A 57671-nucleotide genomic window follows, 5' to 3' on the forward strand; every position below is an offset into this window, starting at 1 on the left:
GCGGTAGTTCAGTCGGTTAGAATACCGGCCTGTCACGCCGGGGGTCGCGGGTTCGAGTCCCGTCCGCTGCGCCATATACGAAACCCTTGGATCGAAAGGTCCAAGGGTTTTTTATTGGCTGCGATTTAATGATTGGCCGCTTGGGTTCGTTCATCTGTTAGTCATCTGCGGGTTTTAGGCTTGGCCTTAACCCGAACGAAAATAGAGCGAGCACAAGCAAATGGACGAGTACCAAGAAGAGTTGTTGGAATACCGCGCCGCTGAGCAGGATGAGCCGGCTGAATTAGTGGAAGACGCTACAGAGCTTTAAATCTGCGCCGGCTTCCCCCCTCACCCTAGCCCTCTCCCCGAGGGGCGAGGGGACTAAAAGCAAATCGCGTTAGTCAGCAGAAAGGCGATTGGCTCCCCTCGCCCGCGAGCGGGAGAGGGGCTGGGGGTGAGGGCCGGGCAAAACGCGTTCACCCCGCCTTACGCTGCGCCTTCCTGAACTCCCCCGGCGTCTGCCCATTCCAGCGTTTGAACGCCCGTTGGAACGCCTCCGCCGAAGCGAATCCCAGCAGATACGCAATTTCTCCAAACGCCAATTCCGTGTCACGGATATACGCCATGGCCAGATCGCGGCGGGTGTCGTTGAGGATGGCGCGGTATTGCGTGCCTTCCTCTGCCAGCTTGCGCCGCAAGGTCCAGGTCGGCAGTTGCAGGCGGTTGGCGACTTCCTCCAGGTCCGGCTCGCGGCCGTTTAGCAGCGGCCCGAGCAACTGGCTGATGCGCTCGCGCAGGCTGCGGGTGCGGGTCAGTTGCTCCAGTTCTCGCTCGCAAATGTCCAACAAGTGCCGCCACGTGCTCGGGCAGTGTTCGGGGTTGCGCAGTGCGAGCGTGGCCTGGTTCAGGCGCAGTTGGTTGGTGTCGCTGGCGAACTCCACGGCGCAGCCAAACAGCTCGCCGTAGCGTTCGGCATAGGGCGTGGCGGGGAATTCGATGTCGACTTTTTCCACGTCCAGACGCTGTCCGGCCAACGCGCCCAGTTGCGCCGCCCAGCCGGCCAATACCGAGTCGACGACGAAGCGGTTGTAGGCGTTATAAGGGTTGATCGAGTAGAAGCGCAGCCAGGCGCCACGGGTGTCTTCGTGAAAGCTCGATTGGCCACGGTAGTTGTAGGCGTACAGCGGCTCGAAGCGAATCAGGGCGCGGGCTGCCTCGCGCACGGTCGGGGCTTGCGCGGCGGTGACGCCGGCCAACCCAACCTGGCTGAGACGGGTGTGCACGCCCATGCTCAAGCCCAGTGCCGAGTCGCCGGTCAGTTGAATCGCGGCATGGCCCAAACGCATGTAGCGCGGAATCGACAACCGCGCCCGCGCCTCGGCCAGGCGCGCCGGGTCAAGCCCGTATTGCTCCAGCAACGGCAGCGGATCATGCCCGGCATGGCGCACGGCATCTGCCAGGCCATGCACAAAGCCGACCGACAAATCCCCCAGCCGAACCCGTACCGGCTTCATGGCCTACAGCCAAATATTCAGCAGCCGGCCACCGGGCCCGCCGCTGTCGTCGAGCGTGCTCACGGCCTGGTCTTGCATCAACAGGCTCTGGCCATCGCTGCGCAGGTTCCAGAACTGGCCATGGAGAAAAACCGTCATGCCCAGGCGTGCGCTGCTGCCGTCCACTGGCGGCGCCGTATGGGTTTCGTTATGGCTGATCTGGAACGCTGGAACGGCGAGCACCTGCACGCCTTGTTTGCTCAGCTCGGCAAACGCATCGGCGCGCTCGCTGTCGCTGCCCAGCACCACAGCCAAGCGTCCAGCCGGTGTGTCGATTACCTGTGGCGCGTTCGGCGCGGCGGCGATGAAACCTAGCTCATCGGCGCTGGGAAAGGCCTTGCGTTGAGGCTGCCCCAGCGGCTCGCCGTCGCTGCCAAACACCAGGCTGACGTTGTAGAGCGGGCCGCTGCCGACCACCAATTGGCCGTCTTCCACGCTCGGCTCGGGCAGCACGATCGAGCCGGCCACCAAGGTGATGCCGAAGTCTTTGGCCAGGCCGCCAAACACCGTTTGGTAGTCGCGCGCCATGTGCTCGCCCTTCATGCGCAGCAGGGCGTCGTGCAAGCGGTTCTCACCTTTGGCGAACAGCAGCGCGCGGCTGAGTTTCAGTGGATTGCTTGCTGCCAGCCAGGCCATCGCGCTGTTGACCGTGTGCGCCTGATACACCTCGACTTTCTCGCCGCTGATGACCAGGCCCGTGCCGATATGTTCGGGCAGCACGGCGACAGTTTTGCCATTGAGCAAGCCCGCTTCGTTGGCTTTGTGCAGGTAGGCGGCGAGCTTCAAGCGCAGCAAGTCGGCGCTGTGGTAATCGCCGGAATACAGCAGCGGCTGAATGCCCAGCAGGTTGCCGCTGGTGCCCGGCTGGCCCTGATTAAGCGCCACTTCGCTGCGAAGGTCGGACAGGTAATGGGCCTCGGACGGCAAATCGGTCCACAGCGCATAAGCGCCCAGCAGAACGATGGTGGAAGAGGCGAGGGCGTTGCCAAATAGTCTGCGCATGGTCGTCGGGGTGTGAAATTAGGCCATAAGGGTAGGGGGCCGAACCGCGCTTGCCAAGTCGCGCTGCGCGTTTGGATCAATAACTTGTCACTTTGGATCATTGAGAGGGCGCGGCGCGCTCTTTATCGTCTGCTCACAACTGACCGCCGCCCACGCTTTGAACACAAAGCCGGATTCATGAGGCAGCGGCATTCCGTGCATTAACCCTCGATGTGGAGCTATCTATGACCGCCGCTCAATTCCCCCACCTGTTGGCCCCGCTGGACCTGGGTTTCACCACCCTGCGTAACCGCACGCTGATGGGCTCCATGCACACCGGGCTGGAAGAAAAACCGGGCGGCTTCGAACGCATGGCGGCCTACTTCGCCGAGCGCGCATTGGGCGGCGTCGGCCTGATGGTCACCGGCGGCATCGGCCCGAACGTAGAAGGCGGCGTTTACTCCGGCGCGGCCAAGCTGAGCACCCCGGAAGAAGCCGAGCAGCACCGCATTGTTACCCGCGCCGTGCACGAAGCGGGCGGCAAAATCTGCATGCAAATCCTCCACGCCGGCCGTTATGCCTACAGCCCGAAATCGGTAGCGCCGAGCGCCATTCAAGCGCCGATCAACCCGTTCAAGCCCCATGAGCTGGACGAAGAGGGCATCGAAAAGCAGATCGCCGATTTCGTCAATTGCTCCAGCCTCGCCCAGGTCGCCGAATACGACGGCGTGGAAATCATGGGCTCCGAGGGGTATTTCATTAACCAATTCCTCGCCGCCCACACCAACCAGCGCACCGACCGCTGGGGTGGCAGCTACGAAAACCGCATGCGCCTGCCGGTGGAAATCGTGCGCCGCGTGCGAGAAGCGGTAGGCCCGAACTTCATCATTATTTACCGCCTGTCGATGCTCGACCTGGTGGAAGGCGGCAGCACCTGGGACGAAATCGTCACCCTGGCCAAGGCCATCGAAAAAGCCGGCGCCACCATCATCAACACCGGTATCGGCTGGCACGAAGCGCGTATCCCGACCATCGCCACCAAAGTGCCGCGCGCAGCGTTCACCAAAGTAACGGCCAAACTGCGTGGTGAAGTCAGCATTCCGCTGATCACCACCAACCGTATCAACACCCCGGAAGTGGCCGAGCAAGTGCTGGCCGATGGCGACGCCGACATGGTGTCCATGGCTCGCCCGTTCCTCGCCGACCCCGAGTTCGTCAACAAGGCCGCTGAAGGCCGTAGCGACGAAATTAACACCTGCATCGGCTGCAACCAGGCCTGCCTGGACCACACCTTCGGCGGCAAGCTCACCACCTGCCTGGTCAACCCGCGCGCCTGCCACGAAACCGAGCTGAACTACATTCCCACCGCTGCCGTGAAGAAAATTGCCGTGGTCGGCGCCGGCCCGGCGGGGCTTTCTGCTGCCACCGTGGCGGCCGAGCGCGGCCACAGCGTGACCCTGTTCGACTCGGCCAGCGAAATCGGCGGCCAGTTCAATATCGCCAAGCGCGTGCCCGGCAAAGAAGAGTTCTACGAAACCATCCGCTACTTCGGCCGCAAGCTGCAAACCACTGGCGTCGACCTGCGCCTGAACACCCGCGTCAGCGTTGAAGACCTGGTTAACGGCGGCTTTGACGAAATCATTCTGGCCACCGGTATCGCCCCGCGCACGCCGGCGATTCCAGGCATCGACAACCCGAAAGTGATCAACTACCTCGACGCCATCTTGCAGCGCAAACCCGTCGGCCAGAAGGTGGCCGTGATCGGCGCTGGTGGCATTGGTTTCGACGTGTCGGAATTCATCGTTCACCAAGGCGACGCCACCAGCCAGGACCGCGATGCGTTCTGGAAAGAGTGGGGCATCGACAAAGCCCTGGAAGCGCGCGGCGGTATCGCCGGCATCAAAGCCGAAGTTCACGCCCCGGCGCGTGAGGTGTTCCTGCTGCAACGCAAGAAAAGCAAAGTGGGCGATGGCCTGGGCAAAACCACCGGCTGGATCCACCGCACCGGCTTGAAAAACAAGAATGTGCAGATGCTCAACAGCGTCGAATACCTCAGCGTCGACGACGCCGGTTTGCACATCCGCATCGCCGAAGGTGAGCCGCAGCTATTGCCGGTCGACACCATCATCATCTGCGCCGGCCAAGACCCGCTGCGTGAACTGCAGGAAGGCCTGGAAGCGGCCGGGCAAGTGGTGCATTTGATTGGCGGCGCGGACGTGGCGGCGGAGCTGGATGCCAAGCGCGCAATCAACCAGGGTTCCCGTTTGGCTGCAGGGCTGTAATCCACCGCGATTTGCTCCCTCTCCCGCTTGCGGGAGAGTGCTGGGGTGAGGGCAGCGATGTTCGTCTCCCCAACAATTCTGGATTCCGAATCGTCGGACCGCCGCCTGCGCGGGAATGACGGTGGTTTCTTTTGGATTGCCGTCATCCCCGCTCCCACAAAATCCAAAAACAAAAAAGGAGTTGCCATGACCACTTCCACCCTCAGTTCCAACCCCGCCGTCACTGCTGCCCTCGAGCAGTGGCATCAGATGATCGCCAGCAAAAACCTCAAGGCCTTGCCCGAGTTGCTCGACGCCAAGGCGGTGTTTCGTTCGCCCATGGCCTACAACCCGTACGAGGGCGCGCAGGTGGTCAACGTGATTCTGAACACGGTGATCCAGGTGTTCGAAAACTTCGAATACCACCGCGAACTGGTCAGCGACGACGGCCTGAATGTGGTGTTGGAATTCAGCGCCACGGTCGGCGCGCGCCAGCTCAAGGGCATCGACATGGTGCGCTTCAATGAAGACGGCAAAATCGTCGACTTCGAGGTCATGGTTCGCCCCATGAGCGGCCTGCAAGCGCTGGGTGATGAGATGGGCAAACGCCTGGCGCCGTTCCTGGCCAAGGCCAAAGCCTCGGCTTAATGCCGCAAACCTGACCGCTTGTACCGATTCCGTCACACTTTCATGTCAGCGCCTGCTCACCAGGCGCCCGGCATGGGTGACTGCCAACCCAGTCACATTGCCGTCGATACTTTTTACCCTAGACTTGAGCCAAATGTAGGAATACGCCTACTTTCTCGCCGTGCGCGCAGAAAAATTCGAGCGTATTCATAAGCGCGAAAGTCGCCATGTATCTGGCTTAGGGGTTCGTTGATGAGCATGCAGATCAAGCCGCAAATGGTTGAAGCCGTGATGTTCTTCAGTGAACGCGGCATCTGCAAAGAAATGCTGTACCCCGAATTCGAGGCCTTGCTCGACGGCGTGGTCAACATGCCCGAGTTCAGAGATCAGCAAATGCGCGTGGCCTACGTGCTGATCAACCCACGCTTGCTGGTACGCGCGGCGGTGTTTTTCTTCCTCGACTTCGACGAACGCGGCTCGCCCGATAGCGGCTGGAACATTCCGCTGCGCCACCTGGCCGAGCGCTCTGGCCGTGGCCCGGACCTGGGCGCCGGTCCCATCCGCCTGGCCTGCCGCAGCCAGTGCCCGGTGTCGTGGCATCAAATGCACTTGTGGGACCCGAGCTTGGTGCCGGGTCAGAACGATCTGGTGCTGCTGCGCGATACCGTGCGACGTAATCAGCTCGGCTTGCTGGTGGAAGACGACTCCGGCCAGAGCGTTGCCCCGGAGCGTCTGCAACTGGCGCCAGAGGATCAGTGGCACGCGCCGGATCCGGCCAAAGAAGCCGCTGACCAGATGGCGGAGAAAATCGAGCAGGAACACCGCCTCAAAACCGCTCAGCTCATCAAGCAGCAGCGCCTGCGCATCAGCAGCCAAACCCAGCAGTACGAAGAAGAGCTGGCCAAGCTAAAGCTCGCCGCCGCGCAAGACACCCAGACCATGCTCGGGCAGATTCAGAGCCTGCATCAGGCGCTGCGCCAGCAAGAAGAATTGAACGTCAGCCTGAAATCGCAGCTGGCCGCCCAGGCCGACACCTTTCAGAAAAACCGCGAGGAAATGACCGAGCAACTGCGCGCCATCGAGCGTCACGGGCGTGCCGAGGCGGATATTCTGCGCGCTCAATTCGACAGCGAGTTGCAAGCGCGAATTTCCTCCGCTGTGGTCGAGTACAAAGAGCAGATCGCCATTCGCGACGTCGAGCTGGCCTACCGCAACGAACTGGATACCCAGCTCGAAGAAGAAGTCGAGCGCCTCAAGAAAGAGCGCGACGCCTTTGCCAGTCAGGGCGGCGAGCAGATTCTGGAGCGCCTGTCGAAACTCGGCGTGGTGTTTGTGGTGTACCACCCGGGCGCCGGCCACTTGACCATTCCGCTGCAAGACATCGCCCGCTACCAAGACAACCCCATGGCCTACGCGGCGGCCAAATGTTTTGTCGCCGAGCCGCAATACCGCCAGTGGCTGGCCCATTACGAAAAGCCCAGCTGCGACGCCAGCTTGCCGAACGGTGATCGCTGCGGCATTCCCCTGGACCGCATCGATACGCCGAGCCGCTTTGTCATCGGCGATTCCAACTGCTGCGCCCGCCACAAAGCCGGCGCCCGCCTGCGGACTGTCAGCTAACCCTTGTCCCTCGACGTTTCCGATTGGTCACCCCAGGCGCCGCTTCAGCGCCTGGTCACGCCATGGCTGCACGAAGCCGGCGTTGATGTGGCCGTGCTGCGCCTGGATGAAATCGACCCGCTGATCAGCGGCAACAAATGGTTCAAGTTGCGCCACCACCTCGACGCCGCTGCGGCGGCTGGCGCACGCGGGGTGATCAGCCTGGGCGGCGCCCATTCCAATCACTTGCATGCCCTGGCCGCTGCCGGCCAGCGCTTTGGTTTCGCCACGGTGGGTCTGCTGCGCGGCGATGCGCTTGACACTCCGACCGTGCGCGACCTTCAAGCCTGGGGCATGACGCTTCATTGGCTTGGCTACGGCGGCTACCGGCAACGGCATCAGCCGGATTTTTGGCAACCGTGGCTGGCTCAATACCCCGGCTTCTACCCGATTCCCGAGGGTGGTGGCGGCTTGCCCGGCGCGCTGGGTTGCATGAGCCTGCGCGAGATGGTGCAGGCGCAGCTGGCGAGCATCGGCTGGGATGACTTCGACGCCTGGTGGCTGGCCGTCGGTACTGGCACCACGCTGGCCGGATTGGTGCTGGCTGAGGGCGGCCAGCGCTTGGTGTACGGGGCGTCGGCGGTGCCGGAGGGGCATGGTGTGGAAGCTAACCTTCGGCACATCTTCGAGCAGGCTGGTTACACAGGTGACGGGTACGACGTGCTGCAAGCGAGCCGAGCAGGGTTTGCTAAGGTCGATGAAGCGCTAACGGCATTCATCAGCCAGACTGAACGCGAGGGCCAATTGCCGTTGGAAGCGATTTACACCGGCAAGGCGCTAATGGCGTTGCGCCTGCACGTGGCGGCCGGTAACGTGGCGCGCGGCACTCGCCTGCTGTTCGTCCACACTGGCGGTTTGCAGGGCCGCCGCGCCACGCCAGTGAACATTGCCCGCCCGTTGCACCAGCCCTTTCATGAGTAGCCGCCTTCCATGAGTGAACCCCTGAACCTTGAGCAACTGCGCAGCCTGACGCCGCTCAACGTGCTGTCGGAACAGCAGTGGCGCGAATTGCGCAGCCAACTGGTGCCGCAGCCGATGCTGGCCGGGCAGCTATTGTTCAGGGCGGGCGACCAGGCGCGGGTTACGTATTTCCTGCTGGCCGGCGAATTGGTATTGACCGACGCCGACGGCCGCAAGCAGCGCTTGCAGGCCGGCAGCGAAGCCAGCTGCCATCCCGTGTCACCCAACCTGCCGCGCCTGCACGAAGCACGGGCGCTCACCGACATCAGCATTCTGGTGCTCGACAGCGCGACCCTGACGCGCCTGCTGACCTGGCGCCTGGCGTACCAAGATTTGTTGCTGGAGCTGGGCCAACGCGGCGGCGATGTCGAGTGGCTGGAGCGCCTGCTGCAAAACCCGCTATTCGCCAAAGTGCCGCCACCCAACGTGCGCGCCATGCTCGACCGCTTGCAGCGCCTGGAATTGAAAGCGGGCAGCACCGTGCTTAGCGAAGGCGAAACCGGTGACTGCTGCTTTTTCCTCAACAGCGGCCGCGCGGAAGTGATGCGCAGTGCCGGCAGTGAAAAGCAGGTACTGGCCGAACTGGAAGAGGGCGCCTGCTTTGGCGAAGAAGCCTTGCTCGCCGACCAGCCGCGCAACGCCACGGTGACCATGCTCGAAGACGGCGTGGTGCTGCGCCTGGACCGCCAGGATTTTTTCTCCCTGCTCAAGGCGCCGATTGTCGACGAGGTGTCATTCGGCGAAGCCGCGCGGCTGCTATCGGCCGGCGCGCAGTGGCTGGACGTGCGCCTGCAAGAAGAATACGAACGCGGCCACGCCCTGGAAACGCTGAACATGCCGCTGCAACTGCTGCGGCTGAAGGCGCGGCTGCTGGATAAAACCCGCACCTATCTGTGCTACTGCGACAGCGGTACGCGCAGCACCAGTGCGGTGTTTTTGCTCTCGCAGCTGGGGTTTAACGCTTATGCGTTGCGTGACGGGTTGAATGCGTTGCCGGCGGTGTTGCGTGACGGGTTGTTGTGTGAAAGCGGCTCGGGGTATTTGGCGCGGTCGGGGGGGAGGACGGAGCGGAGTCGGTAGGGTTTTTTTGGGTTCGAGGTGCGGTCGGGAAGCGAGGCTGCCTGAACGAGCCTGGATTCCCGCTTTCGCGGGAATGACGGAGGTTTTTGTAGAGAACACCGTCATTCCCGCGAGAGCGGGAATCCAGAATTTCGAGTCGAGCGGTGATGCCTCGGCGAACGACGAGAACCAAGCCCCTTCACCCACCCCGCCGCGGCCACCCATCCCCCACCAAAAAAACCCGCTCCGCCTCCCGCCAATCCCCACTCCCATCTCGCTCAAACCGCACCAACAACTGCGCCTGCGCATCCACCTCCAGCTCCCCCAACCACTGCGCAAACCGCTCAGCCGTCCACACCGTCTCAGCCTGTTCCCGCGCCGGCGCCAGCCAGGTCTGCCGGGGAATCGGCTGCCATAGCCCGGTTCCCTCATGCTCAGCCGCAAACGCGGCCCAGTCCTTGCGATGCAGCCAACGTCCACGCAAATGCTCGCGCAGCGCGCCAGCGGGCGGCTGGCTGTGGCCGGGCCAGGGGTAGAACAGATAACCCGCCAGCCACAGTTGCGGCTGCACGTTGGCAATGCCAAGTTCGGCCAGCGCCGCCTGCGCTTGTGGCGTGGCAGACAGCGGCAGTTGGTGGTCCAGCAAATGGCTGAGCTTGCGCGCCAGGCGGTCCTGGCTGCCAGGGCCGAGCCATTCGTGGGCGTTGCGGCCATCGCCGTGTTGCGGGCCGAGGTAGAGCTTGATGGCCAGTTCCTGGTGGTGCACGCCGTCATCGTCTTGCAGCAGCAAATCCAGCTCACCCAAGGTATGCCCGCCCTCGCGAATCGCCAGGTTGGCGGCCAGCAGTTGCACGCCGGGCGCGGCCATCAGGGCGAATTGCCAGAGGCGTTCGTAATACAAACCCAAACGCCGGATGCTGTGTTGCGCCAGCCACGTGCTGAGCGCAGCAGGGTCGCGGTCGAGTTGTTGCAGCCAGTCGGCCAACCGCTCAGGCGCGGCGGCCCAGGTGCTGGCGGTTAATGGATGACGTTGCCGGCAATGCGCCGGGTCCATGAGTGGCGGCGACAGCAGCACCCAGGCCAGGTCGCGCACGGCGGGCTGGTGCAGGTGCTGGGGCAGGGCGGTGAGCGTGGGAAAAAGCGTCATGGTGCGAGCATAGCGGGTCGCTGGGGTGAAGTGCGCCTTGGTTTGGCCCGCCGCTTTCGCCCATAATTGAACTCACCTCTCTGGATAGAGGGCGTCTTTTTCATTTTCTGCCAGCGTCTGCCAGGAGCCTCATGGAGCAATTTCGCAATATCGGCATCATTGGCCGCTTGGGCAGTTCGCAGGTGCTGGACACCATCCGCCGCCTGAAAAAACTGCTTATCGAGCGCCAGTTGCACGTGATCCTCGAGGACACCATCGCCGAGGTGTTGCCTGGCCATGGCCTGCAAACCTCGTCGCGCAAAAGCCTGGGCGAAGCCTGCGACCTGGTGATTGTGGTCGGCGGCGACGGCAGCATGCTCGGCGCCGCGCGCGCCCTGGCGCAGTTCAATGTGCCGGTGCTGGGCATCAACCGGGGCAGCCTCGGTTTTCTCACCGACATTCGCCCCGACGAGCTGGAAAGCAAAGTGGCCGAAGTGCTCGACGGCCAGTATCTGGTGGAAAACCGCTTCCTGTTGCAAGCCGAAGTGCGCCGTCACGCCGAAGTGATCGGCCAGGGCGATGCGCTGAACGATGTGGTGCTGCACCCCGGCAAGTCGACGCGCATGATCGAGTTCGAGCTGCACATCGATGGCCAGTTCGTGTGCAGCCAGAAGGCCGACGGCCTTATCGTCGCCACGCCCACCGGTTCCACCGCGTACGCCTTGTCGGCAGGCGGTCCGATCATGCATCCCAAGCTGGACGCCATTGTGGTGGTGCCGATGTACCCGCACACCTTGTCCAGCCGCCCGATTGTGGTGGACGGCAACAGCGAGCTGAAAATTGTCGCCTCAAAAGACATGCAGATTTATCCGCAGGTGTCGTGCGACGGCCAGAACCATTTCACCTGCGCCCCAGGCGACACGCTGATTGTCAGCAAGAAGCCGCAGAAACTGCGCCTGATTCATCCGCTGGACCACAACTATTACGAAGTTTGCCGGACCAAGTTGGGTTGGGGCAGTCGCCTCGGGGGCGGTAACGACTGATGGAACTTGATCCGGCGCGCGGGTATGACTTGATTGGTGACGTGCATGGTTGCGCGCACACCTTGGCGCGCCTGCTCGACGGCCTCGGTTATCAACGCCAGGGCGGCGTGTGGCGTCATCCGCGGCGTATGGCGATTTTCCTCGGCGATATCGTCGACCGTGGCCCGCGTATTCGCGAGGCGCTGCACATGGTGCACGATATGGTCGAAGCGGGTCAGGCGCTGTGCATCATGGGCAACCACGAATTCGACGCCCTCGGCTGGAGCACGCCGGCGCCGCCCGGCAGCGGCCGCCAGTTCGTCCGCGAGCACACGCCGCGCAACGCCCGCCTGATTACCCAAAGCCTGGCGCAATTCGATGCCTATCCCAACGAGTGGCGCGAATTCCAGCGCTGGTTTTACGAGCTGCCGCTGTTTATCGACGCCGGGCATTTTCGCGTGGTGCACGCCTGCTGGGACGCCGGCCTGATCGACTCGCTGCGCACTCAGCACCCTGACGGGCGCGTCGATGAAGCCTTTATCCAGGCCTCGGCGGTGCCCGGCAGTTTTGCCAACAAAGTGTTTAGCCGCTTGCTGCGCGGCACCGATATGCGCCTGCCCGATGGCCTGACGCTGACCAGCGGTGACGGCTATACCCGCGCGTTCTTCCGCACCAAATTCTGGGAAGAAGACCCGCAAACCTACGGCGATATCGTCTTCCAGCCCGACGCCTTGCCCGAAGACGTGGCGCGCACGCCGCTAACCCCGCAAGAGAAAACCCAATTGCTGCGCTACGGCCCGAAAGAGCCGCCGCTGTTTGTCGGCCACTACTGGCGCAAAGGCCGGCCGGCGCCGATTCGGCCGAACCTGGCCTGCCTCGATTACAGCGCCGTGCTGTACGGCAAGCTGGTGGCGTATCGCATGGATCAGGAAACCCGCATCGATCCGAATAAATTCGCCTGGGTAGACGTCGAGCGCCCGGAGGTTCCCGTTGAGTAATACGGCATCGAGCAGTAACGCCATGAACCCGGTTGAAGTGTTGCGCCTGCCCGTGAGCGTCAATCTGGCCGGCTTCGTTCAGCTATTGCAGCGCTTGCAGGTGCCGCACCGGGTGAGCGAGGAGTCGGGCGAGCAGGTGCTGTGGGTGCCCGGCGAGCAGTTGGCGGCGGATGTGCGCGGTTTGTATCAGCAGTATCCGGACGGCGATCCCGAGCAGCGGTTGCAGTTGCCGGAGCAGGAAAAGCCGGTGAAGGTCGGGTTTGTCGCGCAGCTGCGGCAGAGCCCGTTGACCACCTTAATGATGGTGCTGACGTTGATCGTCGCAGGCATCACCTTGCTGGGCGACAACTTCGACGCCATCCGCTGGCTGAGCTGGATGGATTTTCACGTGTCCGGTGAGTACGCCACGTTTGTTCCCTGGCCTGACACCCTGGCTGCCGGCCAATACTGGCGGCTGATCACGCCGATCTTCATCCACTTCGGCATTCTTCATCTGGCCATGAACGGCATGTGGTATTGGGAGCTGGGGCGGCGTATCGAGTCGTACCAAGGCGGCTTCGCGTTGCTGGGCCTGACGCTGCTGTTCGGCCTGGCCTCGAACGCGGCGCAGTTCTGGTGGGCAGGCCCGTCAATTTTCGGCGGTCTGTCGGGCGTGCTCTACGGCCTGCTCGGCCACTGTTGGATTTACCAATTGCTGGCCCCAAATCGTGCTTACCACTTACCCAAAGGCGTGGTGGTGATGATGCTGATCTGGCTGGTCATCTGCATGAGCGGCATCACCGAGGTGGCCGGCATTGGCGCCATCGCCAACGGCGCTCATGTCGGCGGTCTGGTTATGGGCTGCCTCACCGGTCTGTTGGGCGGTGCACTGGCGCGCCGTCGTCGTTAAACTGCGACTTTGTTTTTGGAGGCGAATATGTCGTCCTTTGCTGAAATGATTGAAAACATCACCCCGGATATCTACGAAAGCCTGAAGCTGGCCGTGGAAATTGGTAAGTGGTCGGACGGGCGCAAGCTGACCCAGGAACAGAAAGAACTGAGCATGCAGGCGGTTATCGCCTGGGAATTGCAAAACCTGCCGGAAGACCAGCGCACCGGCTACATGGCCGTGCAGGAATGCAGCTCGAAATCGAAAACCGTGCCGAACATTCTGTTTAAGTCGGACGCTATCCATTGAGTGAATTGGGTCGCGGTGCCTTGAGCAAAATGGCCGCCCGCCTGGGCGCGCCGGTGCAGTACGCGTTTCGGTTGGGTGATGACGAAATTCCGGTCAACCCGCTGATCGGCAAGACCCTGCGGTTGGAGTATTTGGGTGCGATTCACTGCAGCCACTGCGGGCGCAAAACCAAAACCAGCTTCAGTCAGGGGTATTGCTACCCGTGCATGACCAAGCTGGCGCAGTGCGACACCTGCATGATGAGCCCCGAGCGTTGCCACCATGAGGCCGGCACCTGCCGCGAGCCGGAATGGGCGGCGCAGTTCTGCATGACCGATCACATCGTGTACCTGGCCAATTCGTCGGGCGTGAAAGTGGGCATCACTCGCGCCACGCAGGTGCCAACCCGCTGGCTCGACCAGGGCGCCAGCCAGGCGCTGCCGATCATGCGGGTCAGCACCCGCCAGCAATCCGGTTTCGTCGAAGATTTGCTGCGCACCCAGGTGGCCGACAAAACCAACTGGCGCGCCTTGCTGAAAAGCCACGCCGCGCCGGTCGAACTCAAGGCCGTACGCGAGCAGATATTCGCCGCCTGCGCCGAAGGGATGCTCGGCTTGCAGCAGCGCTTTGGCTTGCAGGCGATTCAGGCGCTGACCGACGTTGAGCCCATCGAGATCACGTATCCGATCGAGGCGTACCCGGCCAAGATAACCAGCTTTAATCTGGATAAAGACCCCATCGCCGAAGGCACGCTGCTGGGCATCAAGGGCCAATACCTGATGTTCGATACCGGCGTTATCAATATCCGCAAATACACGGCCTACCAACTGGCCGTGCATTCCTGAACGTAAGGGCAACTGCCATGCGCACCGAACAACCGAAGATGATTTACCTCAAGGACTATCAGGCGCCGGATTACCTGATCGACGAAACCCATCTGACTTTCGAGTTGTTCGAGGACCACACCCTGGTTCATGCGCAACTGGTGATGCGCCGCAACCCGGTGCGCGGTGAAGGCCTGCCGCAGCTGGTGCTGGACGGTCAGGAGCTGGAGCTGTTGTCCCTCAGCCTCGACGGCAAGACGCTGGAGCCGGGCGACTATCAGCTCAGCGACAGCCACCTGACGCTGCAACCGGCCGGTGAGCGCTTTGTCATCGACAGCAGCGTGCGCATTCACCCGGAAACCAACACCGCGCTGGAAGGTTTGTACAAATCCAGCGGCATGTTCTGCACCCAATGCGAGGCTGAGGGCTTCCGCAAAATTACCTACTACCTCGACCGCCCGGACGTGATGAGCAAATTCACCACGACCCTCAGCGCCGAACAGCACAAATACCCTGTGCTGCTTTCCAACGGCAACCCGATTGCCAGCGGTCCGGAAGAGGGCGAGGGCGGCCGCCATTGGGCGACGTGGGAAGACCCGTTTATGAAGCCCGCCTATCTGTTCGCCCTGGTGGCCGGCGACTTGTGGTGCATCGAAGACACATTCACCACCATGAGCAACCGCGAAGTGGCGCTGCGCATTTATGTCGAGCCGGAAAACATCGACAAATGCCAGCACGCGATGGACAGCCTGAAAAAATCCATGCGCTGGGATGAAGAGGTCTACGGCCGCGAATACGATCTGGATATTTTCATGATCGTCGCCGTCAACGACTTCAACATGGGCGCCATGGAAAACAAGGGGCTGAACATCTTCAACTCCAGCTGCGTGCTGGCCAAAGCCGACACCGCCACCGATGCCGCGCACCAGCGCGTTGAAGGCGTGGTGGCGCACGAATACTTCCACAACTGGTCTGGCAACCGCGTCACCTGCCGCGACTGGTTCCAGCTGTCGCTCAAAGAAGGCTTCACCGTGTACCGCGACGCCGAGTTCTCGGCCGACATGAACTCGCGCACGGTCAAACGTATTGAAGACGTCGCCTACCTGCGCACCCACCAGTTCGCCGAAGACGCCGGCCCCATGGCCCACGCCGTGCGCCCGGACAGCTTTATCGAGATTTCCAACTTTTACACCCTGACCGTGTACGAAAAGGGCTCGGAAGTGGTGCGCATGCTCCACACCCTGCTGGGGAACGACGGTTTCCGCAAAGGCAGCGACCTGTACTTCGAGCGCCACGATGGTCAGGCCGTGACCTGCGACGACTTTATCAAGGCTATGGAAGACGCCAACGGCGCTGACTTCACCCACTTCAAACGCTGGTACAGCCAAGCCGGCACGCCGCGTTTGCAGGTGAGCGAGGCGTATGACGCCGACGCGAAAACCTACACCCTGACCTTCCGCCAAAGCTGCCCGCCAACACCGGGGCAGACTGAAAAACTGCCATTCGTGATTCCCGTCGAGCTGGGCTTGCTCGGCACCCAAGGCCAGGCGCTGACGTTGAAGCTCGAAGGTGAGAGCGGGCCGCGCGGCGAGTCCACGGTTATTGCCGTGACCGAAGCCGAGCAGCGCTTCACCTTTGTGGAAGTGACCGAGCAGCCGTTGCCCTCGTTGCTGCGCGGCTTGTCGGCGCCGGTGAAGCTGAGCTTCCCGTACAACCGCGACCAACTGATGTTCCTCATGCAGCACGACGCCGACGGCTTCAACCGTTGGGAGGCCGGCCAGCAACTGTCGGTGCAAGTGCTGCAAGAGCTGATCGGTCAGCATCAACGCGGCGAAGCGCTGGTGCTGGATCAGCGTTTGATTACCGCGCTGGGCACCTTGCTCGCCGATAGCACGCTCGACCCGGCCATGGTGGCTGAAATGCTCTCGCTGCCAAGCGAGGCGTACCTCACCGAAATTAGCGAAGTGGCCGACGTTGACGCTATTCACAGCGCCCGCGAATTCGCCCGTCAGCAACTGGCCGAGGCGTTGTTCGAGCCGCTGTGGCAGCGTTATCAGCAGAACCGCGAGGCCTCGCGTAACAGTGAGTACGTGGCGCAAGCCGAGCATTTCGCCCGCCGCAGCCTGCAAAACATCGCGCTCTCATACTTAATGCTGAGTGGCAAACCCGAGGTGCTCGCGGCCTGTCTGGAACAGTACGACGCGTGCGACAACATGACCGAACGCCTCACCGCGCTGGCCGTGTTGGTCAATTCGCCGTTCGAGGCCGAGAAAGCCAAAGCGCTGGACACCTTCGCCGAGCACTTCAAAGACAATCCGCTGGTCATGGATCAGTGGTTCAGCGTGCAAGCGGCGAGCGCTCTACCTGGCGGCTTGGCGCGGGTTAAAGCGCTGATGGAACACCCGGCCTTCACCCTGAAAAACCCCAACAAGGTGCGTGCGCTGATTGGTGCGTTCGCCGGGCAAAACCTGGTCAACTTCCACAGCGCCGACGGCTCGGGCTACCGCTTCCTGGCGGACCTGGTCATCACCCTGAATGGCTTCAACCCGCAGATCGCTTCCCGGCAACTGGCGCCGCTGACCCGCTGGCGCAAATACGATGCCGGCCGCCAGGCGCTTATGAAGGCCGAGCTAGAGCGGATTCTCGCCTCTGGCGAGCTGTCCTCGGACGTTTATGAAGTGGTCAGCAAGAGCCTTGCTTAAGGTTTGATTCATCCCTTCCCCCGAAGAACAGAAAGTGTTACTGGCGAAATGCCGGTAACACTTTTTTGTTACTTACCGAAATAACCCGCCCGCTGCTTATTAGAAAACCCTTAATAGGTTGGGGCTTCGCCCTTGACTCTTTTCTGATTGTGCGGCCAGGAATTTGAGCTGGAAAGGCGGCGAGTGGCTATCCGCGCCACATCGTAGGACAAACCGCGCAATAGTTTCCTGAATAGTGGGTGCGTTGGTTAATGAATGATCAGTCACGTCTTGTCTGGCAAACCATAAAACGTTGGCGTCATTAAATTGAATTAAAACGCTTGTTTGGCACCATGGTTGCATTGCTCGACTGTAATTGGCCCCGCAATGGTGCAGACAATGCTCGGGGGTGCGTGCTAGACGCGTTGGAGGGGAATCTTCCAATCAACTAAAAAGACCGCCTCTAAACAGCGGCGTACATGAGCCCGCTTGCTACTAAGCGCGGGCCGATAAGAATAACGATCTGTCCACGGAGTAAAGTCTCGATGGAATTCAAGTCCCGTAGTCCTATGTTGCGTTTCGCGCCGTCCAAGGCAGGCTTTGCCTTCGCCGGTCTTCTGCCGTTGCTGGTGGCTGTTCAAGCCCAGGCCGTGGAATTCAGCTTTGCCGACAATGAAGTCAGCGGTTCCATCGACACCACCGTGTCTTACGGCCAACTGTGGCGCGTACAGGGTCGTGACAAAGGCAACGACGACATCAACACCAACGATGGCAATCGTAACTTCGATACCGGTCTGGTTTCCGAGGTGTACAAGATCACTTCCGACCTGGAAGCGACCTACAAGAACTACGGTGTGTTCGTGCGTGGTACCGCTTTCTATGACACCCAGATCATGGACAAGCGCAACGACTACAACGACAACAACAATCCGAATCAGCCGAGCCAGACTTCTCCGAACAGCTCGAGTTTCACCTACGAAACTCGCCACAAGGCTGGTCGTGATGCTCAGCTTCTTGATGCCTACGTTTACGGCAACTGGGACGTGGCGGATCTGCCTGTTACCGCTCGCCTGGGCAACCAAGTATTCAACTGGGGCGAAGGCCTGTTCTACCGTGGTGGCGTGAACACCACCAACCCGGTAGACGCCGCCAAATTCCGCCTGCCAGGTTCCGAACTGAAGGAAGTGTTGGTCCCGGTTGAAGCGCTGAGCTTCAACGTTGGTCTGACCGATAACCTGTCGATGGAAACCTTCTACCAGTTCAACTGGAAAGAGTCGGCTATCGATCCATCTGGTACTTACTTCTCCGAAACTGACCTTTTTGCGGATGGCGGCAAATTTGCTTATTCGAATCAGCCAGCTCTTCTGGCCGTTGCTTCTCGCTACCCTGGGTTGAGTGCGGCAAATGTCGGTGGTTTGGCCGGCGGCCGTAACGTCGATTCTGACGGCAACATTCAGGTTGCGCGTATCGGTTCCGACATCAATGCGAAAAACGATGGCCAGTACGGCGTCAACTTCAAATACATCGCCGAAGAACTGAACTCCACTGAGTTTGGCGCCTACTTCGTTAACTACCATTCCAAAGAGCCAACCATTGCCGCCGACCTGGGCTCCTATCAAGGGGCAAGCGCGACAAATATCTTCACGGCTATTTGTGGCACGCTCGGCGGCGCTTGTGCCCTCCCAGCTGTCGCTGGCTCTGTGCAACAAGCAGCGGGTGGTTTGGTCACCCTAGACGTAGCCAACCAAGTCAACGCACGTCGTGAGTACGCTGAAGACATCCGCATGTACGGCTTCAGCTTCAATACCACCGTGGGCAACGCTTCGGTATTCGGCGAGCTGGCCTACCGTCCAAACCTGCCAATCGGCATCGCTACCACCAACGACCTGCTGGGCGATCTGTTGCGCCAGGCTCCGCAGTTGGCGGGCGGCAGAACCGTGAATATCGGTGGCCAAAACGTTCGACTGGGTAACGAAATCCACAACGTCGAGCGCGTAGAGGCTTACAACACGTCGTTGGGCACTATCTATAACTTCGGTCCTTCGGCCGGCTTCGATTCCCTGTTTGGCGTGTTCGAACTGGCCTCCGAGCACCTGCGCGGTAGCGATCTGAAGTACACCGACTTTCAAGGCAACACCAAGTACTACTCCGGCCGTGGCAACAGCTCCTACATCAGTGGCGGCGACCGTGACGACCAGGTCAACAAGAACGCCTACGGCTTCACCACTGTGCTCTCGGGCACCTGGAACGACGTATACGCTGGCGTGAACGTTTCCCCGTACGTCGTCTACAAAAACGACTTCGAAGGTAACTCCTACCAGACCGGTAACTTCATCGAAGGCCGTCAGGCTTACACCCTCGGCGTTAAAGCCAGCTACCTGAACAGCCTGGAAGGCGAACTGGCGTACACCGAGTTCTCGGGTGCTGGCAAAAACAACGCCAGCCGTGACCGCGACAACATCGGCGTCAACGTTAAGTACTCGTTCTAACACCCTCTATAAAAGAAGCCGGGCGCCTACGGGCGCTCGGACGATGATTGACCACGGAGAATCAAGATGCTGAAAAAGCACACGCTGATTAGTGCAGCGATCGCACTGGCGTTTACCGCCGGTAGCGCGCTGGCCGCTGTTTCGTCTTCGGAAGCCGCCAAGCTCGGCACTACGCTGACGCCGTTCGGCGCCGAGAAAGCGGGTAACGCGGCAGGTACGATTCCAGCCTGGACTGGCGGTATCACCAAGGCACCGGCTGGCTACAAAACCCGGGGCCAGCACCACGTCGATCCGTTCGCTGACGACAAGCCGCTGTTCACCATCACCAAAGCCAACATGGACCAGTACAAGGCCAACCTGACCCCAGGCCAGATCGCCTTGTTCAACGCCTACCCGACTGACTACCAGCTGCCGGTGTACCCGACCCGTCGCTCCGGCTCCGCGCCGCAGTGGGTCTATGACAACACCCAGAAAAACGCCACCACCGCCAAACTGCTCGATGGCGGCAACGGTTTCGCCGACGCATACGGCGGCATTCCGTTCCCGATTCCGCAGAACGGCGTTGAAGCGGTGTGGAACCACATCGCCCGTTATCGCGGCACCTACATCGTGCGTCGCGCTTCGGAAGTAGCCGTGCAGCGCAATGGCGACTTCACCCTGGTGACGTCCCAGCAAGAAGCGATGTTCCGTTTCTACGACCCGAAAAGTAACTACTCGAACCTGAACAACATCCTGTTCTACTACCTGTCCTTCACCAAGAGCCCGGCACGCCTGGCTGGCGGCGCGGTACTGGTACACGAAACCCTGGATCAGGTGAAAGAACCGCGTCAGGCCTGGGGCTACAACGCCGGTCAGCGTCGCGTACGTCGCGCGCCGAACCTGGCTTACGACACCCCGATTGCTGCCGCTGACGGCCTGCGTACTGCAGACGACACCGACATGTTCAACGGCTCGCCAGACCGCTACGACTGGAAGCTGATCGGCAAGAAAGAAATCTACATTCCGTACAACAACTACAAAATCAGCAGCCCCGACGTGAAATACGCCGACCTGCTGAAAGTGGGCCACCTGAACCCGGCTTACACCCGTTACGAGCTGCACCGTGTGTGGGTAGTTGAAGGCACGCTGAAAGCTGGCGCCCGTCACATCTACTCCAAGCGCGTGCTGTTCCTCGACGAAGACAGCTGGCAAGCAGCAGAAGTGGACCAATACGACGGCCGTGGCGAGCTGTGGCGCGTGTCGTTGGCGTACCTGAAAAACTTCTACGAACTGCCAACCACCTGGACTGCCCTGGACGTGTTCCACGACCTGCAAGCCCGTCGCTACCACGTACAGAACCTGGACAACGAAGAGCCGACCACCATCGACTTCAGCCAGCCGATTCCAGACGACGGCTACTTCAAGCCCGCTGCTCTGCGTCGTCGCGGTACGCGTTAATCGATGGGGCTGTGTTGGGCTTCGCCGATGGCTCAACCCAACCTACGTCGGTGTCATGCGTAGGTTGGGTTGAGCGAAGCGAAGCCCAACGTTAGATGCCCATAGGCAACACAACTCAGGTTGTGTAGTGTTCGGCAAAGGCCGCTACAGTCGTAGCGGCTTTTGTGCATCAGGGGTATCTATTCCGATGCATCAGAGGTGCCTATAACGCGTCAATCACGCGGGTTTGCCTTAACAAAACATAACGTCACGTTGATTGTCAGACCTTTCGAAAGCTGGATAGGATAGGCGGCCTGCAAAAAGGCTGATATCCCATAACAATAAAGGGGAAAGGTGTATGAGTGAGCCCGTCATGCGGCGCACCCAGTCTGGTGAGGCTAAGAAGTTGCGCACACCAGCGTTCCGCTTCCACTCGCCGCTGGCTAACGTGCTTTCGCTGTGTAGTGTGTTGTCCGTTCTGAGTTTTGTTGCACCCCTCAATGTGCACGCGGCGACCGACGATTCGGCGGCCGTCTACTCAATCCCATCCGCCAAGGCTGCAGACTCCCTGTTGCTCGACATCGACAACGCCGGCAAACGCCTGGTCGCTGTGGGTGACCGTGGCCACATTCTGTATTCCGACGATGAAGGCAAAACCTGGGTGCAGGCCAAAGTGCCAACCCGGATGATGCTCACAGCGGTGGCGTTCGGTGACGACAAACACGGTTGGGCGGTTGGTCACGATGCACTGATCCTGGCTACCGAAGACGGTGGCACCACGTGGACCCAACAATTCAGCGACCAGGAACGGGAGGAGGGCGCGCCGTTCCTCGACGTCTGGTTCAAAGATGCTTCCACCGGTTTTGCGGTTGGTGCGTATGGCGCGTTGTTCGCCACCACCGACGGCGGCAAGAACTGGGAAGATGCCGGCGACCGTCTCGATAACCCCGACGGTTACCACATCAATGCCATCACCGAAGTCAAAGGCTCGGGCCTGTTTGCCGTCGGTGAAATGGGCAGCATGTTTAGAAGTGCCGACGACGGCGAAACCTGGGAAACCCTCGAGGGCCCTTATGAAGGTTCGCTGTTTGGCGTGATCGGCACCAATGAACCCGGCACGCTTCTGGCCTATGGCCTGCGCGGCAACCTGTTCCGCTCCACCGACTTCGGCACCACCTGGACGCCCATCAAGGTCAAGTCGCCTCGCGGCAAACTCGACTTCGGTTTGTCTGGCGGCGCACTGCTTAAAGATGGCTCTGTGGTCATCGTCGGGCACGGCGGCAGCGTACTGAAAAGCACCGATAACGGCCTGACCTTCAGCCTGATCAACCGTCCGGATCGCTTGTCCTTGTCCAGCGTTGCAGCTGACGACAAAGGTGATCTGGTGTTGGTCGGTCAAGGTGGCGTCCATGTCACTTCGCCCACCGGTGAAGACGCTAGCCCAAAACAATAAGCCGTGGCTTTGAGGTATGAGTACGATGAGTAACCATCATCAGGATAAGGGCTCCTTTCTCGAGCGCCTGATCTTCAACAACCGGCCGACAGTGATCCTCATCTGTCTGCTGGTCAGCGTCTTCCTGTGCTACCAAGCCTTGCAAGTGCGTCCGTCCACCAGCTTTGAAAAGATGATTCCGCTGCAGCATCCGTTCATTCAGAAGATGCTCGAGCACCGCAATGATCTGGCCAACCTGGGCAACACCGTGCGTATCTCGGTGGAAGCCAAAGACGGCGACATTTTCAGCAAGGAATACATGGAAACCCTGCGTCAGGTGAACGACGAGGTGTTCTACATTCCAGGCGTCGACCGTTCCGGTCTGAAGTCGTTGTGGAGCCCAAGCGTTCGCTGGACCGAAGTGACCGAAGAAGGCTTCGCCGGCGGCGAAGTGATTCCGCAAACCTACGACGGCTCGCCAGACAGCCTCGACGAGCTGCGCAACAACGTGCTCAAGTCGGGCCAGATCGGCCGCCTGGTCGCGAACAACTTCAAGTCGAGCATCGTCGACGTGCCGTTGCTGGAGTCCTACCCGGACCCGCAAGACCAAGGCACCTTGCTGAAACTCGACTACCGCCAGTTCTCCCACGAACTGGAAGCGAAGATTCGCGACAAGTACGAAGCGCAAAACCCGAATGTGGAAATTCACATCGTCGGTTTCGCCAAGAAAGTCGGTGACCTTATCGACGGTCTGGTGATGGTGGTGGCGTTCTTTGCCATCGCGTTCCTGATCACCCTCGTCTTGCTGATGTGGTTCACCCGCTGCATTCGCAGCACCATCGCCGTGCTGTTCACCACCTTGATTGCCGTGGTGTGGCAACTGGGCCTGATGCACACCGTAGGGTTCGGTCTCGACCCTTACTCGATGCTCGTGCCGTTCCTGATTTTCGCCATCGGTATTTCCCACGGCGTACAGAAAATCAACGGTATCGCCCTGCAATCGAGTGAAGCCGATAGCCCGCTGACCGCTGCGCGCCTGACCTTCCGCCAACTGTTCCTGCCGGGCGCGATCGCGATTCTGGCCGACGCCGTGGGCTTTATCACGCTGCTGATTATCGACATCGGCGTGATCCGCGAACTGGCCATTGGCGCGTCCATTGGTGTGGGCGTGATCGTGTTCACCAACCTGATCCTGCTGCCGGTTGCCATCTCGTATGTCGGCATCAGCAAAAAGGCCATCGAGCGCAGCAAGAAAGACGCCGTGCGCGAACACCCGTTCTGGCGCCTGCTGTCCAACTTCGCTCACCCGGTGGTGGCGCCGATTTCCGTGGTTATCGCCCTGGCAGCCTTCGGTGGCGGCTTGTGGTACGGCCACGGCCTGAAAATTGGTGACCTTGACCAAGGTGCGCCGGAGCTGCGTCCGGACTCGCGCTACAACCAGGACAACGCCTTCATCATCAACAACTACTCGACCAGTTCGGACGTGTTGGTGGTCATGGTCAAGAGCAAGCCTGAAGGCTGCTCGATTCACGAAACCATGCAGCCCATCGATGAGCTGATGTGGACCATGAGCAACACCGAAGGTGTGCAATCGGCCATCTCCCTGGTCACCGTCTCCAAGCAGATGATCAAGGGCATGAACGAGGGCAACCTGAAATGGGAAACCCTGTCGCGCAACAAAGACGTGCTGAACAACTCCATCGCCCGCGCCGATGGCCTGTTCAACAACGACTGCTCGCTGGCCCCGGTGTTGGTGTTCCTCAACGACCACAAAGCCGAAACCCTCGACCGTGCGGTTAACGCCGTGAAAGCCTTCGCCAAGGAACACGACAACGAGAACCTGCAGTTCCTGCTCGCTGCCGGTAACGCCGGTATCGAAGCGGCGACCAACGAAGTGATCAAGGAAACCGAGTTCACCATTTTGATCCTGGTGTACATCTGCGTGGCCACCATGTGCCTGATCACCTTCCGCTCGTTCGCGGCGACCTTGTGCATCGTGCTGCCGCTGATCCTCACCTCGGTGCTGGGTAACGCGCTGATGACCTTCCTGGGCATCGGTGTGAAGGTGGCGACCTTGCCGGTGATCGCGCTGGGTGTGGGTATTGGGGTCGACTACGGCATCTATATCTACAGCCGTCTGGAAAGCTTCCTGCGCGCCGGTATGCCGCTGCAAGAAGCCTATTACCAGACCCTGAAATCCACCGGTAAAGCGGTACTGTTCACCGGCTTGTGCCTGGCCATTGGCGTGTGCACCTGGATTTTCTCGGCGATCAAGTTCCAGGCCGACATGGGCCTGATGCTGACCTTCATGCTGCTGTGGAACATGTTTGGCGCGCTGTGGCTGTTGCCAGCGCTGGCACGCTTCCTCATCAAGCCTGAGAAGTTGGCAGGCAAGAAAGGCGGCTCGCTGCTGGCCCACTAAGGCCCAGGCGAGCAACAAAAAAACCGCAGCCCAGGCTGCGGTTTTTTTATGGGTGCGATTTATTGTCTTTTTGTAGGAGCCAGCTTGCTGGCGAACCCTGCAAACAAAATTCTCGATTGGTGTTTCCAGGATTCGCGACCAAGGTCGCTCCTACAAAAGCGCCGAACCTCTGGGAGCGGCTTTTGCCGCGAGTTTTTGATCTTCCCGCTCAGCCGTGCACCTTGAACCACCCATCAATCATCCCGCGCAAACGCTCGCCGGAGAAACTGTCGAAATGCCCGCCATGCACCGTGCGCACGGGCAAGCGCCGCAGGCGTTCCAGACTGGCGGCATAGTCGTCGAGGTTGGAGTGGTAGGCGTCTTCGATCAGCGGACCGTCGTAGATGATGTCGCCGCTGAACAGCGTTTCGGTGCTGGCTTCCCACAGGCTGATGCCGCCCGGCGAATGGCCCGGCGTGTGCAGCACTTGCAACACGCGATTGCCCAGGTCCAGCACGTCGCCGTCTTCGACAAACCCGGTGGCCGGCGCCGCTTTCACCTGGTACTCGGCGTAGCACAGCGGGCAATCCGGGTGGGCGTCGAACATGTCGTCGCCAACGAATGCCGTGCTCAAGGTATTGGCGCCATCGGGGTGCGCGAGAATGTCGGCCTCGGCCGGGTGCACCAGGCGCTCGTTAAATTCGTGGTGCCCGGCGATGTGGTCGAAATGGCAATGACTGGCCACGGCCAGCAGCGGCTTTTCCGTGAGCCACGGCAGCTGTTCGCGCAGGCTTACCAGGCCGGAGCCGCTGTCGAGCAGCACGTCTCTGTCGCGACCCTGGATATGCCAGAGGTTGCAGCGGTAGAACGGGCGGATGTAGGGCTCGTGGATAAGGCTGATGCCGTCGTAGCAGTGGCGGACTTCGAACCATTTGTCGCGGGTGACGATTTTCATGGGGGGCTCTTTTGTGGGACGCGCGGTGCGGGATGAAGCTTCCGATCCATTCAAGATTCTGGATCCCCGCGTTCGCGAGGATGACGGTGGTCTCGTTAAAAACCTCCGTCATCCTCGCGAACGCGGTGGTCCGTCGATTTGGGATCCAGAATTTACCGAGCGAACGGCGGCCCCTGAACAATCTCAATCAGCAATGGCCGGTCACCCCGCGCGGTCTCCAACAACCTGGCCAAATGCCCCAAATCCACCGCCCGTTCCGCCACACACCCAAACCCCCGCGCAATGGCAATAAAGTCCGGCGTGTAAATATCCACCCCAATCGGCTCGATGCCTCGGCGTTCCATGTAGCCCTTGATCTCGCCGTAACCATAGTTGTTCCACAGCAGAATCACGATGCCAACCTTGGCTTCCACCGCGCTGGCCAGTTCTGGCAGGCTGAATTGCAGCCCACCATCACCAATCAGGCAAACAACCGGTGTCTGCGGTTCGGCCAGTTTTGCGCCGATGGCGGCGGGCAGGGCGTAGCCGAGGGTGCCGTAGCCGGTGGAAGAATTGAACCAGCGGCGCGGTGCATTCAGGTCGACCAGGTGATTGCCGCTGTACACGGTTTGCGTGGAATCCCCGACAAACCGCGCCTCCGGCAACACGTCGAGCACGGTGGCGAACAGCTCGCGGTAATGCGCCCAGCCGCTGAAGCCGTCGTCCAACCGCGCGCGAACGGCGGCGGCACGCTGAGCGCCAGGGCTGCCGGAATCGCCAGTGCGGCCCGGTAACTCGGCCAGCAAGGCGACCATGGCCAGGCGCGCGTCACTTTGAATCGCCAGCGTTGGCGTGTGGTTGCGCTGCAATTGCTGGGTGTCGATGTCGATGCGAATTAGCTCGCCAGGCAAGGCAAAGCCGCCGTCGAACACCACGTCGTAATCGGTTTCGCCCAGCTCCGTGCCAATGGCCAGAACCACGTCGGCAGCGGCGGCCAGCTCGCGCACCGGCACCAATGACTGGTTGCTACCGATCAGCAGCAAATGCTCAGCGGGCAATAAGCCTTTGGCATTGATGGTGAGGGCGGTCGGCGCATCCAGGGCGGTCGCCAGGTGCGCTGCAACGTCGGCCGCCTCAAGGCAACCACCGCCGAGCAATAGCAGCGGCCGCTGAGCGCCGCGCAGTTTCGCGACGGCCTGGTTGATCAGCTCGGCAGAAGGCGCGGGCCGGCTAGAATGCGTGCGCGGCTGAAGGCGCAAGTGGGCGGCCGGCGCGGTGATGATGTCCAATGGCAGCTCGATGTGCACCGGGCGCGGGCGCTCGCTGTCGAACACGGCAAAGGCCCGGGCCAGCACGTCGGGTAATTCGTCGACGCTAAGCACGGTGTGGCTGAACGCGGTAACGCCAGCCGTGAGCCCACGTTGGTCGGGCAATTCATGCAAGTAACCGTTGCCGGTGCCCAGGCGCGAACGCTCGTTGACGCTGGAAATCACCAGCATCGGAATCGAGTCGCCGTAGGCCTGCGCCATGGCGGTGAGGATGTTGGTCATGCCTGGCCCGGTGATGATGAAACACACCCCAGGTTTGCCCGTGACCCGCGCGTAGCCGTCGGCCATAAAGCCGGCGCCCTGCTCGTGACGCGGGGTGATGTGGCGCAGGGCCGTGGCAGGCAAGCCGCGATACAGCTCCACCGTGTGCACGCCGGGAATACCGAACACGGTGTCCACGCCCCAGGCGTCCAGTTGCTTCAGCAGAAATTCACCGCAGGTGCTCATCGGGCAGTCCTTAGAGGCGAGGAGGGCAGCAGGGCCGTCAATGGCTGATCTGCGACAGAAAGGCTTGCAGGCGCGGGTGCTTGGGCTGCTCGAAGAATTCGGTCGGCGCGCCGGTTTCGACGATTTGCCCGGCGTCCATAAACACCACACGGTCGGCGACCTTGCGGGCAAAACCCATCTCGTGGGTCACGCACAACATGGTCATGCCTTCAAGCGCCAGCTCGGTCATCACGTCCAACACCTCGCCGACCATTTCCGGGTCGAGGGCCGAAGTGGGCTCGTCGAACAGCATCACCTTCGGGTTCATGCACAGCGCCCGGGCAATGGCCACGCGTTGCTGTTGGCCGCCAGACAGTTGGCCGGGCTTCTTCTGCGCCTGGCTGCCGATGTGCACGCGGTTTAGGTAACGCAGCGCTTGTTCCTCGGCCTGGGCGCGCGCAATGCCGCGCACTTTCATCGGCGCCAGGGTGCAGTTTTCCAGCACGGTCAGATGGGGGAACAGGTTGAAGTTCTGAAACACCATGCCCACTTCGCGCCGCACGTTGGCGCTGCCTTGTTTGCTGGCAACGTCCTGGTTTTCTACGGTGATGGTGCCGGTGTCGTGGGGCGAAAGGCGGTTGATGCAGCGAATCAGCGTCGACTTGCCCGAGCCCGACGGCCCGCAAATCACAATTTTCTCGCCCTGGCGCACGGACAGGTTGATGCCCTGCAACACCTGAAAATCGTCGTAGCGCTTGCCGACGTTATCGAGCCGAATGATCTCGGTGGTCATCACAATTCCTCAGATGCGGCGCATACGCGCAAGGGTGCGTTGCACCAGGCCGACGTTCTTCGCTGCGGGGCTGACGTGGTCCCATGACAAGCGTCGCTCCAGGCGGCCTTGCAGCCAGGTCAGGGTGTAAACCATGACCAAGTAGTAAACCAACGCCACCGCGTAGTACTCGGAAAACTGAAAAGTCGTGGACACGGTTTGCGAGGTCACGGCCATCAGCTCTTGCAGGGAAATCACCGAGGCCAGCGAGGTGATTTTCAGCAACGTGATGAACTCGTTGGCCGTCGGCGGAATGGCGATACGCGCCGCTTGCGGCAGCGTGACGTAGCGGAAAATCTGCCAGCCCGACAAGCCCAGCGCGTGGCCGGCGGCGTGCTGACCTTTGTCCAGCGCCTTCAAGGCGGCGCGGTTGATCTCGGCCTGGTAGGCCATTTCATTCAGGCTCAGGGCGATCCAGGCGGCGAAGAACGGGGTGAACCAGGTTTCGCGAAAAATCGGGAAAAACTGCGGCAGCGCGTTCCACACGAACAGCAACTGCAACAGCGTCGGCGCGCCGCGAAACACACTGAGCACAGCGCGCAGCAGCATGCGCAGCGGATTGGGCGGGCCGTCCAGCGCCAGCGCAGCGGGAATCGACAGGGCGATGCCGACCGAATGGGCGAGCAGGGCGAGCAGCAAGGTAATGCACGCGCCCTTGAAGAAGGGGTAGGAGAACAGTGCGTCCCAGAAGACGGCGACGTCGAATTGCATGGGGGTATCCCCTTTCAGGCGGTGAGAAGCTGCGCTGCGATCAGGAACGGCGCAGGTGATTATGGCGATACTCGATCAGCTCCCTCGCCCCAGCGGGGAGAGGGCTGGGGAGAGGGGGAGCCAAATCGCGTTGGGCGTTACTCCCCCGCCCCCTCCACATTCACCGGATCCAGCTTCCACTTCTCGCTGAGCGACTTCAGCGTGCCGTCGTCTTTCAGCGACTTGATCGCCGCCGCCACGGCTTTGGTGTTGGCTTCGTCTTTCACCAAGTACGCGCCGAATACATCCTTCTCCGGGAAGGTATAGAGCGTCTTGAATTGCCCTGGCGTTTGCAGTTCGCGGTAGGCCAGTTCGGTGTCTTGCGACAACCCGGCGCTGGCGCGGCCGACCAGCACTTGCTGGGCCACGTCGCTGCCCTTGGGGTAGGTCTGAAGGGTGGCGGCCGGTTTGCCGGCGGCTTTGAGTTCAGTGTTGAGCTTTTCCATGATCGCCACGTAACGCGTGCCCGATTGCACGGCCACCACCTTGCCGGAGAGGTCTTCCAGTTTGGTCAGCGTGAGGTCGCCCTTGCCGCTGCCAAATACGATGGTGGCGCTGGACAGGTACGGCACGGCGTTGAGTTTCTGCGTGCGCTCAGGCGTGATCAGGGCGCCGCTGATGACCACGTCGCAACGCTTGGATTCCAGGCCCGGCAGCAAGCCGGTGAACTCGGTCACGATAAAGCGCGCCGGCACACCCCAGGTTTTCGCCAAGGCGCGGATCAGGTCAGCATCGAAACCGCTGGGCTCGCGGTCGCCGGTTTTCTCAAAGAACTCCAGCGGCGGGAAGGTGGGGTCGGAGCAGACGTTGAAACTACCGCCGCTGACAAAAGACGGTTTGCTGTCGGCGGCGTGCAGCGTGGCGCTCAGGGCAGCGGCCAGCAGGCCGAGAAGGGCAATGGAACGAGTGCGCATGGGTGACTCCTTAAAAGGCTAAGTGCATCTGTTATTGGCAGTTCAAGAATCAGGCCAGCGAGGACCTGTAGAGCCGTTTGTTGTTATGCAAAAGCGTTTGGAGCGGGTGGAGCTACTTCCATCTCATCCTTGCCACCGTCATTCCCGCGAAAGCGGGAATCCAGAATTGCCCATGAATAGGTGCACCTGGATTCCCTCCTGCGGGGGGAATGACGGGGGACGGGTTTGTGATCTACGCGATTTCCGCGTTGCCTTTCATTTCAGCTTTCTTGGGCAGCGGCATCCAGCGCGGCCCTTGTGGCCCGTACACCTCAGCCGGTTCCGGGAACACCGCCAGCAGCACCAGATACAGCACCGCCGCCAAGCCCAGCGTCACCGGCAAGCTGACGTCGATGCCGTTGGCCAGATTGCCCAGCGGCCCGACGAATTGCCCCGGCAGGTTGACGAAGCACAAACCGATCAACGCGCTTGGCACCCAGGCGCCCATGCCGCGCCAGTTCCAGCCGTGGGTGAACCAATAGCTGCCACCTTTTTGCCCACGGGTGAACACTTGCAGGTCATCGGCGTGGTAAACGCCACGACGAATGATCAGGCCCAGAATCATGATCACCATCCACGGCGTGGTGCAGGTAATGATCAGCACCGCGAAGGTCGACACGCTTTGCACCAGGTTGGCGGCGAAGCGGCCGATGAAGATAAACGCGATCGACAACACGCCAATCAGCAGCGTCGCCTTGACCCGCGACAGCACGCGCGGGAACACGCTCGACATATCCAGCCCGGTGCCATACAGCGACGTGGTGCCGGTCGACATACCGCCAATCACCGCAATTAGGCACACCGGCAGGAAGAACCAGGTCGGGCATACCGCCAGCAAGCCGCCGACATAGTTGTTCGCGGTGATGTACTCCGGTGCCTTCACCGCCACGATGGTCGCGGTCGCCAGGCCGAACAGGAATGGGATCAGGGTAGCCAGCTGGGCGAACACCACCGCTAGCATGATCCGGCCTTTCGAGGTGTGCTTGGGGATGTAGCGCGCCCAGTCGCCGAGAAAGGCACCGAAGGAAATCGGGTTGCTCATGGCCACCAGCGCGGCGCCGATAAATGCTGCCCAGAAGCCTTCGGTGCCCATGTTCACGCTGCCGGCGTAGGCGCTGTCAAAGGTGCTGGCAAAGGCAAAGATGCCAAGCAGAAACAGCACACTGGCGCTCCATACCGCCACCTTGTTTACCCACAACAGAAAGCGGAAGCCGTAGATGCACACGGTGAGCACGAGGAGGGCAAACAGGCCGTAAGCCAGGCCCAGGGTCAGGTCGGTTTCCGGCAGGCCGATGAGGCGTTTTGCGCCGCCGATCAACGCGTCGCCCGAGCTCCAGACCGACAGCGAAAAGAACGCGATGGCCGTCAGCAGCGACAGAAACGAGCCGACAATTCGCCCGTGCACACCAAAGTGCGCGCCCGACGACACGGCGTTATTGGTGCCATTCAACGCCCCAAACAAGCCCATGGGCGCGAGGATCACCGAGCCCACCAGCACGCCCAGCAAAATAGCCCACACGCCGGCCTGAAACGACAGGCCAAACAGCACGGGGAAACTGCCGAGCACGGCGGTGGCGAAGGTGTTGGCGCCGCCGAAAATCATGCGGAACAGGTCCAGCGGTTTGGCGCTGCGCTCGCTGTCCGGGATCTGTTCGACGCCGAAGGTTTCGATGGTCGTCAGTGTTTTTTCGTTGTTGTTATTCATTTTTATCTCCCCGCAAAGACGCACTAAGCGTCTGCGCCCGTCTTCTATTTTTATGGTTTTGCGTGGTTACGCGTTACTGCGGTACAGCCGACAAATGCTCATGACAGGCCAGCCAGCGGCCCGCTTCTACCTCACGGAAAACAATGGTCTCGCGCTCGTAACTGGTGCTTTCGCTGCCGGCTACGCGCAATTGCGTGCGCACCTCGTGGACGAAAATCGCCACGTCGCCCTGCACGCTGACGAAGGGTTTGCTGGAGGTGCATTCCAGCACCTCGAAGCCATCCGCCAGCCAGTCGGCCCACACGGCTTCGTACGCTGCGCGACTCAACAACGGCGTGGGCCAGGTGTGGAAGACAAAGCTGGCGTCTTCGCTGAACGCGGCGAAGTAGGCCGCCGTGTCGGTGCGGGCGAAGGCGGCGACCAGGCGTTCGGCGGCATTGAGCACTTGCTGTTCTTTTAGCGCGACGGTCATTTGTGGCTGACTCCCGGCAGTACGCAGAGCATTTCGTACAGCAGGTTGGCGCCCAGCAGCGAGGTGTTGCCGGTGGTGTCGTAGGGTGGCGACACTTCAACTACGTCACAACCAATCAGGTCCAGCCCTTGGCAGCCGCGGATGATTTCGATGGCTTGAATCGTGGTCAAGCCGCCGATTTCCGGCGTGCCGGTGCCAGGCGCCCAGGCCGGGTCGATGCCGTCGATATCAAAACTCAGGTACACCGGGCCACCGCCGACTTTCTCGCGCACTTCGGCCATCAGCGGGGTCAGCGACTTGTGCCAGCACTCTTCGGCCTGCACTACACGGAAGCCCTGCTTGCGGCTCCAGTTGAAGTCTTCAGCGGTGTAACCCTGCGCGCGCAAACCGATCTGCACCACACGGTCGCAGTCCAGCAGGCCTTCTTCCACGGCGCGGCGGAAGGTGGTGCCGTGGGCGATTTTCTCGCCAAACATATGGTCGTTCACATCGGCGTGGGCATCGATATGCACCAGGCCAACCTTGCCGTACTTCTTGGTCAGCGCCCGCAGAATCGGCAGGGTGATGGTGTGATCGCCGCCCAGGGTCAGCGGCAGAATGCCGTGGCCGATAATCTTGTCGTACGAAGCTTCGATGATGCGCACGGCATCCAGCAGGTTGAACGTATTGATCGCCACGTCGCCGATGTCGGCCACATTCAACGAATCGAACGGCGCGGCACCGGTGGCCATGTTGTAGGGGCGGATCATCACGGATTCGGCGCGAATCTCGCGCGGGCCGAAGCGGGTGCCGGAACGCAGCGAGGTGCCGATGTCCAGCGGAACGCCGACGAAGGCGGCGTCCAGGGCATTGAGTTCGGCGTCGGTTTGGATATGCGGCAAGCGCATCATGGTGGCGATGCCGCCGAAACGCGGCATTTCGTTACCGCCCAGGGGTTGATGAAGCGTCTTTTCCACGGGGTGGCCTCACGATCTTATGTTTTTAATAGTGGGCGGATTCTGCGCAAGGGGTAGGCGGGAGAAAAATCCGGTGTAGGCAAATACTTAGTTCAGAGATTTCTAAACTAAGTTGGGGTGGGTAAGCTGTCGTTTTGAAACGAAGAGCTTCGCGAGCAAGCTCGCGTGATTAGCCCCCTCGCCCCCTTGGGGGTAGCGGCAGACATCAATGTTTGCCCGGGCCCTCTCCCCCAGCCCCTCTCCCGCAAGCGGGCGAGGGGAGACAAGCTTCGCGAGCAAAGCTCGCGTGATAGCCCCCTCGTCCCCTTGGGGGAGAGGGCTGGGGAGAGGGGGTGGCGGCAGACACCGATGTTTGCCCCGGCCCTCACCCCCGGCCCCTCTCCCGCAAGCGGGAGAGGGGTGAACAGCCTCTGGAGTTTGTTTTGAGCCAAGTCCTTCCCGACCTAAAACTCCTGCGCATCTTCGTCAGCGTGGTCCGCCATCAAGGCTTCGCCGCCGCGCAGCAGGAGCTCAACCTGTCCACGTCGGCCATCAGCACCTACATGAGCCAACTGGAAGGCCAACTGGGCCTGAGCCTGTGCCATCGCGGGCGCGGTGGTTTCAGCCTGACCAGCAAGGGCGAGCTGTTCTTCCAGGAAACCCTGCGCCTGCTCGGCGAGATGGAAGGCTTCGAGCGCTACGCCGCCGCGCTCAAGGGCGAGCTGCGTGGAACCCTCAATTTGGGGGTGATCGACTCCACCGTCAGCGACCGCGCCTTGCCATTCGCCGAGGTCATCGGCACTTACAGCGAAGAACACCCGGCCGTGCATTTGCACCTGTCGGTGCTCAGCCCCTACGAACTTCAGCTTGGCGTGTTGGAAAACCGCCTGGACCTGGCGATCGGTTCCTTTTCCACGCGCATGAACGGCTTGCTCTATCAGGCGCTGTACCGCGAGCAGCACTGGCTGTATTGCAGCGACCGCCATCCGCTGTTCGGCGAGCGGCGCATTCCGCCAGAGTTGATCACTCAGCAGCGCATGGTCGGGCGCAGTTATTGGAGCCAGGCGGAGCTGGCGCGCCACGGTTTCAAGCACAGCGCGGCGACGGTGGAAAGTATGGAGGCGCAGTTGATTCTGGTGCTGTCGGGCGCCTACATCGGCTACCTGCCCGAGCACTATGCGCAAGCCTGGGTCGACCAGAAACGCCTGCGCCCGCTGCTGCCCACCACGTTTGGTTACCAGGCGCCGTTTTCCCTGACCTACCGCCGTGGGCGTTCGCGTGAGCCGCTGTTGCAAACCTTTCGCGATTTACTGAAAACCCAGCTCAGCCAACCGCGCCCGGCCGCTGCGCTACCCACCGCTGCGCTATAAGCACCGCCGTTGCTGGCGTCTAGCCATTGCTGTGCTACACCTAAATCCTTATGGGCATAGGGGTTTTTATGCTCGTCACCACAAGGATGAACCCGATGCGCCAGAACCTGCCTGTTACTCAGCGCGAAAGAACCTTTTCCGAGCATGAGCGCCTGATTTCCACGACGGATTTGCACAGCAAAATCACCTACTGCAACGACGCGTTCGTCGAGCTCAGCGGTTTTACCCGGGAAGAGCTGATCGGCCAGCCACACAATCTGGTGCGCCACCCCGATATGCCGCCGGCGGTGTTCGGCCACATGTGGGACGTGATCAAGCAGGGCAAGCCGTGGATGGGACTGGTGAAGAATCGTTCCAAAAATGGCGATTTCTATTGGGTCAGCGCCTACGTCACGCCGGTGTATGAGAACGGCAAGATCGCCGGTTACGAGTCAGTGCGCTCGTTGCCGACCCGCGAGCAGGTTGCGCGGGCAGACAAACTTTACGCCCGCCTGCGCGCCGGCAAGAGCCCGGTGCCGGCACTGGCCTACTGGACGCAGGACATTGTGAATTCCTGGCCGGTGATTCTGGCCACGCTGATTATTCTTGGCGGGGATCTGTGGCTTAAAGGCTGGGCGAAAACAGCATTGGCCATGGTGGTCATGGCGCTGCTGGCGCTCTGGCTGGTCATCAGCAAACGTCAGGATGTACGCAATACCCTGGCCGATCACCCCAAAGCCTTTACCAGCGAGCTGGTGGCGCTGACCTATTCCGACAACCCCGGCCCGCAGGGGCTGCTCGACCTGGCGATGATCAGCGAAGAGGCGCGTCTGCAAACCGCACTCACGCGCCTGGAAGACGCCGGCATCAGCGTGAAACTGCGCGCGGCGGAGTCATCGAAACTGTCGAACTCCAACGCCGAATTGCTGGAGCAGCAGCGCAGCGAAACCGATCAGTCGGCCACTGCCATCAACCAGATGGCCGCCACCATTCAGGAGGTGGCGCACAACGTCGCCAGCACCGCCAATGCCGCGCAGGAAGCGGATCAGTTGGCGCAGCAGGGACGCGGTCTGGCCAACGACAGTCTGGGCGCCATGAAGCACATGGCGGATGCCGTTACCGAAATCGGCCAGGCGGTGAAGGACCTCGCCGACTCGACACAATCGATTGGCAGCGTCGCCGACGTGATTACCTCCATCGCCGAGCAAACCAACCTGCTGGCCCTCAACGCTGCCATTGAAGCGGCGCGGGCAGGGGAGCAGGGGCGTGGTTTTGCCGTGGTGGCGGACGAGGTGCGTTCGCTGGCCTCGCGCACCCGTGAATCCACCGAGCAGATTCACGCCATCATTGCCTCGCTGCGCAGTGGTGCCGATCGCGCCGTAACCACGGCCAGCAAAGGTGAGGAAATTTCCCGCGAAAGCGTGCACAGCGTCGAAGCCGTTCAGCAGGCGCTGGATGGCATCAGCCAGGCGGTGACGCGCATCACCGGCATGAGCCAGCAGATGGCCACGGCCTCCGAGCAGCAGAGCCATGTAGCCGAAGACATCAGCCAGCAAATCACCCGCATCGCCCAGCTCTCCGACCGCAGCGCCGGGCAGGCGCAGGAAGGCGTGGTCATCAGCCAGGACCTGGAACACATGGCTGAATACCTGCACAGCCTGGCCGAGCGTTTCAACAAATAACCCGGGCAGCCCGATGGCAGCGACTGCCATCGGGTGGCAGACTTCGCGCTCCAGAGGAGTGCCCATGTCCCGCGCGTTATGCCCGCGTTGTCAGCGTCCGCTCAGCCATTGCCTGTGCGCGCTGATTCCCAGCCTCAACAGCCGCACCCGCGTGCTGATTCTGCAGCACCCCAGCGAAGTCAAACACGCCCTGAACACGGCGCGCCTGGCTGCGCTTGGCTTGCGCAATGCCGAGCTGTGCGTGGGCGAGCGGTTTGATCAGTTGCAAGCGCTGCTCAACCCGCCGGGTTATCGCAGCGTTCTGCTATTTCCGGGGGAAGGCGCGACGGTGCTGCACACGCCGGGCGGCGTTGACGTGCCGCTGCAACTGGTGGTGCCGGACGGCACCTGGCGCAAGGCGAGCAAGTTGCTGCATGTGAACCCGCTGCTGGCCGCGCTGCCGAGGGTCTGTTTGCCGGCGGGCGGTGAGTCGCGCTATCGGCTGCGCAAGGCGCCGATGGCGGGGGCGTTGTCGACCATTGAAGCCGTCGTTCAGGCGCTGGAAATTGTCGAGGCGCCGCAACGGTTCGCTGAGTTACTCAAGCCGTTCGAGGCGTTGATTGAGGGGCAGATTGCGGCGATGGGAGAAGACACCTTTCAGCGCAATCATCTATAAAGCATCGCGGCTCATTGTGGAGCGGCTTCCCCGCACGCCGCAGCCCGTAGGCGCTAGCTTGCTAGCGAACCCTGCAAACGCCGGTTGCCGAGGTTTGCAGGGTTCGCCACCAAGGTGGCTCCTACAAAAACGGTCCGCAATGGGCCTGCGGGAGCCGCCATGCTCTTGCGCTTCAAGGTGCATCCCGCAAGGCCAGCGCGTTATCGAGCATCCGATTGGAAAAGCCCCACTCGTTGTCATACCAGGCCAGCACTTTGAGCAGCTTGCCGTTGGTTTTGGTGTGGTTGGCATCGAAGATCGACGACAGCGGGTTGTGGTTGAAGTCGTGCGACACCAGCGGCAGCGTGTTGTAGCCAAGAATGGGCAACTGCTTGCTGGCTTCCAGCATCAGCGTATTGACGGTTTCGGCGCTGGTCTGCTGTTTCAGTTCTACCGTTAAGTCCACCAGCGACACGTTGATAACCGGCACCCGCACCGCCATGCCGGTGAGCTTGCCCGCCAGTTCCGGCAACACCAGGCCGACCGCTTCGGCGGCGCCGGTTTTGGTCGGGATCATCGACTGGGTGGCCGAGCGCGCGCGGTAAGGGTCGCTGTGGTAGACGTCCGACAGGTTCTGGTCGTTGGTGTAGGCGTGAATCGTGGTCATCAGGCCGTTTTCAATGCCCAGCTCGCGGTGCAGCACTTGCGCAATCGGCGCCAGGCAATTGGTGGTGCACGAGGCGCTGGAGATGATCTGGTGCGACTGGCGCAAGGTGTCGTGGTTGACGCCGTAAACGATGGTGGCATCGGCGCCCTTGGCCGGGGCCGAAATAATAACTTTGGCGGCACCGGCCGAGAGGTGCGCGGCCGCTTTGTCGCGGTCGGTGAACAGGCCCGTGCATTCAAAGACGATGTCGATCTGTTGCTCGCGCCATGGCAGCTCGGCGGGGTTGCGGATGGCGGTGACGGCAATGCGGTCGCCGTTCACCAGCAGTGCGTCGGCTTGTGCCTCAACAGTGCCGTCGAAAATGCCGTGCACGCTGTCGTACTTGAACAGGTGGGCGTTGATGGCGCTGTCGCCGAGGTCGTTGATCGCGACTACCTGCAGCTGTTGGCGGTAGTCCTGGGTGTACAGGGCGCGCAGAATGTTGCGGCCGATACGGCCGAAGCCGTTGATTGCGATACGCAGTGTCATGGAATCACCGAATCTTGTCTTTTGTTGTTGGAATTACAAGATTATGCTCGGTAATATATAAATCAAGCCATTTTTACCGACTATATTTTGTTTTATATAAAATTTATGCCTGTTTGGAGCCGATGATATGCATCCTCGTGTCGTAGAAGTTACCGAGCGTTTGATTGCCCGCAGCCGCGCCACGCGTGAGCATTATTTGAAGATGATTCGCGCCGCTGCCGAAGACGGTCCGGCGCGAGCCAAGCACCAGTGCGCCAACTTCGCCCACGGCGTGGCGGGGTGTACCGGCGAAGACAAACAGCGCCTGCGCCTGATGGATTCTGCCAACGTGGCGATCATCTCCGCGTACAACGACATGCTCTCGGCCCACCAGCCATACGAGCACTTCCCCGACCAGATCAAACAGGCTTTGCGCGATATCGGCTCCGTCGGCCAATTTGCCGGCGGTGTGCCGGCCATGTGCGACGGCGTGACCCAAGGCGAGCCGGGCATGGAAATCGGTATCGCCAGCCGTGAAACCATCGCCATGTCCACCGCCGTGGCGCTGTCTCACAATATGTTCGACGCCGCCTTGTGCCTGGGTATCTGCGACAAGATCGTGCCGGGCTTGATGATGGGCGCGCTGCGCTTTGGCCACTTGCCGATTATTTTCGTGCCGGGCGGGCCGATGACCACCGGCTCGTCGAACAAGGAAAAAGCCGAAGTTCGCCAGCGCTACGCCGAAGGCAAAGCCACCCGCGACGAGCTGCTGGAATCGGAAATGAAGGCCTACCACGGCCCCGGCACCTGCACCTTTTATGGCACCGCCAACACCAACCAGCTGCTGATGGAAGTAATGGGCCTGCATCTGCCCGGCGCCTCGTTCGTTAACCCGTACACGCCGCTGCGCGATGCGCTGACCCGCGAAGCGGCGCAGCAGGTCACGCGTCTTACCAGCCAGGCCGGCAACCGCCTGATGATGGGTGAGATGGTCGATGAAAAAGTGTTGGTCAACTCCATCGTTGCGTTGCACGCCACCGGCGGCTCCAGCAACCACACTTTGCACATGCCAGCCATCGCCCGCGCGGCGGGCATCTTGCTGACCTGGCAAGACATGGCCGACCTCTCCGAAGTGGTGCCGACCATGGCCCACGTCTATCCGAACGGAAAATCTGACATCAACCACTTCCAGGCCGCTGGCGGCATGGCGTTCCTTATCCGCGAGCTGCTCGACGGCGGCTTGCTGCATGAAGACGTGCACACCGTGGTCGGCCACGGCCTGCGCCGCTACACCCAGGAACCGTTCCTGCAAGACGGCAAACTGGTATGGCGCGACGGCCCGACCCAGAGCCTCGACGAAAGCATCCTGCGCCCGCTGTCCAACCCGTACTCGCCCGAAGGCGGCTTGCGCGTGATGGAGGGCAACCTTGGTCGTGGCGTGATGAAAGTGTCGGCCGTGGCGCTGGAGCACCAGATTGTCGAAGCGCCGGCGCGGGTGTTTCACGATCAGCAAGAACTGGCCGACGCCTTCCAGGCCGGCGAGCTGGAGCGCGATTTCGTCGCGGTGATGCGCTTCCAGGGGCCGCGCAGCAACGGCATGCCCGAGCTGCACAAAATGACGCCGTACCTGGGCGTGTTGCAGGACCGCGGCTTCAAAGTGGCGCTGGTCACCGATGGCCGGATGTCGGGCGCCTCGGGTAAGATCCCGGCCGCCATTCACGTGTGCCCGGAAGCCTTCGACGGCGGCCCGCTGGCCCGCGTGCGTGACGGCGATATCGTTCGCGTTGACGGCACCAAAGGTGAATTGCGTGTGTTGGTAAACGAAGCGGAACTGGCGCAGCGGGAAAATGCCCAAGGGCTGCCGGTCGCCTTCGGTACCGGCCGTGAATTGTTTGCCTTTATGCGCGCCGCGTTCAGCACCGCCGAACAAGGCGCCAGTGCCTTTACTACCAGTTTGGAAGGATTGAAATGAAGTTAGCCCTGGTCGGCGATATCGGCGGCACCAATGCACGCTTTGCGTTGTGGCGCGATAACCAGCTGGAGTCTGTGCGGGTTCTGGCCACGGCCGATTTTCCCGGCGTCGAGCAAGCCATCATCGCCTACCTCGACGGCCTCGGCCTGGCGCCGGGCGCTGTGCACGCGGTGTGCCTGGCCTGCGCCGGGCCGGTGAGTGGCGATGTGTTTGTGTTTACCAACAACCACTGGCGCCTGAGCCGTTCGGCGTTCTGCCGCGACTTGCAAGTGGACGACCTGCTGCTGATTAACGATTTCTCCGCCATGGCCCTGGGCATGACGCGCCTGGAAGAACACGAGCGCGTGCAAGTGTGCCCCGGCACCGCCGAAGCCGACCGCCCAGCCGTGGTGGTCGGGCCGGGTACCGGTTTGGGTGTGGGCACCTTGATTGGTTCGGCCGCCGAAGGTTGGCAAGCCTTGCCGGGCGAGGGCGGGCATGTCGACCTGCCGATTGGCTCGCCGCGCGAAGCGCAGCTGTGGCAAGAGCTGTATCGCCTGAACGGCCATATTCGCGCCGAAGACGTGTTGAGCGGTGGCGGTTTGCTGCTGTTGTACCGCGCCCTGTGCGCCCTCGACGGCCATGAACAAACCCTGCAATCGCCAGCCGACATCACCGCCGCCGCACTGGCCGGTGACGACGTGGCGGGCCAGGTAATCGACCAGTTTTGCTCGTGGCTTGGCCGCGTTGCCGGCAACAACGTGCTGAGCCTTGGCGGGCGCGGTGGTGTGTACATCGTCGGTGGCATCGTGCCGCGTTTCACCGAGCTATTCTTGCGCAGCGGTTTCGCCCGCTGCTTCGCCGAGAAAGGCCCGATGAGCAAATACATGGTCGACGTGCCGGTATGGCTGGTCACCGCCGAGTACCCAGGTTTGATGGGCGCCGGTGTCGCCCTGCAACAGCTGTTGGAACGCCAGCAATAAACGTCTAGAAAACAAAAACCAGAAAAGGACGGGCCCCTTGAGCCAGACCGGAAAATCCATTCTGTTAGTGGATGACGATCAGGAAATTCGCGAACTGCTGGAAGCCTACCTGAGCCGCGCCGGCTTTCAGGTGCGCACCGTGGGCGACGGCGCAGGCTTTCGCGCAGCGCTTGGCGAGGAGAGCGCCGACCTGCTGATTCTCGACGTCATGCTGCCCGACGAAGACGGCTTCAGCCTGTGCCGCTGGGTGCGCCAACATCCGCGCTTGGCGCAGGTGCCGATCATCATGCTGACCGCCAGTTCCGACGAAGCCGACCGCGTGATTGGCCTGGAATTGGGCGCGGACGACTACCTCGGCAAACCCTTCAGCCCACGCGAGCTGCAAGCGCGCATCAAAGCCTTGCTGCGCCGCGCCCAGTTCGGCCAGGAACGCAGCCGCGTCGAGGTGCTGGCCTTTGATGAATGGCGCCTGGACATGATCAGCCACCGCCTGTTTCACCTCGACGGCGAAGAAGTGTTTCTCTCCGGCGCCGACTTCGCCTTGCTCAAGCTGTTCCTCGACCATCCGCAACAAATTCTCGACCGCGACACCATCGGCAACGCCACCCGTGGCCGCGAGCCGATGCCGCTTGATCGCATCGTCGACATGGCCGTCAGCCGCTTGCGCCAGCGCCTGCGCGACACCGGCAAAGCGCCGCGCCTGATCCGCACCGTGCGGGGTTCCGGCTACCTGCTGGCGGCCAACGTGACGCCGCACAATGCTGCCTAACCCGGCGCCGACGCCACCGAAACCCTGGTATCAGCGCTGGTTCGGCTGGGTGCCGGTGCCGCGCTCCTTGCTCGGGCGCATGTTGCTGCTGACCCTGCTGGCGGTGTTGATGGCGCAGAGCTTGTCGAGCGTTATCTGGCTGTCGCAACTGCGCGCCACGCAGCTTGAAGGCCTGGTGACCAGCGCCCGCAGCCTGGCGCATTCGATGTCCGCTAGCGTCAGTTACTTGCGTTCTTTGCCGCTGGCCTATCGGCCGCTGGTGCTGGATCAGTTGCGCAGCATGGGCGGCACGCGCTTTGTGGTCACCCTCAACGACAAGCCGCTGGACATGCGCGTGCTGCCGCCGACGCCGCGCAAGACGGCGGTGCTCGAATCGGTGCACGACGTGCTGCGCGAAGCCATGGGCAGCGACCCCGACATTCTGGTGACCTTCGTCAGCCCGGACGATTTACGTATCTTCAACGGTGGCCTGAAACTCGACGAACTGCCGCGCTCCTGGGCGCATTACGCGCTGACCCTGGAACCGGTGAAACCGCCGGTGCTGGTCACGCAAATTCAGATGGCGCCGGGCGAGTGGCTGTACATCGCCTCCTTGTTGCCCGAGCCCTACACCAGCCTGGAAGAAGAAGGCCTGCCGGCCCAGCAGGTGTGGTTCATCTTCCTCACCAGCAGCTTTTTGCTGCTGTTTATCGGCGTGCTGGTGCACTGGCAAAGCCGTCCGCTTAAGCGCTTGGCGCGGGCCGCGCGCGACATGTCGCTGGGCGCCGCCGAAGTGCGGCCGGTGGCGGAGGGCGGGGGCAGTGAAGTGGTGGAAGTGGGCCGCGCCTTCAACGCCATGCGCGAACGCATCAGCCGTTACCTGATCGAACGCAGCCAACTGTTCAGCGCCATTTCCCACGACCTGCGCACGCCCATCACGCGCTTGCGCCTGCGCGTGGAATTGCTTGAAGACGAAAAGGTACAAGCCAAGTTCGGCCGCGACCTGGACGACCTGGAAATGTTGGTCAAAGGCGCGTTGCAGTGCGTGAAAGACACCGACATCCACGAAAACATCGAGCCGGTCGACCTCAACCTCGCGCTCGACTGCCTGATCGAGCCGTACCTGCCGCCCCAAGGCAACGGCCGCGTCAGCCTCAACGGTCGGGCGCTGGCCGCCTACGCCGGCAAGCCGCTGGCGCTGCGCCGCTGCATGGGCAACCTGATCGACAACGCCCTCAAGTACGGCAACAAAGCGCACCTGCACATCGAAGACAACGACAGCGCATTCATTCTGCACGTCGATGACGAAGGCCCCGGCGTGCCGGAACAGCGCCTGGAGCAAGTGTTCGAGCCGCACTTTCGCCTGTCTGGCAAACAGCAGGGCTACGGGTTGGGCTTGGGCATCGCGCGCAACATCGCCCACAGTCACGGCGGCGAAGTGACGCTGCAAAACCTGCGCGAAGGCGGCTTGCGCGTGACCTTGTACCTGCCGCGTTTCGCCGACTAATCAGAACTCAGCGACGATCTGCCCGAGCATTTCCATCGCCCGCTCGCTGGCTTCGTCCCACGTGTGGCCGTGGTTCAGGCGCGCGCAATTGCCGAAACTGCGCGTGGCTGAAAAGATCGGCCCCGGCGCCAGGCTGATGCCCTGCGCCAATGCCAGTTGGAACAGCTGCAACGAGTCCACCGCCTGGGGAAATTCGAACCACAGAAAGTAGCCGCCGCTGGGCCGCGTCACCCGCGTTTCGGCCGGAAAGTGCCGGGCCGCAGACGCGAGCATGGCGCTCTGCTGCATCTCCAGGGTGTGCCGCAACTTGCGCAAATGGCGGTCGTAGCCGCCGTGTTGCAGGTAATCGGCAATCGCCGCTTGCGCCGGCACGGAGGGGGAAATGGTGGTCATCAGCTTCAACCGGCTGATCTTTTCCGCATAACGGCCGCCCGCCACCCAACCCACGCGATAACCGGGCGCCAGGCTTTTCGAAAACGAGCCGCAGTGCATCACCAGCCCGTCGCGGTCGAAACTCTTCACCGGCTTGGGCGGCTGGGTGCCGTAATACAGCTCGGCATACACATCGTCCTCAATCAGCGGCACCTGATGCTGGTGCAGCAGCTCATACAGTGCGCGCTTTTTCTCATCGCTCATGCTCGCGCCGAGCGGGTTCTGCAAACTGCTCATAAACCAGCACGCCTTGATCGGCAGCTGTGCCAGGCTGTCGGCCAGGGTTTGCAGATCAATGCCCTCGCGCGGGTGCACCGGAATTTCCACCGCCTTGAGCTTCAAGCGTTCCAGCACCTGCAACGTCGCGTAAAACGCCGGAGCCTCGATGGCCACCAGGTCGCCCGGTTGGGTGACGGTTTGCAAACACAGATTCAACGCCTCCATGGCGCCGTTGGTAATGACCAGTTCTTCAAGCCGCAGCATCACCCCGGCCACGCGATAACGCAGGGCGATTTGCCTGCGCAGATCGGGGTTGCCCGAGGTCATGTCAGCGATTACCGCATGGGGCGACAGCGCGCGCAGGCTCTGCGCCATCGAACGCGCTAGGCGCGCGAGGGGAAACAGATCCGGGCTGGGAAACGCCGAGCCGAAGGGCACGGTGTTGGGATCTTTCAGGGAACCGAGCACGGAGAACACCAACTCGCTGACGTCCACCTCCGTGGTGTGCGCCGCACGGGGGCTGATCTGCGCCTCGGGCAGGGGGCGTTTGGCGTGTTCACGCACGAAATAACCGGAACGGGCGCGCGCCTGAATCAGGCCGCGGTCTTCGAGCAGGTAATAGGCCTGAAACACCGTGGAAGGACTGACGCCATACGTGCGGCTGGCGTGGCGCACCGACGGCACTTTTTCCCCGGCAGCGAGCACACCGGAGCGGATTAGTTCGGCGATTTCATCGGCGAATTTTTCGTAGCGTTTCATCGAATCCTGCGCAGGCATGGGCGGGAGGGCAGGAGGGGACTTTACGGGAAGGGGTGGGGGCATGGCGATGGGGTCTGTTTGAAGCGCTTCGTAGGTTGGGTTGAGCCTCGGCGAAGCCCAACGTCACGCGGTGATGGGCATCTCATTAAGCGGACGATCAAAAGCGGTTGAGCCAAAGCTGAAATCAACGGCCCCTCTCCCCAGCCCTCTCCCGCAAGCGGGAGAGGGGGATGAACCCATGCGGTCGCGGCCTTAAGTCACCCCTCGCCCGCTCGCGGGAGAGGGGCTGGGGGGGAGGGGCTTTTTTGCCTCAGCGATTCACCGGCGCCACAAACGTACTCACCCCCGCCACCCGGCTCCCCGGCGCATCCACATCCTTCAACTCAAAATGCACTTTCTCGGAAATGCTCGCCGGCCGTTCCGCCGTCAGCACCACGCTCAGCGGCACGTCGGTTATCTCGCCGGGCGCCAGTTGCAGGGTGGTGTTGCCGCTGAGTTGGTACGGGCCGTCGCCGGTCAGGGCCAGTTGATAGCGGCGGGTTTGTTGGGTTTTGTTGATGACTTTGACGCTGTAGATATTTTCGATCTGCCCGGCGCTGTTTTCGCGGAACAGACCACGGTCGCGGGTGATGTCGAGGGACAGCTGCGGCCGGGCGTCGAGCGCCCAGACAAAGGCGCCGATCATCAGCAGCAACGCAGCGCCGTAGCTGACCAACCGGGGTCGCAGAAAGCGGGTTTTCTCGCCGGTCAATGAGCGCTCGGAGCGGTAGCCGATCAGGCCGCGGGCGTAGCCCATTTTGTCCATCACCGAGTCGCAGGCGTCGATGCATGCGCCGCAGCTGATGCAGTCCAATTGCAGGCCGTCGCGGATGTCGATGCCGGTGGGGCACACCTGGACGCACACGGTGCAGTCGATGCAGTCGCCCAAGCCCACACTTTGCGGCACCACGTCGCGGCGGCGGGCGCCACGGTTTTCGCCACGGGCGGCGTCGTAGCTCACCAGCAGGGTGTCTTTGTCGAACATCACGCTTTGAAAGCGCGAGTACGGGCACATGTGCAGGCAGACTTTCTCGCGCAGCCAGCCGGCGTTCAGGTAGGTGGCGGCGGTGAAGAAGAACAGCCACGTGGCGCTGCCGCTGTCGAGGCTGAAGCTCAGCAGTTCAGCGGTGAGGTCGCGCACCGGCACGAAGTAGCCGATAAAGCCGACCGCCGTTGCCAAACTGATGGCCAACCACAGCCCATGCTTGGCGCTGCGCCGCAGCACTTTGTTGACCGACCACGGCGCGGCGTCGAGTTTGATCCGTTGGCTACGATCACCCTCGGTGACTTTTTCCGCCCACATAAACACCCACGTCCACACGCTTTGCGGGCAGGTGTAGCCGCACCACACGCGCCCGGCAAAGACGGTGATGGCGAACAGGCCAAAGGCGGCGATGATCAGCAGCGCCGACAGCAGAATGAAATCCTGCGGCCAAAAGGTGGCGCCGAAGATGTAAAAGCGCTGGCCGGACAAGTCCCAGAGCACCGCCTGGCGACCGCCCCAGTTCAGCCACGCGGTGCCGAAGAAAATCAGGAACAGCAGCCCCGCGCCGTACAGGCGCAGGTTGCGAAACAGGCCGGTGAAGGCGCGGGTGTGAATCGGCCCGCCGGCTTGCGCCGGGGTCAGCCGCAAGGGCTGGCGCGGGTCAATGGTTTCAAGCAGTTGCGCGGGAATACGGTCGGTCATGGCTGGCCCCATCAGGCTCTTTTTCAGGCGTGGCCATGATGGGGCGGCATCTGCTCCGATAACAGACTCAGGTTTAGCGGAAAAAACCGGATCAGATGGGTTTCGCTCAGCTCAATTCGAGCCAGATCGGTGCGTGGTCGGACGGCTTTTCCATGCCGCGCAGGTCGTAGTCGATGCCGGCGTCTTTGAGGCGACTTTGCAGCGGCGCGCTGGCCAAAATCACGTCGATGCGCAGGCCGCGTTTGGGCTCGTCTTCAAACCCCCGGCTGCGGTAGTCGAACCAACTGAAGCGGTCGTTCACCTCCGGGTGCAGGTGGCGGAAGGAATCCACCAGGCCCCAGCCTTTCAAGGTTTCCAGCCACTCGCGTTCTTCCGGCAGGAAGCTGCATTTGCCGGTTTTCAGCCAGCGCAGGCGGTTCACTTCGCCGATGCCGATGTCGCAGTCTTGCGGGGAAATATTGATGTCGCCCATCACCACCACCGCCTGGTCCGGCGAGAACTGCGTGGTGAGCAGGGTTTGCAAGTCGGCGTAGAAGCGCTGTTTGGCCGGGAATTTGGTGGGGTGGTCGCGGCTCTCGCCTTGGGGGAAATAGCCGTTCATCACGGTGACGGGCTGGCCGTTTTCGTCGGCAAAGGTGCCGTAGATAAAGCGGCGCTGGGCGTCTTCTTCATCGCCAGGGAAGCCTTTGTGCAGCGCCAGCGGCGCCTGACGGGAAAGCAGGGCGACACCGTAATGGCCTTTCTGCCCGTGCCAACTGACGTGATAGCCCAGGGCTTCAATTTCAGCGAAGGGAAATTGCTCGTCCGCCACTTTGGTTTCCTGCAGGCCGATGACGTCGGGCTGGTGTTTTTCGATCAACGCCGCCAACTGGTGAGGGCGGGCGCGCAGGCCGTTGATGTTGAAGGAAACGATCTTCATGGGCGGCAGGTTCTCTTTATGGCGGTCTAGACAGGCAAACAGCAAAGCCTGCGATGCTAGCCCATGCCCGGCGACGGGACCAGCGGCGGCGTGTGGCAGGGCGGCGCCTTGGCTGCTAACGTGAGGTCGGTCTTACGCAATAAACGCCCGATAAAACCAACAATAAAAAACCGCCTGGAGCCCGCGCCGTTCGTGCGTTTGCGCCAAGGCAGGTGAACCGAGGTACCGTGCATGCCTTCGTCTGTTGCCCTTCCCGCTGCCGAGGTGCGTTTACTCGACAGCAGCTTTGTTCGCGAAGCCCGTTCCTTGCTCTATCACGCCTACCGCCACGAGCCGACTTTCGGCTATCTGTTCGAATCCGAACGCCCCGGTTACGACCAACGTGTGCGCGCCACCGTGCGCGAATTGGTGCAGCGGCATTTTCTCGAAGAGCTGCCTGCCATTGGCCTGGTGATCAACGACCGGCTGGTGGCCTTGGCCTTGATCGCGCCGCCACAGCGGCGGCTCGACATCACCGAAAGCTGGGGCTGGCGCCTGCGCATGTTGCTGACCACCGGCCTGCGTTGCACCAAACGTTACCTGCACTACCACGACGCCGTGCTCGCCTGCCTGCCGCCGGGGCAATACCACGTGCTGCCATTGCTGGGCGTGCATCCGGAATTTCAGGGCAAACACTTGGGCGAACAATTGCTCGAAGCCTTGCACGACTGGTGCGCCAGCGACGAAACATCGCTCGGCGTAGTGCTCGACACCGGCAACCCGCGCTACCTGGATTTCTACAAACGCCAAGGTTACGAAGAAATTGGCGAAGTGGCCGTGGGACCGATTCACGAACATGTGTTCTTCCACGCCAACCCCCAGCAGGTCGCCCTCGCCAGCGCTTGAAACGTGCCGCCACCGTGGCGCCCGCCCGCTCTGGAACGGGCGGGCGCCCGTGTTAGCATCGGTGCCCATGACTTTTCACGCATCAATCGGGCTGGCGTTGGCGCTGCTGCTCACGGCCACCACCGCCCTCGCGCAAACCCAGCTGAGCGTGCGCATCAAGCCGGCCAACCCGTCGCTCAAAGCCAACGTCAGCGGCTATGTGGGCGATCTGGGCGAGCGCGACGAAGCGGCCTTGCAGCGCTTCAGCCGCGGCGCCGAAGTGCAGGCACGCAAGGCCGCCGAGGCGTTGGGCTATTACCAGGCAACCATCAGCAGCGAGGTCGACCGCAACGACCGCGGCCCGCGCCTGATCCTGCGCATCGAACCCGGCGAGCCGGTGCACATCCGCAACGTGACGGTGCGCATCGACGGCCCCGCCGCGCAGTTGCCGGCCTTTCGCGTACCGGCCAGCAGCGAGCTGCGCAGTGGCGCGGTGCTCAATCACGGTCACTACGAAGATGCCAAACGGCTGATCCAGAACCAGGCTTCGCGCTACGGCTTTTTCAGCGGCCGTTTCACCTCGCAACGCATGGCCATCGACCCCGTGGCCGGGGTGGCGGATATCGAGCTGATCTACGCCAGCGGCCCGCGCTACTACTTCGGCCCCAGCCAATTCACCGGCGACCAGACCTTCGACGAGCAACTGCTGCAACGCATGGTGCCGTTCAAACCCGGCACCGCCTACGACGCCGACCTGATCGCAAAGCTCTATCAAAACCTGCAAGGCAGTGGCTACTTCGACAGTGTGCGGGTCGATGCCGCGCCGGTTCAGGGCAGCGGCGAGCAGGTGCCGGTGAAGATTGACCTGGTCTCCCGTGAACCGCGCACCGTCGGCATCGGCCTGGGCTTTTCCACCGACGTTGGCCCGCGCGCGCGCTTCAACTGGACGCGCCACTGGGCCAACGCGCAAGGCCACAGCTACGGCACGGAAATGGAGCTGTCCGCGCCGCGGCAAAACATCGGCCTGTGGTACGACATTCCCGGCAACCCGCCGCTCACCGACAAAACCCGCTGGGCCGGCGGCTACCAGTACGAAGAACTGGCCAACACCGATAGCCTCAGCCGCCTGCTCACCGTCGGCCCGGAGTGGCACAGCAAACTCGACAGCGGTTGGCAGCAAGTGCTCTCACTCAAGCTGCAACGCGAGGAATATCGCCTGGGCAGCGACAACGGCCTGAGCACGTTATTGATGCCTGGCGTCAGTTATTCCTACCTGCACAGCGACAACGCCATCGACCCCGCCAACGGCTACCGCTTGCAGTTCGAAGCGTCGGTGGCCAAGGACGGACTGATCTCCGACAGCAATTTGTTGTACGGCACGGTGCTCGCCAAAGGCCTGACCACGCTGTGGGACAAACACCGCTTTCTCGGTCGCCTGCAGTTCGGCGGCAGCGCCACCGACGACTACAAAGCCGTGCCACCGTCGCTGCGGTTTTTTGCCGGCGGCGACCAGAGCGTGCGCGGTTACGACTACCAATCGCTGTCGCCGGAAAACGATCAGGGCGACCGCATCGGCGGCCGCTATCTGGTGGCCGGCAGCGTGGAGTACCAATACGCCTTTGCCGAGCGCTGGCGCTGGGCGACTTTTGTTGACCAAGGCAACGCCTTTCAGAATCTGGAAATACCCACCCTGAAAACCGGCGTCGGCATGGGCGTGCGCTGGATTTCGCCGGTTGGCCCGATCCGCCTCGACCTGGCCCGGGCGCTGGATGACGACGGCGGCTTTCGCCTGCATTTCTCCATGGGGCCGGAGCTGTGAGGGTGGTCAAGCGTGCGGTCTTCGCGCTGCTCGCCGTGGTGCTGAGCGCGGTGCTGGCGCTGGCCGTATTGCTTGGCACCGAGGGCGGCAGTCGTTGGCTGGTCGCGCACCTTCCGGGCGTGCAGGTGGACGCGTTCGAAGGCCGCCTGGGCGGGGCGTGGGGCGCAGCGAGCCTGGTGTGGCAGCAGCCGGGCGATGAGGTGGCGCTGACGGCGGTGAGCGTCGAGTGGTCGCCTTCATGCTTGCTCAGGCTGACCCTGTGCATCGACCACCTGCGCGCCCAGCAACTGACCCTGCAATTTGCCAGCAGCGAGAGCAGCGACGACACGCCGTTGTCGTTACCGGCCCTGAACCTGCCGTTGTCGTTGCAACTGGGCGATATCCAGGTGGGCAGCATCGTTTACAACGGTGGCGAGCAGGCAAGCCAATTGGCACTGGTGGCGCGCTGGAGCGCAAGCGGGCTGCAGATTGAACGCTTGCTGGGCGCCAGCAATGGTGTGGCGCTGGACGTACACGGCACGCTCGACCCCAACGGCCAGTGGCCGCTGAAGCTGGAAGGCAGCGTGCAACTGCCGTCCCCCGATGCGCAGCGCTGGGACCTGGCGGTGAAGGTTGATGGCGAGCTGCAAAACAGCCTCGCTGTGGCCGCCGCCAGCTCCGGCTACTTGACGGCAACGCTCAAGGGCCGCGTGCAGCCCCTGGCCGACGGCCTGCCGGCACAGGCGCAGATCAGCGCTGAGCAATTCTCGGCCCACGCCGATATGCCTGCGCTCAAGGCCATCGAACTGAGCGCGGCGGGCACGCTGAGTGCCGGTTATCAAGTGAACGGCACGGCGGCGCTGGAGGCGCAGAACGGCGATATTCCGCTGACCCTGGCCGGCCTCGTCACCGCCAGCGGTGCCGATATCCAAGCCGTGACGCTGCAAGCGGCGGACAACCAACACATCACCGTCAATGGCCGCCTGGATTGGCAAGACGCCTTTACCGCCGACGCCGAGTTCACCTGGCTGGACTTTCCTTGGCGCCGCCTGTTGCCCGAGGTGGAAGAGCCCGCCGTCACGCTGCACACCTTGGCCGGGCAGGTGCATTTTCAGGGCGGCAACTACCTTGGCCATTTCGCCGCCGAGCTCAACGGCCCGGCCGGCGCGTTCAGCCTGAGCAGCCCGGTGAGTGGCGATTTGAGCCAAGTCCATTTGGTCAGCCTGCAACTGCAAGCCGGGCAGGGCAAAGCCGAAGGGCAGGTGACCCTGGGCTTTGTCGATGGCATTCGCTGGGACAGCCGCTTGCAGCTCAGTCAGCTTGACCCTGCGTATTGGCTGGCCGAACTGCCCGGCACGCTGGGCGGTACGTTGGTCAGCCAGGGCGAGTACCGCGAGCAATTGAAGCTGACTGCCGATCTCGACCTCAACGGCCGCCTGCGCGGGCAACCCGCTGTGCTTCAGGCGCAAGCCGCCGGCGCCGGTGAGCGCTGGAGCGTGGACAAGCTCGACGTCCGCCTGGGCGACAACCGCGTGCAGGGGCAGGGCAGCCTCGATCAGCGCCTGGCCGGCAAACTGACGCTGGCCATGCCGCGCCTCGGTCAACTGTGGCCGCAGCTGGCAGGGCAGTTGAATGGTCAGCTCGACCTCGCCGGCAGTCTGCTAGCGCCCCAGGGCCAGCTCACCTTGCGCGGAACGCAACTGGCCTATCAGCAGCAGAAAATCGCCACGCTCGACCTCGCCGCCGCGCTCGACAGCCAGCAGCGCGGCAAACTGGAACTCACCGCCACGGCCATCAAAAACGGCGACACCGACCTCGGTCGATTGCACCTGACCGGCAGCGGCAACCGCCAGCAGCAACGCATGGCTCTCGACCTCAATGGCGACAAACTCAAGCTGAATCTCGCCGCCGACGGCACCCTGGCGCCGAACCTCGACTGGCGTGGACGCATCGCCAGCGGCCGCGTTGAGAGCGCCGGGCAGGTGTGGCAGTTGCAGCACGCGGCGACGTTGCAGCGCTTGGCCAACGGCCAGTTGAGCCTGGGCGCCAACTGTTGGCTGAGCGGTGCGGCCAGCGTGTGTGGCGATGAGCAACGGCTGATGCCCGAACCGCGTCTGCGCTGGCGCCTGCGCGATTTCCCGATGCAAACCCTGGCGCAGTGGTGGCCGGCGGACTTCGCCTGGCAAGGCCAACTCAACGCGGACCTGTCGCTCGACTTGCCCGCCAGCGGCCCTAACGGCGATGTACGCCTGGACCTGGGCGCCGGCAACTTTCGCGTCCGCGATAACGGTCATTGGCTGGACTTGCCCTACGACCGCTTCCTGCTCACCAGCCAATTGCGCCCGCAACGCATCGACTCGCAGCTGGATTTCCACGGCGCCAAATTGGGCCAGTTGACCCTGCGCGCACAGATCGACCCACGGCCGGTGAGCAAGCCGCTGTCTGGCAGCTTTGAACTGGCGGGCCTCGACCTCAGCGTGGCGCGGCCTTTTGTACCCCTGGTCGAGCGCCTGAACGGGCATCTGAACGGCAGCGGCACGTTGTCTGGCGGCTTGCTGGCGCCGCAAATCAACGGCCGCTTGCTGATCGAAGACGGCGAGGTGGCGGGCAGCGAATTGCCGGTCAGCGTCCAGGGTTTGAAGGCAGAGGCGTTGATCGTCGGCGAGCGCCTGCAACTGACCAGCAACTGGCGCAGCGGCGAAGCAGGCGAGGGCAGCCTAAGCGGGCAACTGACGTGGAACGCAGGCCTGAATATGGACATGCAACTGCGCGGCAGTCGCCTGCCCGTGATCGTGGAACCGTACGCCAACCTGGAAGTGCACCCGGACCTCAACCTGCGCCTGGCCGACGAACGCCTGGCGGTGCAAGGCAAAGTGCGCGTGCCCCGTGGCGCCATCGAGATTCGCCAGTTGCCGCCGTCCACCGTGAAGGTTTCTGACGATGCGCAGGTGGTCGGCGTGCACGACCCCGAAGCGCGGCAAACGCAGGCCATGGCGATGGATATCGACATTGACGTAGGTGCCGCCGAAGGCGAGCCGCCGCTGACCTTCAGCGGCTTTGGCCTGACTGCCGAACTGGGCGGGCGCCTGCACATGGGCGACAACCTCGACACACGCGGCGAGCTGACGCTGAAAAAAGGCCGTTACCGCGCCTACGGCCAGCGCCTGAACCTGCGCCGCGCACGGCTGCTGTTTGCCGGGCCGATTGACCAGCCGTACCTCGACGTCGAGGCGGTGCGCCAGGTCGACAGCGTGACGGCCGGCCTGCGCATCAGCGGCAACGCCGAGCAGCCGACCACGGAAGTGTTTTCCGAACCGGCCATGAGTCAGCAGCAGGCGCTGTCTTATCTGGTACTCGGGCGCCCGGCCGGTACCGGCACCGGCGACAACAACATGCTCGCCGAAGCGGCGCTGGGCCTGGGCTTGATGGGCAGCTCGTCAGTGACCAGTGAAATGGCCCAGCGCCTGGGCATCAGCGACTTCCAGCTCGACACCGGCGGCAGCGGCGCGCGTACCAGCGTGGTGGCCAGCGGCAATTTGTCGGAGCGCTTGAGCCTGCGTTATGGCGTGGGCGTGTTCGAGCCGGCGAGCACCCTGGCGCTGCGCTACGAACTGACCAAACGGGTGTACGTGGAAGCCGCCAGTGGCTTGGCCAGTTCGTTGGATATTTTCTACAAGCGCGATTTCTGACCGGCACGTAAAGCAAAGGCCCCTCACCCCAGCCCTCTCCCGTGAACGGGAGAGGGGGCGAAATGCGATCTACGCCAGCAGGCTAAGCCAGGCCGATGCTAACAACAGCAGCGCCATTACCTGATTGAAGCGGCGCATGCCGGCGTCGGTGCGGCAAAAGCGCGTCACGCCCCGGCCCAACGCCGCCCACACGCCCAGGCAGGGAATAGCGACCAAAAAGAACAGCAAGGCCAGCAGCGCCACGCGGTTGGTTTTGTCCGGTGCATGGGCGGCAAACACCCCAACCACCGCCAGCGCCATCATCCAGGTTTTCGGATTCACCACCTGCAAGCCCGCGGCCGCCGCCATGCTTAGGCGCTTGCCTGGTTGCTGGCGGGCATTGTCCAGGCCCACCGCCGGGCTGCGGAAAATCTGCCAGGCCAGGTAACTCAGCCAGGCGATTCCCGCCCAGGCCATCGCTTGCTGCACAAGTGGATGGCGGGTCAGCGCATCGCCAATGCCCACACCCACCAGCAACACCAACAGGGCCGCACTGGCGCAGGCGGCCAGCACCAACGGCACGGCCGCGAGCAGCCCAAAGCGGGCGCTGTTACTGAGCACCAGCAGGTTGGTGGGGCCGGGCGTTATGGAGGCGACGAGGGCGAAAAGCAGAAAGGGCAGCAAGTCCACGATGGGCTCCAGGCAGATTCAGGAGCCGTAAGGGTTGCAGGCGGGCGAGGTTCAGTCTGGATGATTTGTGCAGCGCTTGCGGTAGTCCGCCGGGGTCAGCCGATACGCCCGACGGAACCAGCGGCCGAGATGGCTTTGGTCAGCAAAACCAAGGGCGCTGGCCACCTGTGCCGGCGTTTCGCCCCGGGCCAGCAGGTGCCGGGCTTTGCTCAGGCGCAACTGAATGAGATAGGCATGGGGCGCCATGCCAAACGCGACTTTGAACGCGCGGCTGAGGCGGAAACGGTCGACACCGCTGATGCGCGCCAGGTCGTCCAGCCCGATGTCGTCGTGCACATGGGCATGTAAATAATCGCGCGCCCGCTGCGCCACCAGCGGCAAGCGCGGGTCGAGGCCTTGCGGCTTGCGCCAATGCAAATGCGCGGTCATTTGCCCGAGCAGATCATCTAGCGCCGTCTGCCGCACGATGCGCAATTCGTTGCCATGCAACGCCTGGAACGCATTCAGCGTGGCCTGGGCCAGCGGCCGGTCGCCGATCAACGTTTGCTCGAACCCCGGCTGGCAATCGCTGGGCGCCTGCTCGAACAGGGCGTGCAGCTCCCGCTCCAGCCACTGCGGGTCGAGATAGAGCATGGAATAGGTGAAGCCTTCCTCCGACGGCGCGGTGCCGTCATGAATCTCGCCGGGCTCGAGCATAAATACCTGGCCGGGCGTGCTGTTGTGGCGCTGCTGGCGGCAACTGAACTGCTGCACTCCTTGCTCGGTGACGCCGATGAGGTAGCTGTCGTGGAAATGCGGGTCATAGGCATGGCCCCGGAAATGCGCGCGGATGGTCTCGATGCCGGTGTCGGCGTCTTGGCTGAGATCGATCCAGTTGCTAGCGGCCATGGTAGGGACCAGACAGGGGACGGGGGTGGGTCAGTATGCCAAGGTCGAAAATGGGCGTCTGAAAGTTTTGTGCAGTGGGTTTGGATGGCGGCAGCGGCCGGAATCGCATCGCGGCTAAAGCCGCTCCCACAGAAATCGCACAACCTGTAGGAACGGCTGGGCGGCATTCCGCTTTAGCCGCGAGATTTTGATCTTGCTCTACCGCTCTTGACCTGGCTTGTGATCTGGTTCGTGATCTTCCGCTCTTGATTTTGATCTACATCGCGAGGTTTAGCGCAGGCCGAGTGGAGTCGTTGCGTAGGGGGTTGAGCGGCCGGGAGCCGCGAAAGGCGTGTCGGGCCAAGGATGGCCCTTATCGCGGGGACGCCTAGTCCGTGCCCCCGGAGTAACGACGGAGCGAGGGAACCCGCAGCGCAGCGGAGGGCCAAGGTAGGAGCTAGACTTTTTGGTTACTTTTGGGTGGTCCGGCAATCCGGCAATGACAAAAGTGACTCGCGCGTAAGGCGCGAAACAAAAACGTTCAGCGCACGCGATAACGAATACCTGCGCGCTAGCGAAAGCAAACTCTTGCGGCTTCAGCCGCCATGCAGTGACACGACGGACACCACCCGTCACCCATCACCGGATGGCCGTCGACGTCGCCGCGTTAAACCACCCCTTCACATAACACGTCGACACCAACGACGTATCACACCGCCCGTTCGTCAACGCCTCACGCAATTTGCCGATGTCCGCCCGCTCCACATAGCGGCGCGCATCGTCCATGTCGTCGGCCTGCCCATAGCCGCCGTTGAGCATTTCGCTCAGGGCTTCCTGTTTGCTCCAGCCTTGAATCACCGTGCGGAACATCGCGCCCATCAGGCCAGTGCGGTCGCTGCCGTGTTTGCAGTGCATCAGCACCGGGCCGCGGGTTTCGGCCAGTTGCAGGGTGTTGAGCACGCGCAGTACGTCGGCGTCGTTTACGCGGTCGGCGTGCAGCGGAATGCTGATCAAGGTGATGCCGCTGTTGCCTAGCCACTGGCGGTCGTCTTCCTTGCTCAGGCTGACTACGGTGCGCACTTGCAGCTGTTCCAGCACCGCCAGGTTTTGCGGCTTGGGCAGGGCGCTGCGGTAGAGGGTGGGGGACATTTCGAAGAGTTTGAAACTGCTGTCGACCGGCCGCGCCCAGGTTTCGCTTTGCGCGGCGTTGAAGACTTCAACCGGCGCGGCCTGGGCGTGGCGGAAATGGACGAGCAGCCCCACGCCCACCAGCGCGATAAACCCCGCAACAGCAACCACCAGACGATAAGACGTGCGCATGAAAGCCCCTCAAGTAAGGGCACTCATGCTAGGAATCGGCCGGTGAAGCGTTTATCAAATCGATGTGAAAAAACGGTGAAAGGCGAGGCGTTTTATTGCGTTCGCGAACCGCCGAAGTAGGCGCAGCCGCGTTCTACTTTGCCGTTGCTGCGCAGCTCGGCGGACAGAAATTGCACGGCGCCGGTGGCGCTGTCGACGCAGCGTTGCGGGGCAACCCACAGTTCTATGCGCAGGCCGTTGGCTTCGCTGGTGAGGTTGAAGCGGCCGTTGGGCAGTTGTTCTTCCAGGTAGGGCAGCGCCAACGGTTCCTGGTTGGGACGCTCCAGCACCATGCCTTTGGCGTTAACGCTTACGCTCCAGTCCGGCTCGTGGCCGCTGGCGCGCAGCATTTGGCGTTTGAAGTTGGGGTCGTCGCAGCCGTGGCCTTCACGTTGCACGCGGTACAGGCGGGTGAGGTTCAGTTGGCCGTCGGTGCCGGCCACCGGGCTGGCGCCGAGGTTGCCGCTAACGTCGGCGAACAAGGTGGCGTCACGGCTGTCGAGCAGGGAGGCGGACTCTTGCAGCAGGCCGGTGTTGCCGCTGTCGCTGATGACGAAGCGGCGCTGTTCCTGGCACGGGCGCAGCAGCAGTTTGCCGTTGCTGACGCTCAGTTCGCCCTGCATGCGGTTGCCGGGCGAGACCGGCGTTTCGTCCTGTTGGTCAAACATGGCGCAACTGGCGAACAGGGGCAGCAGGGCAAACAGCAGAGGGCGTACGGCGCGCATCGGGAGGGTCTCCTGGGAAGTGCGGCCACGTTACCCATGGGTCTGCGTTGGCACAAGAGCGGAGCGCGGATTGAAAAGCATCGAGGCTGAAGCCTCTCCTACAGAAATCTGGGGGCTTCAGCATCGTGGGGCCCGTCACTCACCCGACGGTATAAACCTGCCCGGTTTGCTTGCCCTCGACACTTTTCGAGTAGGCCAGAGAAACGTCCGCTGCCGGCACCGGTTTGAAGCCACGGAAGAACGGGCCGTAGCTGTCCATGGATTCCACCAGCACGTTGGGGCTGACTACGTTCACGCGCAGGCCGCGCGGCAGTTCGATGGCGGCGGCTTTGACGAAGCTGTTGAGTGCGCCGTTAACCATGCTCGCCGAGGCGCCGGCAACGATGGGGTCGTCGCTGAGGATGCCGGAGGTGAAGGTGAATGAACCGCCGTCGTTGATGAATTCGCGGCCGATCAGTAGCAGGTTCACCTGGCCCATCAGCTTGTCGTTCAGGCCGATGGCGAACTGCTCGGCTTGCAGGTCGGCCAGCGCGCCGAAGTGCACCGAACCGGTGGTGCTGACCAGTGCATCGAAGCGGCCGGTTTGTTCGAACAACTGGCGGATGGAGGCGGCGTCGCGGATGTCGACCTGGAAGTCGCCGCTGCTGCGACCGAC

At 62.2% G+C, this 57671-nt stretch carries 44 protein-coding genes and 2 pseudogenes (1 of these 46 running past the window's edge); 26 read left to right on the forward strand and 20 right to left on the reverse strand.

The genetic code is table 11. From position 1 onward, the window contains the following. Positions 1–458: 458 nt before the first annotated feature. Together AC0IW7_RS21430 and AC0IW7_RS21435 are read right to left on the reverse strand one after the other, a co-directional pair. Positions 459–1496 carry an AraC family transcriptional regulator gene (locus tag AC0IW7_RS21430; RefSeq protein ID WP_471820703.1) on the reverse strand — a complete coding sequence of 346 codons (1038 nt, stop codon included), beginning with the start codon at positions 1494–1496 and terminating at the stop codon, positions 459–461. A gap of 3 nt (positions 1497–1499) precedes the next feature. Beyond that, a complete protein-coding gene (locus tag AC0IW7_RS21435; protein ID WP_471820705.1) occupies positions 1500–2537 on the reverse strand; it encodes a carbon-nitrogen hydrolase family protein in 1038 nt (345 codons plus the stop codon). A 224-nt stretch (positions 2538–2761) separates the two neighbouring features. Between AC0IW7_RS21435 and AC0IW7_RS21440 the strand changes: the two genes are divergently transcribed. The 5 genes from AC0IW7_RS21440 to AC0IW7_RS21460 all read left to right on the forward strand — a co-directional run bounded on the left by AC0IW7_RS21440 (position 2762) and on the right by AC0IW7_RS21460 (position 9103). Further along, a complete protein-coding gene (locus AC0IW7_RS21440; RefSeq protein WP_471820706.1) occupies positions 2762–4798 on the forward strand; it encodes an oxidoreductase in 2037 nt (678 codons plus the stop codon). A gap of 186 nt (positions 4799–4984) precedes the next feature. Then, positions 4985–5425 carry a nuclear transport factor 2 family protein gene (locus tag AC0IW7_RS21445; protein WP_471820708.1) on the forward strand — a complete coding sequence of 147 codons (441 nt, stop codon included), beginning with the start codon at positions 4985–4987 and terminating at the stop codon, positions 5423–5425. A 231-nt stretch (positions 5426–5656) separates the two neighbouring features. Then, entirely contained in the window at positions 5657–7024 is a 1368-nt protein-coding gene (locus AC0IW7_RS21450) for a coiled-coil domain-containing protein (protein ID WP_122497234.1), read from the forward strand. 3 nt (positions 7025–7027) lie between these two features. Beyond that, positions 7028–7984: a 1-aminocyclopropane-1-carboxylate deaminase/D-cysteine desulfhydrase gene (locus AC0IW7_RS21455; protein ID WP_471820710.1), complete on the forward strand. Its 957-nt coding sequence runs from the start codon at positions 7028–7030 to the stop codon at positions 7982–7984. Positions 7985–7993: 9 nt separating this feature from the next. Next, positions 7994–9103: a cyclic nucleotide-binding domain-containing protein gene (locus AC0IW7_RS21460; RefSeq protein ID WP_471820712.1), complete on the forward strand. Its 1110-nt coding sequence runs from the start codon at positions 7994–7996 to the stop codon at positions 9101–9103. Positions 9104–9281: 178 nt separating this feature from the next. On the opposite strand, the gene AC0IW7_RS21465 is transcribed toward AC0IW7_RS21460, so the two are convergent. After that, entirely contained in the window at positions 9282–10229 is a 948-nt protein-coding gene (locus AC0IW7_RS21465; RefSeq protein WP_471820713.1) for a DUF1853 family protein, read from the reverse strand. A 131-nt stretch (positions 10230–10360) separates the two neighbouring features. Between AC0IW7_RS21465 and AC0IW7_RS21470 the strand changes: the two genes are divergently transcribed. The 10 genes from AC0IW7_RS21470 (at position 10361) to AC0IW7_RS21515 (ending at position 24648) form a co-directional block, all read left to right on the forward strand. Then, complete coding sequence (locus tag AC0IW7_RS21470; protein WP_122451244.1) at positions 10361–11251, forward strand: NAD(+) kinase; 891 nt, start codon at positions 10361–10363, stop codon at positions 11249–11251. Then, the gene (locus AC0IW7_RS21475) at positions 11251–12228 is read left to right on the forward strand and encodes a metallophosphoesterase (RefSeq protein ID WP_471820715.1); all 978 of its coding nucleotides are present in this window, start codon (positions 11251–11253) and stop codon (positions 12226–12228) included. The genes AC0IW7_RS21470 and AC0IW7_RS21475 overlap by 1 nt, the downstream gene beginning before the upstream one ends. Before the next feature lie 22 nt (positions 12229–12250). Beyond that, positions 12251–13117, forward strand: coding sequence for a rhomboid family intramembrane serine protease (locus tag AC0IW7_RS21480; protein ID WP_471820871.1), 867 nt, complete (start codon positions 12251–12253; stop codon positions 13115–13117). Positions 13118–13144: 27 nt separating this feature from the next. Then, positions 13145–13405, forward strand: coding sequence for a DUF1315 family protein (locus AC0IW7_RS21485; protein ID WP_122451247.1), 261 nt, complete (start codon positions 13145–13147; stop codon positions 13403–13405). Further along, on the forward strand, positions 13402–14229 hold the full coding sequence (locus AC0IW7_RS21490) for a DUF2797 domain-containing protein (protein WP_471820717.1): 828 nt from the start codon (positions 13402–13404) through the stop codon (positions 14227–14229). The genes AC0IW7_RS21485 and AC0IW7_RS21490 overlap by 4 nt, the downstream gene beginning before the upstream one ends. Positions 14230–14246: 17 nt before the next feature. After that, the gene (gene pepN / locus AC0IW7_RS21495) at positions 14247–16910 is read left to right on the forward strand and encodes an aminopeptidase N (protein WP_471820719.1); all 2664 of its coding nucleotides are present in this window, start codon (positions 14247–14249) and stop codon (positions 16908–16910) included. A gap of 524 nt (positions 16911–17434) precedes the next feature. Beyond that, positions 17435–19378, forward strand: a complete 1944-nt coding sequence (locus tag AC0IW7_RS21500) for a DUF1302 domain-containing protein (RefSeq protein WP_471820721.1) — start codon at positions 17435–17437, stop codon at positions 19376–19378. 66 nt (positions 19379–19444) lie between these two features. Further along, positions 19445–20815 (forward strand): DUF1329 domain-containing protein, encoded by a 1371-nt coding sequence (locus AC0IW7_RS21505; protein WP_471820722.1) that lies wholly within the window; start codon positions 19445–19447, stop codon positions 20813–20815. 337 nt (positions 20816–21152) lie between these two features. Then, complete coding sequence (locus tag AC0IW7_RS21510; RefSeq protein ID WP_471820724.1) at positions 21153–22247, forward strand: WD40/YVTN/BNR-like repeat-containing protein; 1095 nt, start codon at positions 21153–21155, stop codon at positions 22245–22247. Between the two features lie 16 nt (positions 22248–22263). Beyond that, a complete protein-coding gene (locus AC0IW7_RS21515) occupies positions 22264–24648 on the forward strand; it encodes an efflux RND transporter permease subunit (protein ID WP_163016702.1) in 2385 nt (794 codons plus the stop codon). Positions 24649–24856: 208 nt separating this feature from the next. On the opposite strand, the gene AC0IW7_RS21520 is transcribed toward AC0IW7_RS21515, so the two are convergent. The 8 genes from AC0IW7_RS21520 to speB form a co-directional block, all read right to left on the reverse strand. Further along, positions 24857–25582, reverse strand: a complete 726-nt coding sequence (locus tag AC0IW7_RS21520) for an MBL fold metallo-hydrolase (RefSeq protein WP_471820726.1) — start codon at positions 25580–25582, stop codon at positions 24857–24859. A 152-nt stretch (positions 25583–25734) separates the two neighbouring features. Further along, complete coding sequence (locus AC0IW7_RS21525) at positions 25735–27336, reverse strand: 5-guanidino-2-oxopentanoate decarboxylase (RefSeq protein WP_471820728.1); 1602 nt, start codon at positions 27334–27336, stop codon at positions 25735–25737. A 37-nt stretch (positions 27337–27373) separates the two neighbouring features. Continuing rightward, complete coding sequence (locus AC0IW7_RS21530) at positions 27374–28108, reverse strand: amino acid ABC transporter ATP-binding protein (RefSeq protein ID WP_471820730.1); 735 nt, start codon at positions 28106–28108, stop codon at positions 27374–27376. A gap of 9 nt (positions 28109–28117) precedes the next feature. Next, complete coding sequence (locus AC0IW7_RS21535) at positions 28118–28858, reverse strand: amino acid ABC transporter permease (protein WP_471820731.1); 741 nt, start codon at positions 28856–28858, stop codon at positions 28118–28120. Between the two features lie 137 nt (positions 28859–28995). After that, positions 28996–29811 carry an ABC transporter substrate-binding protein gene (locus AC0IW7_RS21540; protein ID WP_471820733.1) on the reverse strand — a complete coding sequence of 272 codons (816 nt, stop codon included), beginning with the start codon at positions 29809–29811 and terminating at the stop codon, positions 28996–28998. Between the two features lie 232 nt (positions 29812–30043). Beyond that, the gene (locus AC0IW7_RS21545) at positions 30044–31555 is read right to left on the reverse strand and encodes a purine-cytosine permease family protein (RefSeq protein WP_471820735.1); all 1512 of its coding nucleotides are present in this window, start codon (positions 31553–31555) and stop codon (positions 30044–30046) included. Between the two features lie 73 nt (positions 31556–31628). Continuing rightward, on the reverse strand, positions 31629–32027 hold the full coding sequence (locus tag AC0IW7_RS21550; protein WP_122497269.1) for a nuclear transport factor 2 family protein: 399 nt from the start codon (positions 32025–32027) through the stop codon (positions 31629–31631). After that, positions 32024–32983 carry an agmatinase gene (gene speB, locus AC0IW7_RS21555; RefSeq protein ID WP_122497271.1) on the reverse strand — a complete coding sequence of 320 codons (960 nt, stop codon included), beginning with the start codon at positions 32981–32983 and terminating at the stop codon, positions 32024–32026. The genes AC0IW7_RS21550 and speB overlap by 4 nt, the downstream gene beginning before the upstream one ends. A gap of 422 nt (positions 32984–33405) precedes the next feature. Here speB and AC0IW7_RS21560 point away from each other — a divergent pair, with 422 nt between their 5' ends. The 4 genes and pseudogenes from AC0IW7_RS21560 (at position 33406) to AC0IW7_RS21575 (ending at position 36648) form a co-directional block, all read left to right on the forward strand. After that, complete coding sequence (locus AC0IW7_RS21560; protein WP_471820737.1) at positions 33406–34332, forward strand: LysR family transcriptional regulator; 927 nt, start codon at positions 33406–33408, stop codon at positions 34330–34332. Positions 34333–34427: 95 nt separating this feature from the next. Then, positions 34428–34709: pseudogene (locus AC0IW7_RS21565) on the forward strand (PAS domain-containing protein); the annotation flags it as partial. Positions 34710–35477: 768 nt separating this feature from the next. Further along, positions 35478–35993: pseudogene (locus AC0IW7_RS21570) on the forward strand (methyl-accepting chemotaxis protein); the annotation flags it as partial. A 64-nt stretch (positions 35994–36057) separates the two neighbouring features. Continuing rightward, positions 36058–36648: a tRNA-uridine aminocarboxypropyltransferase gene (locus tag AC0IW7_RS21575; protein WP_471820739.1), complete on the forward strand. Its 591-nt coding sequence runs from the start codon at positions 36058–36060 to the stop codon at positions 36646–36648. Positions 36649–36820: 172 nt separating this feature from the next. On the opposite strand, the gene gap is transcribed toward AC0IW7_RS21575, so the two are convergent. Next, positions 36821–37822 (reverse strand): type I glyceraldehyde-3-phosphate dehydrogenase, encoded by a 1002-nt coding sequence (gene gap / locus AC0IW7_RS21580; protein ID WP_471820741.1) that lies wholly within the window; start codon positions 37820–37822, stop codon positions 36821–36823. Positions 37823–37949: 127 nt separating this feature from the next. On the opposite strand from gap, the gene edd reads away from it, so the two are divergent. The 4 genes from edd to AC0IW7_RS21600 all read left to right on the forward strand — a co-directional run bounded on the left by edd (position 37950) and on the right by AC0IW7_RS21600 (position 42990). Further along, a complete protein-coding gene (gene edd / locus AC0IW7_RS21585) occupies positions 37950–39773 on the forward strand; it encodes a phosphogluconate dehydratase (RefSeq protein WP_471820742.1) in 1824 nt (607 codons plus the stop codon). Then, positions 39770–40735, forward strand: a complete 966-nt coding sequence (locus AC0IW7_RS21590; RefSeq protein WP_471820744.1) for a glucokinase — start codon at positions 39770–39772, stop codon at positions 40733–40735. Before edd ends, AC0IW7_RS21590 begins: the two co-directional genes overlap by 4 nt. A gap of 37 nt (positions 40736–40772) precedes the next feature. After that, entirely contained in the window at positions 40773–41504 is a 732-nt protein-coding gene (locus AC0IW7_RS21595; RefSeq protein ID WP_122451268.1) for a response regulator transcription factor, read from the forward strand. Positions 41505–41583: 79 nt separating this feature from the next. Next, complete coding sequence (locus AC0IW7_RS21600) at positions 41584–42990, forward strand: ATP-binding protein (RefSeq protein ID WP_463384675.1); 1407 nt, start codon at positions 41584–41586, stop codon at positions 42988–42990. On the opposite strand, the gene mapR is transcribed toward AC0IW7_RS21600, so the two are convergent. From mapR to xthA, 3 genes are all read right to left on the reverse strand, one after another. Beyond that, positions 42991–44400 (reverse strand): GntR family transcriptional regulator MpaR, encoded by a 1410-nt coding sequence (gene mapR / locus AC0IW7_RS21605; protein ID WP_463560696.1) that lies wholly within the window; start codon positions 44398–44400, stop codon positions 42991–42993. A gap of 310 nt (positions 44401–44710) precedes the next feature. After that, the gene (gene ccoG / locus AC0IW7_RS21610; protein WP_471820746.1) at positions 44711–46126 is read right to left on the reverse strand and encodes a cytochrome c oxidase accessory protein CcoG; all 1416 of its coding nucleotides are present in this window, start codon (positions 46124–46126) and stop codon (positions 44711–44713) included. Positions 46127–46232: 106 nt separating this feature from the next. Then, complete coding sequence (gene xthA, locus AC0IW7_RS21615) at positions 46233–47045, reverse strand: exodeoxyribonuclease III (RefSeq protein WP_471820748.1); 813 nt, start codon at positions 47043–47045, stop codon at positions 46233–46235. A 231-nt stretch (positions 47046–47276) separates the two neighbouring features. Here xthA and AC0IW7_RS21620 point away from each other — a divergent pair, with 231 nt between their 5' ends. The 3 genes from AC0IW7_RS21620 to AC0IW7_RS21630 all read left to right on the forward strand — a co-directional run bounded on the left by AC0IW7_RS21620 (position 47277) and on the right by AC0IW7_RS21630 (position 53396). After that, positions 47277–47930 (forward strand): GNAT family N-acetyltransferase, encoded by a 654-nt coding sequence (locus AC0IW7_RS21620; protein WP_463550007.1) that lies wholly within the window; start codon positions 47277–47279, stop codon positions 47928–47930. A gap of 67 nt (positions 47931–47997) precedes the next feature. Continuing rightward, positions 47998–49728 (forward strand): autotransporter assembly complex protein TamA, encoded by a 1731-nt coding sequence (locus tag AC0IW7_RS21625; RefSeq protein WP_471820750.1) that lies wholly within the window; start codon positions 47998–48000, stop codon positions 49726–49728. Then, positions 49725–53396 (forward strand): translocation/assembly module TamB domain-containing protein, encoded by a 3672-nt coding sequence (locus AC0IW7_RS21630; protein WP_471820751.1) that lies wholly within the window; start codon positions 49725–49727, stop codon positions 53394–53396. Before AC0IW7_RS21625 ends, AC0IW7_RS21630 begins: the two co-directional genes overlap by 4 nt. 69 nt (positions 53397–53465) lie before the next feature. On the opposite strand, the gene AC0IW7_RS21635 is transcribed toward AC0IW7_RS21630, so the two are convergent. The 5 genes from AC0IW7_RS21635 to AC0IW7_RS21655 all read right to left on the reverse strand — a co-directional run. Further along, positions 53466–54068 carry a LysE family translocator gene (locus AC0IW7_RS21635; protein WP_471820873.1) on the reverse strand — a complete coding sequence of 201 codons (603 nt, stop codon included), beginning with the start codon at positions 54066–54068 and terminating at the stop codon, positions 53466–53468. A 48-nt stretch (positions 54069–54116) separates the two neighbouring features. Next, positions 54117–54953: an AraC family ligand binding domain-containing protein gene (locus AC0IW7_RS21640; RefSeq protein ID WP_471820753.1), complete on the reverse strand. Its 837-nt coding sequence runs from the start codon at positions 54951–54953 to the stop codon at positions 54117–54119. 618 nt (positions 54954–55571) lie between these two features. Continuing rightward, complete coding sequence (locus tag AC0IW7_RS21645) at positions 55572–56252, reverse strand: phosphatase domain-containing protein (RefSeq protein ID WP_471820755.1); 681 nt, start codon at positions 56250–56252, stop codon at positions 55572–55574. 92 nt (positions 56253–56344) lie between these two features. Beyond that, complete coding sequence (locus AC0IW7_RS21650) at positions 56345–57016, reverse strand: COG3650 family protein (RefSeq protein ID WP_471820757.1); 672 nt, start codon at positions 57014–57016, stop codon at positions 56345–56347. Positions 57017–57155: 139 nt separating this feature from the next. Then, positions 57156–57671 carry the 3' portion of a short chain dehydrogenase gene (locus tag AC0IW7_RS21655; RefSeq protein WP_471820758.1) on the reverse strand. 84 nt of this gene lie beyond the right edge of the window, so the window shows 516 of its 600 coding nt (coding positions 85–600); its start codon lies beyond the right edge, outside the window; its stop codon occupies positions 57156–57158.

This window comes from Pseudomonas sp. AC229 (assembly GCF_979254655.1).

Bases quoted from the DNA above. Each gene is read 5' to 3' on its own strand.
- AC0IW7_RS21430 (WP_471820703.1), bottom strand. From the start codon at position 1,496: ATGAAGCCGGTACGGGTTCGGCTGGGGGATTTGTCGGTCGGCTTTGTG.
- AC0IW7_RS21435 (WP_471820705.1), bottom strand. From the start codon at position 2,537: ATGCGCAGACTATTTGGCAACGCCCTCGCCTCTTCCACCATCGTTCTG.
- AC0IW7_RS21440 (WP_471820706.1), top strand. From the start codon at position 2,762: ATGACCGCCGCTCAATTCCCCCACCTGTTGGCCCCGCTGGACCTGGGT.
- AC0IW7_RS21445 (WP_471820708.1), top strand. From the start codon at position 4,985: ATGACCACTTCCACCCTCAGTTCCAACCCCGCCGTCACTGCTGCCCTC.
- AC0IW7_RS21450 (WP_122497234.1), top strand. From the start codon at position 5,657: ATGAGCATGCAGATCAAGCCGCAAATGGTTGAAGCCGTGATGTTCTTC.
- AC0IW7_RS21460 (WP_471820712.1), top strand. From the start codon at position 7,994: ATGAGTGAACCCCTGAACCTTGAGCAACTGCGCAGCCTGACGCCGCTC.
- AC0IW7_RS21465 (WP_471820713.1), bottom strand. From the start codon at position 10,229: ATGACGCTTTTTCCCACGCTCACCGCCCTGCCCCAGCACCTGCACCAG.
- AC0IW7_RS21470 (WP_122451244.1), top strand. From the start codon at position 10,361: ATGGAGCAATTTCGCAATATCGGCATCATTGGCCGCTTGGGCAGTTCG.
- AC0IW7_RS21475 (WP_471820715.1), top strand. From the start codon at position 11,251: ATGGAACTTGATCCGGCGCGCGGGTATGACTTGATTGGTGACGTGCAT.
- AC0IW7_RS21480 (WP_471820871.1), top strand. From the start codon at position 12,251: ATGAACCCGGTTGAAGTGTTGCGCCTGCCCGTGAGCGTCAATCTGGCC.
- AC0IW7_RS21485 (WP_122451247.1), top strand. From the start codon at position 13,145: ATGTCGTCCTTTGCTGAAATGATTGAAAACATCACCCCGGATATCTAC.
- pepN (WP_471820719.1), top strand. From the start codon at position 14,247: ATGCGCACCGAACAACCGAAGATGATTTACCTCAAGGACTATCAGGCG.
- AC0IW7_RS21500 (WP_471820721.1), top strand. From the start codon at position 17,435: ATGGAATTCAAGTCCCGTAGTCCTATGTTGCGTTTCGCGCCGTCCAAG.
- AC0IW7_RS21505 (WP_471820722.1), top strand. From the start codon at position 19,445: ATGCTGAAAAAGCACACGCTGATTAGTGCAGCGATCGCACTGGCGTTT.
- AC0IW7_RS21510 (WP_471820724.1), top strand. From the start codon at position 21,153: ATGAGTGAGCCCGTCATGCGGCGCACCCAGTCTGGTGAGGCTAAGAAG.
- AC0IW7_RS21515 (WP_163016702.1), top strand. From the start codon at position 22,264: ATGAGTACGATGAGTAACCATCATCAGGATAAGGGCTCCTTTCTCGAG.
- AC0IW7_RS21520 (WP_471820726.1), bottom strand. From the start codon at position 25,582: ATGAAAATCGTCACCCGCGACAAATGGTTCGAAGTCCGCCACTGCTAC.
- AC0IW7_RS21525 (WP_471820728.1), bottom strand. From the start codon at position 27,336: ATGAGCACCTGCGGTGAATTTCTGCTGAAGCAACTGGACGCCTGGGGC.
- AC0IW7_RS21530 (WP_471820730.1), bottom strand. From the start codon at position 28,108: ATGACCACCGAGATCATTCGGCTCGATAACGTCGGCAAGCGCTACGAC.
- AC0IW7_RS21535 (WP_471820731.1), bottom strand. From the start codon at position 28,858: ATGCAATTCGACGTCGCCGTCTTCTGGGACGCACTGTTCTCCTACCCC.
- AC0IW7_RS21540 (WP_471820733.1), bottom strand. From the start codon at position 29,811: ATGCGCACTCGTTCCATTGCCCTTCTCGGCCTGCTGGCCGCTGCCCTG.
- AC0IW7_RS21545 (WP_471820735.1), bottom strand. From the start codon at position 31,555: ATGAATAACAACAACGAAAAAACACTGACGACCATCGAAACCTTCGGC.
- AC0IW7_RS21550 (WP_122497269.1), bottom strand. From the start codon at position 32,027: ATGACCGTCGCGCTAAAAGAACAGCAAGTGCTCAATGCCGCCGAACGC.
- AC0IW7_RS21575 (WP_471820739.1), top strand. From the start codon at position 36,058: ATGTCCCGCGCGTTATGCCCGCGTTGTCAGCGTCCGCTCAGCCATTGC.
- gap (WP_471820741.1), bottom strand. From the start codon at position 37,822: ATGACACTGCGTATCGCAATCAACGGCTTCGGCCGTATCGGCCGCAAC.
- edd (WP_471820742.1), top strand. From the start codon at position 37,950: ATGCATCCTCGTGTCGTAGAAGTTACCGAGCGTTTGATTGCCCGCAGC.
- AC0IW7_RS21590 (WP_471820744.1), top strand. From the start codon at position 39,770: ATGAAGTTAGCCCTGGTCGGCGATATCGGCGGCACCAATGCACGCTTT.
- AC0IW7_RS21600 (WP_463384675.1), top strand. From the start codon at position 41,584: ATGTTGCTGCTGACCCTGCTGGCGGTGTTGATGGCGCAGAGCTTGTCG.
- mapR (WP_463560696.1), bottom strand. From the start codon at position 44,400: ATGAAACGCTACGAAAAATTCGCCGATGAAATCGCCGAACTAATCCGC.
- ccoG (WP_471820746.1), bottom strand. From the start codon at position 46,126: ATGACCGACCGTATTCCCGCGCAACTGCTTGAAACCATTGACCCGCGC.
- xthA (WP_471820748.1), bottom strand. From the start codon at position 47,045: ATGAAGATCGTTTCCTTCAACATCAACGGCCTGCGCGCCCGCCCTCAC.
- AC0IW7_RS21620 (WP_463550007.1), top strand. From the start codon at position 47,277: ATGCCTTCGTCTGTTGCCCTTCCCGCTGCCGAGGTGCGTTTACTCGAC.
- AC0IW7_RS21625 (WP_471820750.1), top strand. From the start codon at position 47,998: ATGACTTTTCACGCATCAATCGGGCTGGCGTTGGCGCTGCTGCTCACG.
- AC0IW7_RS21640 (WP_471820753.1), bottom strand. From the start codon at position 54,953: ATGGCCGCTAGCAACTGGATCGATCTCAGCCAAGACGCCGACACCGGC.
- AC0IW7_RS21645 (WP_471820755.1), bottom strand. From the start codon at position 56,252: ATGCGCACGTCTTATCGTCTGGTGGTTGCTGTTGCGGGGTTTATCGCG.
- AC0IW7_RS21650 (WP_471820757.1), bottom strand. From the start codon at position 57,016: ATGCGCGCCGTACGCCCTCTGCTGTTTGCCCTGCTGCCCCTGTTCGCC.